This is a genomic window from Mesorhizobium sp. AD1-1 (genome assembly GCF_020164655.1).
Lineage (GTDB): Bacteria > Pseudomonadota > Alphaproteobacteria > Rhizobiales > Rhizobiaceae > Mesorhizobium > Mesorhizobium ciceri.
Genome location: NZ_JAIUGP010000002.1, coordinates 111,152 through 168,158, shown reverse-complemented (window position 1 = coordinate 168,158; position 57,007 = coordinate 111,152). Strand labels below are relative to the sequence as shown.

General features: G+C 61.6%; 55 protein-coding genes, 1 tRNA gene and 2 pseudogenes (2 of these 58 cut by a window edge). 46 read left to right on the top strand and 12 right to left on the bottom strand.

Annotated elements, in window-relative coordinates:
• On the top strand, positions 1-24 hold the 3' portion of the coding sequence (gene recQ, locus LB519_RS04330; RefSeq protein WP_127365758.1) for a DNA helicase RecQ. The gene continues 1,818 nt to the left of window position 1, outside the view; 24 of the gene's 1,842 nt are visible here — the last part of the coding sequence; its start codon lies off the left edge, out of view; its stop codon occupies positions 22-24.
• A gap of 275 nt (positions 25-299) precedes the next feature.
• Here the strand turns inward: recQ and LB519_RS04325 are convergent, their stop codons facing one another.
• Positions 300-1,196, bottom strand: a complete 897-nt coding sequence (locus LB519_RS04325) for a LysR family transcriptional regulator (RefSeq protein WP_013529052.1) — start codon at positions 1,194-1,196, stop codon at positions 300-302.
• A 277-nt stretch (positions 1,197-1,473) separates the two neighbouring features.
• Here LB519_RS04325 and LB519_RS04320 point away from each other — a divergent pair, with 277 nt between their 5' ends.
• Positions 1,474-2,208, top strand: coding sequence for an SDR family NAD(P)-dependent oxidoreductase (locus LB519_RS04320; protein ID WP_224618813.1), 735 nt, complete (start codon positions 1,474-1,476; stop codon positions 2,206-2,208).
• A gap of 74 nt (positions 2,209-2,282) precedes the next feature.
• Positions 2,283-2,873: pseudogene (locus LB519_RS04315) on the top strand (NADPH-dependent F420 reductase); the annotation flags it as partial.
• A 726-nt stretch (positions 2,874-3,599) separates the two neighbouring features.
• Here the strand turns inward: LB519_RS04315 and LB519_RS04310 are convergent.
• Positions 3,600-5,681, bottom strand: coding sequence for a sensor histidine kinase (locus LB519_RS04310; RefSeq protein ID WP_224618809.1), 2,082 nt, complete (start codon positions 5,679-5,681; stop codon positions 3,600-3,602).
• Positions 5,682-5,692: 11 nt separating this feature from the next.
• Here LB519_RS04310 and LB519_RS04305 point away from each other — a divergent pair, with 11 nt between their 5' ends.
• The 10 genes from LB519_RS04305 (at position 5,693) to LB519_RS04260 (ending at position 14,057) form a co-directional block, all read left to right on the top strand.
• Positions 5,693-6,406, top strand: a complete 714-nt coding sequence (locus tag LB519_RS04305) for a response regulator transcription factor (protein WP_013529057.1) — start codon at positions 5,693-5,695, stop codon at positions 6,404-6,406.
• A 223-nt stretch (positions 6,407-6,629) separates the two neighbouring features.
• Positions 6,630-8,153 carry a collagen-like protein gene (locus LB519_RS04300; protein WP_224618807.1) on the top strand — a complete coding sequence of 508 codons (1,524 nt, stop codon included), beginning with the start codon at positions 6,630-6,632 and terminating at the stop codon, positions 8,151-8,153.
• A gap of 85 nt (positions 8,154-8,238) precedes the next feature.
• Complete coding sequence (locus LB519_RS04295) at positions 8,239-9,039, top strand: DUF6065 family protein (RefSeq protein ID WP_127368706.1); 801 nt, start codon at positions 8,239-8,241, stop codon at positions 9,037-9,039.
• Positions 9,040-9,238: 199 nt separating this feature from the next.
• Positions 9,239-9,754, top strand: coding sequence for a L,D-transpeptidase (locus LB519_RS04290; RefSeq protein ID WP_063169439.1), 516 nt, complete (start codon positions 9,239-9,241; stop codon positions 9,752-9,754).
• Positions 9,755-10,166: 412 nt separating this feature from the next.
• Positions 10,167-10,601 carry a hypothetical protein gene (locus LB519_RS04285; RefSeq protein WP_224618802.1) on the top strand — a complete coding sequence of 145 codons (435 nt, stop codon included), beginning with the start codon at positions 10,167-10,169 and terminating at the stop codon, positions 10,599-10,601.
• Between the two features lie 71 nt (positions 10,602-10,672).
• A complete protein-coding gene (locus tag LB519_RS04280) occupies positions 10,673-11,275 on the top strand; it encodes a DUF3011 domain-containing protein (RefSeq protein ID WP_013529061.1) in 603 nt (200 codons plus the stop codon).
• A gap of 463 nt (positions 11,276-11,738) precedes the next feature.
• A complete protein-coding gene (locus LB519_RS04275) occupies positions 11,739-12,215 on the top strand; it encodes a hypothetical protein (protein ID WP_224618801.1) in 477 nt (158 codons plus the stop codon).
• Positions 12,178-13,452: a relaxase/mobilization nuclease domain-containing protein gene (locus LB519_RS04270; protein WP_224618800.1), complete on the top strand. Its 1,275-nt coding sequence runs from the start codon at positions 12,178-12,180 to the stop codon at positions 13,450-13,452. Before LB519_RS04275 ends, LB519_RS04270 begins: the two co-directional genes overlap by 38 nt.
• Positions 13,453-13,506: 54 nt before the next feature.
• Positions 13,507-13,761 carry a type II toxin-antitoxin system ParD family antitoxin gene (locus tag LB519_RS04265; protein WP_224618799.1) on the top strand — a complete coding sequence of 85 codons (255 nt, stop codon included), beginning with the start codon at positions 13,507-13,509 and terminating at the stop codon, positions 13,759-13,761.
• Complete coding sequence (locus LB519_RS04260; protein WP_224618797.1) at positions 13,758-14,057, top strand: type II toxin-antitoxin system RelE/ParE family toxin; 300 nt, start codon at positions 13,758-13,760, stop codon at positions 14,055-14,057. Before LB519_RS04265 ends, LB519_RS04260 begins: the two co-directional genes overlap by 4 nt.
• Positions 14,058-14,305: 248 nt before the next feature.
• Here LB519_RS04260 and LB519_RS04255 read toward each other — a convergent pair whose 3' ends face one another.
• Positions 14,306-15,610, bottom strand: coding sequence for a hypothetical protein (locus LB519_RS04255; protein ID WP_224618796.1), 1,305 nt, complete (start codon positions 15,608-15,610; stop codon positions 14,306-14,308).
• 623 nt (positions 15,611-16,233) lie between these two features.
• Here LB519_RS04255 and LB519_RS04250 point away from each other — a divergent pair.
• Together LB519_RS04250 and LB519_RS04245 are read left to right on the top strand one after the other, a co-directional pair.
• Positions 16,234-16,455 carry a helix-turn-helix transcriptional regulator gene (locus LB519_RS04250; protein ID WP_224618794.1) on the top strand — a complete coding sequence of 74 codons (222 nt, stop codon included), beginning with the start codon at positions 16,234-16,236 and terminating at the stop codon, positions 16,453-16,455.
• A gap of 89 nt (positions 16,456-16,544) precedes the next feature.
• A complete protein-coding gene (locus LB519_RS04245) occupies positions 16,545-17,840 on the top strand; it encodes a hypothetical protein (RefSeq protein ID WP_224618792.1) in 1,296 nt (431 codons plus the stop codon).
• A gap of 8 nt (positions 17,841-17,848) precedes the next feature.
• On the opposite strand, the gene LB519_RS04240 is transcribed toward LB519_RS04245, so the two are convergent.
• The 3 genes and pseudogenes from LB519_RS04240 to LB519_RS04235 form a co-directional block, all read right to left on the bottom strand.
• Positions 17,849-19,351, bottom strand: a complete 1,503-nt coding sequence (locus LB519_RS04240) for a site-specific integrase (protein ID WP_224618791.1) — start codon at positions 19,349-19,351, stop codon at positions 17,849-17,851.
• A gap of 18 nt (positions 19,352-19,369) precedes the next feature.
• A pseudogene (locus LB519_RS31395) lies at positions 19,370-19,549 on the bottom strand (DUF6538 domain-containing protein); the annotation flags it as partial.
• A gap of 99 nt (positions 19,550-19,648) precedes the next feature.
• Positions 19,649-19,738: transfer RNA gene (locus LB519_RS04235), tRNA-Ser, on the bottom strand.
• 404 nt (positions 19,739-20,142) lie between these two features.
• Here LB519_RS04235 and LB519_RS04230 point away from each other — a divergent pair.
• The 4 genes from LB519_RS04230 (at position 20,143) to LB519_RS04215 (ending at position 22,450) form a co-directional block, all read left to right on the top strand.
• Complete coding sequence (locus LB519_RS04230; RefSeq protein WP_013529062.1) at positions 20,143-20,823, top strand: 50S ribosomal protein L21; 681 nt, start codon at positions 20,143-20,145, stop codon at positions 20,821-20,823.
• Between the two features lie 97 nt (positions 20,824-20,920).
• On the top strand, positions 20,921-21,190 hold the full coding sequence (gene rpmA / locus LB519_RS04225) for a 50S ribosomal protein L27 (protein ID WP_013529063.1): 270 nt from the start codon (positions 20,921-20,923) through the stop codon (positions 21,188-21,190).
• A gap of 120 nt (positions 21,191-21,310) precedes the next feature.
• The gene (locus LB519_RS04220) at positions 21,311-21,898 is read left to right on the top strand and encodes a GNAT family N-acetyltransferase (RefSeq protein WP_063173273.1); all 588 of its coding nucleotides are present in this window, start codon (positions 21,311-21,313) and stop codon (positions 21,896-21,898) included.
• A 21-nt stretch (positions 21,899-21,919) separates the two neighbouring features.
• Positions 21,920-22,450 (top strand): GNAT family N-acetyltransferase, encoded by a 531-nt coding sequence (locus LB519_RS04215; protein WP_027163447.1) that lies wholly within the window; start codon positions 21,920-21,922, stop codon positions 22,448-22,450.
• Positions 22,451-22,457: 7 nt separating this feature from the next.
• On the opposite strand, the gene LB519_RS04210 is transcribed toward LB519_RS04215, so the two are convergent.
• Positions 22,458-23,327: an endonuclease/exonuclease/phosphatase family protein gene (locus LB519_RS04210; RefSeq protein WP_013529066.1), complete on the bottom strand. Its 870-nt coding sequence runs from the start codon at positions 23,325-23,327 to the stop codon at positions 22,458-22,460.
• Positions 23,328-23,461: 134 nt separating this feature from the next.
• On the opposite strand from LB519_RS04210, the gene obgE reads away from it, so the two are divergent.
• The 5 genes from obgE (at position 23,462) to LB519_RS04185 (ending at position 29,081) form a co-directional block, all read left to right on the top strand.
• Positions 23,462-24,493 (top strand): GTPase ObgE, encoded by a 1,032-nt coding sequence (obgE, locus tag LB519_RS04205; protein WP_013529067.1) that lies wholly within the window; start codon positions 23,462-23,464, stop codon positions 24,491-24,493.
• Positions 24,494-24,497: 4 nt separating this feature from the next.
• Positions 24,498-25,688 (top strand): glutamate 5-kinase, encoded by a 1,191-nt coding sequence (proB, locus tag LB519_RS04200; RefSeq protein ID WP_127368023.1) that lies wholly within the window; start codon positions 24,498-24,500, stop codon positions 25,686-25,688.
• Between the two features lie 3 nt (positions 25,689-25,691).
• Positions 25,692-26,978 carry a glutamate-5-semialdehyde dehydrogenase gene (locus tag LB519_RS04195; RefSeq protein ID WP_013529069.1) on the top strand — a complete coding sequence of 429 codons (1,287 nt, stop codon included), beginning with the start codon at positions 25,692-25,694 and terminating at the stop codon, positions 26,976-26,978.
• A gap of 163 nt (positions 26,979-27,141) precedes the next feature.
• Positions 27,142-27,729, top strand: a complete 588-nt coding sequence (locus tag LB519_RS04190) for a nicotinate-nucleotide adenylyltransferase (RefSeq protein ID WP_013529070.1) — start codon at positions 27,142-27,144, stop codon at positions 27,727-27,729.
• A gap of 68 nt (positions 27,730-27,797) precedes the next feature.
• Complete coding sequence (locus LB519_RS04185; protein WP_224618790.1) at positions 27,798-29,081, top strand: MFS transporter; 1,284 nt, start codon at positions 27,798-27,800, stop codon at positions 29,079-29,081.
• A 9-nt stretch (positions 29,082-29,090) separates the two neighbouring features.
• Here the strand turns inward: LB519_RS04185 and LB519_RS04180 are convergent, their stop codons facing one another.
• A complete protein-coding gene (locus tag LB519_RS04180; RefSeq protein WP_013529072.1) occupies positions 29,091-29,942 on the bottom strand; it encodes a mechanosensitive ion channel family protein in 852 nt (283 codons plus the stop codon).
• A gap of 242 nt (positions 29,943-30,184) precedes the next feature.
• On the opposite strand from LB519_RS04180, the gene rsfS reads away from it, so the two are divergent.
• The 10 genes from rsfS to LB519_RS04130 all read left to right on the top strand — a co-directional run bounded on the left by rsfS (position 30,185) and on the right by LB519_RS04130 (position 39,683).
• Positions 30,185-30,562, top strand: a complete 378-nt coding sequence (rsfS, locus tag LB519_RS04175; protein ID WP_013529073.1) for a ribosome silencing factor — start codon at positions 30,185-30,187, stop codon at positions 30,560-30,562.
• A 27-nt stretch (positions 30,563-30,589) separates the two neighbouring features.
• Positions 30,590-31,072 (top strand): 23S rRNA (pseudouridine(1915)-N(3))-methyltransferase RlmH, encoded by a 483-nt coding sequence (gene rlmH, locus LB519_RS04170; RefSeq protein ID WP_013529074.1) that lies wholly within the window; start codon positions 30,590-30,592, stop codon positions 31,070-31,072.
• Positions 31,073-31,196: 124 nt separating this feature from the next.
• Complete coding sequence (locus LB519_RS04165) at positions 31,197-32,534, top strand: murein hydrolase activator EnvC family protein (RefSeq protein ID WP_224618789.1); 1,338 nt, start codon at positions 31,197-31,199, stop codon at positions 32,532-32,534.
• Positions 32,535-33,866: a S41 family peptidase gene (locus tag LB519_RS04160; protein ID WP_024502881.1), complete on the top strand. Its 1,332-nt coding sequence runs from the start codon at positions 32,535-32,537 to the stop codon at positions 33,864-33,866.
• A gap of 212 nt (positions 33,867-34,078) precedes the next feature.
• Positions 34,079-35,257, top strand: coding sequence for a divergent polysaccharide deacetylase family protein (locus LB519_RS04155; RefSeq protein WP_224618788.1), 1,179 nt, complete (start codon positions 34,079-34,081; stop codon positions 35,255-35,257).
• A gap of 30 nt (positions 35,258-35,287) precedes the next feature.
• Complete coding sequence (locus LB519_RS04150) at positions 35,288-35,809, top strand: RNA pyrophosphohydrolase (RefSeq protein ID WP_013529078.1); 522 nt, start codon at positions 35,288-35,290, stop codon at positions 35,807-35,809.
• 103 nt (positions 35,810-35,912) lie between these two features.
• On the top strand, positions 35,913-37,052 hold the full coding sequence (alr, locus tag LB519_RS04145; protein WP_224618787.1) for an alanine racemase: 1,140 nt from the start codon (positions 35,913-35,915) through the stop codon (positions 37,050-37,052).
• Between the two features lie 274 nt (positions 37,053-37,326).
• Complete coding sequence (gene rnk, locus LB519_RS04140) at positions 37,327-37,749, top strand: nucleoside diphosphate kinase regulator (protein ID WP_027162554.1); 423 nt, start codon at positions 37,327-37,329, stop codon at positions 37,747-37,749.
• A gap of 2 nt (positions 37,750-37,751) precedes the next feature.
• Entirely contained in the window at positions 37,752-38,306 is a 555-nt protein-coding gene (locus LB519_RS04135) for a nucleoside-diphosphate kinase (protein WP_224618786.1), read from the top strand.
• A gap of 120 nt (positions 38,307-38,426) precedes the next feature.
• A complete protein-coding gene (locus LB519_RS04130) occupies positions 38,427-39,683 on the top strand; it encodes a D-amino acid dehydrogenase (protein ID WP_013529082.1) in 1,257 nt (418 codons plus the stop codon).
• A gap of 4 nt (positions 39,684-39,687) precedes the next feature.
• On the opposite strand, the gene LB519_RS04125 is transcribed toward LB519_RS04130, so the two are convergent.
• From LB519_RS04125 to LB519_RS04115, 3 genes are all read right to left on the bottom strand, one after another.
• Positions 39,688-41,844, bottom strand: a complete 2,157-nt coding sequence (locus LB519_RS04125; RefSeq protein WP_224618785.1) for a phospholipase D-like domain-containing protein — start codon at positions 41,842-41,844, stop codon at positions 39,688-39,690.
• Complete coding sequence (locus tag LB519_RS04120) at positions 41,841-42,284, bottom strand: hypothetical protein (RefSeq protein ID WP_224618784.1); 444 nt, start codon at positions 42,282-42,284, stop codon at positions 41,841-41,843. The genes LB519_RS04125 and LB519_RS04120 overlap by 4 nt, the downstream gene beginning before the upstream one ends.
• A 216-nt stretch (positions 42,285-42,500) precedes the next feature.
• Positions 42,501-43,382, bottom strand: coding sequence for a LysR family transcriptional regulator (locus LB519_RS04115; RefSeq protein ID WP_013529085.1), 882 nt, complete (start codon positions 43,380-43,382; stop codon positions 42,501-42,503).
• A 217-nt stretch (positions 43,383-43,599) separates the two neighbouring features.
• Between LB519_RS04115 and LB519_RS04110 the strand changes: the two genes are divergently transcribed.
• Both LB519_RS04110 and LB519_RS04105 read left to right on the top strand, forming a co-directional pair.
• Positions 43,600-45,096, top strand: coding sequence for a CoA-acylating methylmalonate-semialdehyde dehydrogenase (locus LB519_RS04110; protein ID WP_013529086.1), 1,497 nt, complete (start codon positions 43,600-43,602; stop codon positions 45,094-45,096).
• A gap of 217 nt (positions 45,097-45,313) precedes the next feature.
• Complete coding sequence (locus tag LB519_RS04105; RefSeq protein WP_224618775.1) at positions 45,314-45,613, top strand: hypothetical protein; 300 nt, start codon at positions 45,314-45,316, stop codon at positions 45,611-45,613.
• 52 nt (positions 45,614-45,665) lie between these two features.
• Here the strand turns inward: LB519_RS04105 and LB519_RS04100 are convergent, their stop codons facing one another.
• Positions 45,666-46,358 (bottom strand): GntR family transcriptional regulator, encoded by a 693-nt coding sequence (locus tag LB519_RS04100; RefSeq protein ID WP_224618773.1) that lies wholly within the window; start codon positions 46,356-46,358, stop codon positions 45,666-45,668.
• A gap of 69 nt (positions 46,359-46,427) precedes the next feature.
• Between LB519_RS04100 and LB519_RS04095 the strand changes: the two genes are divergently transcribed.
• The 10 genes from LB519_RS04095 to pyc all read left to right on the top strand — a co-directional run.
• Complete coding sequence (locus tag LB519_RS04095; protein ID WP_024502892.1) at positions 46,428-47,321, top strand: dihydrodipicolinate synthase family protein; 894 nt, start codon at positions 46,428-46,430, stop codon at positions 47,319-47,321.
• Between the two features lie 61 nt (positions 47,322-47,382).
• On the top strand, positions 47,383-48,702 hold the full coding sequence (locus LB519_RS04090; protein ID WP_411909231.1) for an NAD(P)/FAD-dependent oxidoreductase: 1,320 nt from the start codon (positions 47,383-47,385) through the stop codon (positions 48,700-48,702).
• 32 nt (positions 48,703-48,734) lie between these two features.
• Positions 48,735-49,736 carry a 4-hydroxyproline epimerase gene (locus LB519_RS04085; protein WP_013529091.1) on the top strand — a complete coding sequence of 334 codons (1,002 nt, stop codon included), beginning with the start codon at positions 48,735-48,737 and terminating at the stop codon, positions 49,734-49,736.
• A gap of 334 nt (positions 49,737-50,070) precedes the next feature.
• Positions 50,071-50,973: a branched-chain amino acid ABC transporter permease gene (locus LB519_RS04080; RefSeq protein WP_013529092.1), complete on the top strand. Its 903-nt coding sequence runs from the start codon at positions 50,071-50,073 to the stop codon at positions 50,971-50,973.
• Between the two features lie 4 nt (positions 50,974-50,977).
• Positions 50,978-52,573, top strand: coding sequence for a high-affinity branched-chain amino acid ABC transporter permease LivM (gene livM, locus LB519_RS04075; RefSeq protein WP_013529093.1), 1,596 nt, complete (start codon positions 50,978-50,980; stop codon positions 52,571-52,573).
• Complete coding sequence (locus LB519_RS04070) at positions 52,573-54,129, top strand: ATP-binding cassette domain-containing protein (protein WP_063173264.1); 1,557 nt, start codon at positions 52,573-52,575, stop codon at positions 54,127-54,129. Before livM ends, LB519_RS04070 begins: the two co-directional genes overlap by 1 nt.
• On the top strand, positions 54,129-54,857 hold the full coding sequence (locus LB519_RS04065) for an ABC transporter ATP-binding protein (protein ID WP_013529095.1): 729 nt from the start codon (positions 54,129-54,131) through the stop codon (positions 54,855-54,857). Before LB519_RS04070 ends, LB519_RS04065 begins: the two co-directional genes overlap by 1 nt.
• A gap of 111 nt (positions 54,858-54,968) precedes the next feature.
• Positions 54,969-55,316: a DUF6867 family protein gene (locus LB519_RS04060; RefSeq protein ID WP_013529096.1), complete on the top strand. Its 348-nt coding sequence runs from the start codon at positions 54,969-54,971 to the stop codon at positions 55,314-55,316.
• 137 nt (positions 55,317-55,453) lie between these two features.
• On the top strand, positions 55,454-56,572 hold the full coding sequence (locus tag LB519_RS04055) for a branched-chain amino acid ABC transporter substrate-binding protein (protein WP_013529097.1): 1,119 nt from the start codon (positions 55,454-55,456) through the stop codon (positions 56,570-56,572).
• A 290-nt stretch (positions 56,573-56,862) separates the two neighbouring features.
• Positions 56,863-57,007 carry the start of a pyruvate carboxylase gene (pyc, locus tag LB519_RS04050; RefSeq protein ID WP_224618769.1) on the top strand. It continues 3,314 nt past the right edge of the window, so 145 of the gene's 3,459 nt are visible here — the first part of the coding sequence; its start codon is at positions 56,863-56,865; the stop codon falls past the right edge of the window.

The following is a 57,007-nucleotide window of genomic DNA, read 5'->3' as shown; positions in this document are numbered from 1 at the left end:
CACCGGTCGGGTGAGGCGGCCTGAGGTCAGATCAGCGACTGGTCACGCGCCGTGAAGCAGAGGGATCTTCGGAGAAGGCATCCGTTCCGAAACCTCCTGTGCCGCCGCCGCCCATTCCTCCACCGCCCATGCCCCCAGGGACCGATTAGTTCAACGTTTTCTGGCCGGCCGGTCGACAGATCAGGCCCAGACTGAGGCGTGCATCGACTTCATGGCCGAGCATTTGCAACCGCAATAGATGCCGCTGTCCGCTTGCAGGCACCTATCCACTGCAAGCGTCGCGGGCGACCCGCCGGGCGTCAGTCGCGCGATGTGGACAGTCCCGCGAGAAGCGGAGCGTAGGCGGCGAGCCTGCGGGATACGAACTCAGTGAAGAGCCGCACGCGCTTCGTCTTGCGTGTCTCCCCATGTGTGAGAAGCCAGAGCGTTCCGTACAGGTGCAGGTCGGTGCCCGGCACCCTCACCAGCAGGGGGTCGGCATCTCCGACGAAGCACGGCAGTGTCGTGATCCCGAGACCTTGCCGTACGGCAACGATCTGCGCCTCGGCGTCCGTGATCCTGAATGGAACTCCCGTGGTGCCAACCTCACCCGCGCTCGCCCACTCTGGAATTCCATGAACGCTTATGACGATCCACCGGATGGGATCAGGTGCGCCCGCACGCCACGCGGCCAGGCGGTCGCGGGACATGTAGACGCCGCCAAACACCTCCGCTCCCTTCAGGCCGTGAAGATTGAGCGGCAGGGTTTTGCGGTCGTAGACGACGCGGATCGCCACGTCGGCCTCTCGGTTGGTCAGATTTGCCAGCTCGCCGGACGACAGGATTTCCATCTCGATGTCTGGATGCAGGTGCGCGAAATCGGCGAAGTCCGGCATGAGCAGGTGCGTCGCGAGGGGCGGTGCCAGCGTCACCCGCAGAAGTCCGCGTACGCTCTGGTCGCGCCCGAAGACGCGCGTCTCCAGCTGGTGCGACGACGCTTCCATCTGGTTCGCGAGCTCGAGGACCTCCTCGCCCGCAGCGGTCAGGCGGTAGCCCGAAGGCAGCTTTTCGAACATTTGCGCCCCGAGGCGTTCCTCAAGCTGTGCGATGCGTCGCAGCACGGTCGAGTGATTCACCCCGAGCTGCGCGCCGGCAGCCCGCACCGAGCCTCCGCGTGCGACGGCTAGAAAGTAGCGAACGTCATCCCAGTCGATCATGGTGCAATCCGGCACCGCGCGGTGCGCCTTCCAAAGCCCGTATCTAACACATCCTACAGCAGTAGGGGCGGGATATCGTGGCTTGTGTCGACAAGGGCGACGCTATTCCGAACGGCGGACACGGATCGTCGCGGGCTGGCGTCAATCCTGAAAGCGGATCGATTCTGCACCACCGATGTGCGCGCTTCCGCACTCACCGCGCGACCCCGGCGGGCCCATCTAGAGGTTCTCGGGGCGTCCCCGAACGACCAAAGACAGAGCCTGGAAGGATTAAGTCATGGGAAAACTGGATGGTAAGGTTGCGGTTATAACGGGTGGTGCCACCGGCATCGGCCTCGCCGCTGCAAAGCGCTTCATCGAGGAGGGCGCCTTCGTCTTCATCTTCGGCCGCCGGCAGGAAGCGCTAGACGCCGCTGTGGCCGAGCTCGGGCCCAATGCCCGCGCGGTGAAGGGCTCGGTCTCGGATGAGGCCGACCTCGATCGGCTCTACGCGGCGGTGAAGGCCGAGCGCGGAACCCTCGACATCATCTTCGCCAACGCCGGGGTGGGAAGCCTGCTTCCGCTCGGCAAGCTCACCGCCGGGCACATTGACGAGACCTTCAACACCAATGTGAAGGGTACGATCTTCACGGTCCAGAAGGCGCTGCCGCTGATGGGCGAGGGCGGTTCGATTATCCTGACCGGATCGAGCGCCGGCACCACGGGCGCGCCCGCATTCAGCGTCTATAGCGCGAGCAAGGCGGCCGTGCGCAACCTCGCGCGGACCTGGGCGGAAGACTTGAAAGGCACCGGCATCCGGGTAAACGTGCTGTCGCCCGGGCCGACGGCGACCGAACTCGCGAAGGCAGCGATAGGCGAGGAGGGCTTGAAGGTCTTCGCCTCGATGAATCCGCTTCAGCGTATGGCCGATCCAGCGGAGATCGGGGCGGCGGCTGCGTTTCTCGCGTCGCCCGACAGCAGCTTCATGACTGCCAGCGAGGTCGCCGTCGACGGGGGCTTGGCGCAAATCTGACCCGCTACGCCCCGCCGTTCATTCCATTCGATATCCCGAGCCCGCAGGGCCTGGTAAACTGAAGGAGAGTATACATGAGCTACGCAATTATCGGCTTCGGCAAGATCGGCCAGGCTCTTGCCAAGGCATTTGCCCGCAAGGGCCTCGAAGTGTCCGTGGCAACCACGCGCGACCCGGAAAGCTTTGCATCCGACGCGGCCGCGATCGGACCCACGATCATCCCGAAAACACTGGCGGACGCCGTCAAGGCGGACATCATCTTTTTGGCTGTCCGCTTTGAATCGCACCCGGATGTCGCGAAGGCGCTGCCAAGCTGGGAAGGCAAGACGATCATCGACGCGACGAACGTGTTTCCAGTCCCCGAAGAGCTGGACGGTCTGCCGTCCTCCGCCTTCGTCGCGAAGGCGTTCACCGGCGCCAAGCTCGTCAAAGGCTTCAATCACCTGATTGCGGCCACCTTGGCTGCCGATCCGATCGTCGAGGGCGGGCACCGGGTCGTCTTTCTGTCGAGCGACGACGAGGACGCGATCGCTCCCGTGGCGGCCTTGGCCAGACAACTCGGGTTCGCACCGGTCAAGCTGGGGAAGCTCAACGAGGGCGGCGCATTGGTGCACGCACGTGGCCGCACTTGGGGCCAGCTGATCTTCCAGGACCTGTTCAAGAAGGGCAGTAACGGATTTATCGTGCGCCGACAGAGTGGCAGGCGTTCGATGCCGGCCACATCGTCGGCAACGAGCCAAGCGCGCGAAGGGACGTGCTTGAAAGCGGCCTACATCTGCCTGGGATCCTTCGGCCGACATGTGCCTGCCACCCATACTTCATAGTTGCAAAAGCTGATGTCCCAGCCGGCATCGCGTCTTTTGGAAGTTGCCTCACGACCGCCCGCGCGGATGGTCCGAAGCCACCCCAACTGCCATCCGAGCCTTTGTAATTTCCCATGACGCGATAATTGCAGTTGTTTACGACGAAGTTGCCGTCCATCGACACGCATGCCGATGCAACAGTGGCAAGGCTGAAGAAAGCTGCGATGGCGAGAGAGGCTTTGCGCATCGTGGTCTCCTAACTGGGTTCGGCGAACCAACCGTTACGAGATCGTGGGCCGGGCCTCTTCCCCATTTGGGCTAAAGCGGCTGGTAAATTCACAGCGGCATGGCTGCGCTTGCGGACAGAAGCGATGTGCGGAGATGCCGGATGGGCCTGCCCATCGCCGAAGCTTTACGGCCTCCGCGAAGGCCAGAGTGTCCCGGCTCGAGCGGCTCTATCGCCGCCTCTCTACCAGATCCGCAAGATTTGCCGGAGGTTAACGGTAGACAATGAGCGGCCGCAACTGTGTCTCTTTCCGGCCATTTTCTTCAGTCCTGGTTCGGCCCAAAGGCCATATGTCAGGGGGATCACTTTTCAGGGGCAGGCCAGTTCCGCTCGACGGGCAGTGAGAGGCGGAATGTCGACCCGTTGACGTCGCTGGCGGCCAGTATGAGACCGCCGCCATGCTGCCGGGCGATCTCGCGTGAAATGTAGAGCCCTAAACCGGAGCCGTTTACCAGTTGGCCCGCGGCGCGATAGTACCTCATGAATATGAACTCGTGGTCGTCGGGCGCTACGCCAGAGCCCTGATCCGCCACGTGTACAAACGCCACGCCCTGCTCAGTCGACAGCCGGATCGTCACAGAGCTGGTCACCGATGAGTATTTCAGGGCGTTCTGGATCAGATTTTGTATCACAATCTCCAGCAGGTTGCGGTCACCTTTCACAATCACTTCATCGCCGTGAGTGAAGCTAACACGTCCGGCCGCAGCATCATCCAATCCCGCTTCGGCGGCGCGCAAAACCTCATTCAGGTCGAACATCTTGATCCTGGGAAGAGTTTCGTGCCCGCCATTGAGCCGGTCGAAGGCTAGGACGTTTTCAATCAGCGATGACATCCTCTTGACGGTCTGGCGGATCCTTGTGGTGCGCAACTTGATATTGTCGGCGCTTTCACCTGCAGAAGATGACAGATTGTCGGCGGCGGCAGAGATGACGGCCAACGGGCCGCGAAACTCATGAGATACCAAGGCCACAAAGTCCCGCTGCTGAGCCAGAGCATCGTTGGCGGTGTCCAGAGCCTGCCTGAGCTTGAGTTCAAGCAGGTGACGTCGATCCACTTCCACCATGAGCGAGGTGTTTCTTTCCCCAAGCTCAGCGGTCCTTTCGCGCACCTTGATAGTCAGCTCCTGCTCGGCCAAGCGCGACACTGCGATGACGCGGTCCTTTTCCTCGCTCAAGCTGCGCTCGGCAAGCCGCGTTCTCTTCGCGACGGCCGCGCTGAGCAACGCCAGGTGAATCACGGTCCCGCCGGCCAAGAATCTGGACAAAGAGCCATCCAGTTGGAACGGGTTGGCCCCAGTATACATCATCTGCATCACCAGCATGACAGAGATTACGCTCAAAAATGCAATCGCCGACAGCAGATATTGATACCGTCGCCGCACAATGAGCAGATAGAGCACCAGCAGCGAAATGAAGATGAGAGACAGCTGCTGCAGTCGCGATACGAAAAACCCGACGTCGCCGTAGCGTCCCACAATCGCAAAAGCCAAGGCGATGCCATTGAGCAGTACAACGCCCTGGGAGATGCGCCACGCCCAGATCAATTGGCGGTGAAAATCAAACAGTCTAGATAAAAATAATATCAGCACTATACTGTATAAGCAAACGATAATACCCCAAATGAGGTGTATGGTTTTCGGCTCTAGAGACCTCAGAATTTCGGATGCGTATCCCATGTGGAAGAGACTTATTAGCCCAGACTCTATGATAACCGCGATGTATAGAAGATATAAAGAATCCCGGAGCCATACGGCATACAGAAAATTGGTGAAGATCATGACGAAAATCGCGCCAACCACCATGCCCATGATCCAATCGTCGGATCGGCGATACTCTTCATAGCCTTGACTCTGCCAAAGGTTCAGCGAAGTGGTGATCGAGGTCGACGATTGGAGTCGGATGTAATAATCGGTTCGGGTGGACGGCACGGAAATTGGGAAGACGGCCGGATATGCGTCGGCGTCTGCTCCATCCCCTAGGTTGAGTCGGCCAGGGGGCAAGACCGAATAACCTCCCGCCCCGTCAGAGACATACAGCGTGATGTGTTCGATCAAGGGCCGTTCTACCTGCAGCAGCCATTGCCTTGGAGCCGTGGAGGCAGACAGGGAGAACCGGGCCCAGATTGCGCCCTTTTGATAGCCCTGCGTGAGCATCGAAGGGATGGGTTCGAACTGGATGTTGGAGCGCTTGGAAACGATATCATTGAACGTGAGCGCGCCGGTGGGATCATGAAAGATTGCGAGGTGACCGCTGAGTGAAACCGGAGCCTTGAGGCCGTCCGTCGGTTTCAGCGGAAGCGCCCATAACGTTTGCGGCACAAGACACACAAACAATATAGACAATGCGGCGAATAAATGAAATCGAATGGTATCAGATTGCTGCATGGGGTCCGTAGATGATCGGAGAAGGCTACAAGCATGGCGTTGTCGTGATCTCCCCCCTTGTTTATCTTGTCGATGACGACAGGGATTTCCGCGAGGAGATGGTCTTCGGACTATCCAGATTGGGCCTGAACGTACATGGATTCCACAATGCTGCCGCCCTCTACCGAGCCTGTGCCGCCAAGCCGGCTGAAATCGTCATTCTCGACATTGGCCTGGAGGGCGAAGACGGCCTTTCCATAGCTACCCATTTGCGGGCCTTACAATCGGTCGGGATCGTCATGGCGACGGCCCGGAGTTCCATCGACGACCGGCTCAATGGTCTTGAAGCGGGCGCTGACGCTTACCTCGTCAAACCCATTGATGTTCGGGAGCTTGCTGCCACGGTGATGGCGGTCAATGAACGTCTCAACAGGCGCCGCGCCCCTTCGTCGTCTCCGGCCCCACGATGGGCCCTGGAGGAAGGCGGCTGGGTGCTTACCGACGGCATGGGCCATCGCCTTCGCTTGACCACCTCGGAACGGCACTTTTTGGAACGCTTGTTCAGTGAGCGTGGCAAGACCGTCGATCGCCGCGCGCTCGTCGAAGCCATGGGCGCAGACATCTATGACTTCAACTATGCCCACCTGGACACCATCGTGAGCCGGCTGCGTCGAAGAGCCAAGAAATCCGACATGCTTCTCCCCTTGCACGCAATTCGCGGGTCAGGCTTCGCCTTCCCCGATTAGAATGATCGTGCCGACCCTGTCCAGAGAGAAGATTGCCGATCTCATCAATTTGGAAGATGATAGGGAAGGAATTCGAGAAGCATCCTCAAGCGACTGACAGTAAGTGTAAGGATATGACAGTTACTGCGATTGTGAATAATCGCGAGATTAATTACTTCAAGGAAAGGGTTGGATAAATCGGCATTCGTTAGATGGCTCGCATTCTATGCATAATCGAACAGGAATGTATCGTGCGCATGGCGAGGTAGATAACGAGGGCGGCGGTGCGCAGAAGGGGTGCGGGATGCGGCAGCATAAGAGAATTTTATTTGCCAGTTGTTCTATTCTAACGTTCGCATCCATCTATGTCGCGATTACCCCCGCGCTAGCCGGGGCGCCAAGCAACGAACAACTCTATCAGATGATTTTGGACCTGCAGCGAAATCAGAAGCAGATGGCGCGCAAACTTGAGGCCGCGTACGCCGAGACTGCTCAGGTTAAAGAAGAACTGGCCACCCTCAAGGGTTCGGTGGCCCAGAGTCGCGAGATGGCTGCGCTATCCTCGGTTGAGAGGCGCATGTACCTGTCAAATCCGCAATCCGACACTCGTGCCGTTGCCGCGCCCAATGTGCGTGTCGGATTCGGCGGGGGAACCAACGGTCACGACCCGTATGCCTTTACCGACGGTTCCGTGGCGCTCCCGCTCGGTGAAAAATACGGCTTCCAGGTCGATGCGATTGGTGGCGTGACGCCAAACAGTAACTTCACAGGTGCCGCCGCGCATCTGTTCCGCCGTGATCCGAAAGTTGGGGCGCTGGGTCTGTATGGAAGCTACCTTCACGGCGGAGGTGGTTACGATGATGGTGGAGTTCTTGAAAACGGTTATGTCGAAGGCAAGCTCGGCGTTGAAGGCCAGTACTATCTGGGCCGGGTCACGCTTGAGGGACTTGCCGGTATAGAATGGAACTCACTTGAAGAGGACGTCAGCCCGTTCGCCGAAGGCAGGGTCGGGTACTATCCTACGGATAACTTCAAGGTTAATGGCGGCCTGCGTCATCGCGACGCCTTTGGTGGTAGAACGCAACTTGTTGGCGGCGCCGAGTACCTGACCGAGTTCGGAAGCGGGATAGCGACTTCTATCTACAGTGATTTCAGCTTCGATCTGACGAACAGCGACGTCTCCTCAAGCGGCGATTTTTCTGCGATGGCCGGTTTGAGATTCCACTTCGGCACCAATGGCGATCGAAGCGCCCCGAAGACAGTCTTCTGCAAGGATCCGGACCAGAATTTCGAGTGCGCGGTCACGGATGGTCAGAACGATTATTATGCCGACAAGCCAGGTCGTTCCTTGATTCAGCGTGATCGTGGCGACTTCCTTCCATCGCACATCGTAAAAGACGTTGGCAACTTGCCGACGCCTTCCACCAATGTTTGGGGACAGCCGGGGGCGCCTGGCGCACCCGGCGAGGCTGGTACGCCTGGAGTGCCCGGCGCGTCTGGGCCTCCCGGCGCGCCCGGCGCGGAGGGACCTGGCGGACCTGCTGGGCCTGTCGGACTGCCCGGATCGGACGGGACACCTGGAGCGCCCGGCGATACCGGCGCGTCTGGACCTCCCGGCGCGCCCGGTGCGGAGGGACCTAGCGGACCTGCCGGGCCTGCGGGACCGGAGGGACCTGCCGGACCGGAGGGACCTGCCGGACCGGTAGGACCTGCCGGACCGGTGGGGCCGGTGGGACCGGAGGGACCTACCGGACCGGCAGGCCCATAGTGCCCCCTTCTATCCTGGTCATGCCGCTACGGTTGGCGACGTGATCAGCAACTTAGAATCGAATCGTTTGAGGATAGCGGAGAGTATGACCGGCCCTCGTCTTGACTGCATGATCCAGGCTCCGAACCCGCCTGAGCTTGTCGCCGCGGAGGGGACGCGAGATTGGATGGATGCGACCGACCAGCATTTCGCCTACCGCTGCACGCCGCTTTCAATCGCCAATGCCAGCGGATGGGAATTGTTGAACCCCATAAATGTGACTGTTACTTGGAACGGATACAACACTACAAAAGACGTCGCCTTCCATGTAAACGAACCGAACGTCACGCACCGATTCATCAGCTCGACCTTCGGGCACGGCATAGTAACCTTTCATCCGGGTTACGTGTTTCGCACCGAGCCGGGCTGGATGGTGTGGGCTCGCGGCTCTCCCAACCGGATGAAGGACGGAATCGCGCCCCTGGACGGCTTGGTGGAAACCAACTGGCTGCCGTTCAGTTTCACCATGAATTGGCGCTTCACCCGCCCTGGGTCTGTCACTTTTGCCAAGGGCGAGCCATTCTGTTTCGTCACCATGATGCCAAGTGTCGCTATCGAGCAGGTGCAGCCGGTCATTCGTCCGATGGAGGACGATCCTGAGTTCCATAAAGAACATAAGGTTTGGAATAGCGAACGTCGACGGTTTTCGGCCGGCCTGCAGATGAACGACGAGCTTACCAAGGAGATGAAGTGGCAGAAGCACTATCTGCAGGGTGTTTCGCCGACGGGGAAATCGGTCGCGGATGACACTCACCGAGTAAAGCGAACTCTAAAGCGGCCGATCCACATCGACCAGTTGCGGGCCCAGGAAAAAGGTTCGCCAGTAGATGAAGCTAGCCAAGAGTAAGCGGCCTGTGCGCATTCCTCCAGTTGGATCGCTAGCATTTGGCCGTTCGATTAACGGGTCGGTTTCGAGCAGAGACGAAAGACCGGAATGCATCCGCCAGTTCGTGCGGTCGGGCTTTGTATTGGCGCTGGCGGCGCTCCTTGTCGGTTGCCTGGCGGATGGAAAAGGTAGCCCGAATACGGCTACAGAGTTAGTTCGCGTGAAAGCCGCTTACGCGAGGGAGCCGCATGAGGTCTTCATCGTCGATCGCAGCAAGTTTGACCAACGCTTTCTGCCTGTCGATGTGACGCCCCCGGAACGCTTGCCTGCCGGTACGGTGTTGATCGATACACGGCAGAGGTTCCTCTATCTATACCGCCTCAATGGGATGGCGCGGCGCTATGGTGTCGCCGTCGGGGCTAGTGGTTACAGTTGGTCGGGCATTGCCAGCGTAGGGCGTAAGGCGGAGTGGCCCGCATGGCATCCGACTGACGACATGCGTAACCAGTCGCCCGACCTGCCGCGCATGATCAGGCCCGGCACGCACAATCCGCTCGGCGCGCGAGCTCTCTATCTGTACAAGAACGGCGTGGATACGCTTTATCGTATCCACGGCACCTCAGAGCCCTGGACCATAGGAACTGAAGCGTCCTCAGGGTGCATTCGCATGCTCAACGAGGATGTGATCGAACTCTACAGTCTGGTGCCGAAGGGAGCAAAGGTCATCGTGAAGTGAAGCGAATTGAACAGGCACAGGCCAACGCTTGCTGTCGGATGCCGTTGGACAATACCCACGCCGGTGGCACAGGTGACGGCAGATTTCTGCTTCTATCCATATGGCGTCATAGAGGGAGAATTTAAGACATAGGCGTCGCTGCTCGTATCGATATCACTCGCGAATAAGGTTTTGGATACCTTAACCGTCATCTCTGTCCGTCATAATCGACGTTTAGGTATTCTTTTTTACACCTTTTGCGTGTATTGAAATAAAAAAATTCAATGGACGCGTCTATATGTCAGTTCTCGTCAGTGACGGCATGCCATTCGTCTTCCCGTTCGCCGTCGGCATCAGTCAGGGCGCGAATGTCCGAAGGACAAATCCAGGCTGATGGGTTGGCAATTGAACGCACCGAGTGAAAGGACCTATGATGAGGCGCTCTCTATTCATGCTGGTTTCCGCCGCGCTATTGAGTACCGCCGTTGCGGGTCCAGCGGCAGCGCAGACCGCCGCTGAAACAAACCAGACCCTTGACGCGCTGTTCGGCAGTCACACAACCTATCAGCAGTTTTTCGACAAGCTGCAGAAGGCTGTCAGTGCCGGCGACAAGCAGACCGTCGCGACGATGATCGATTATCCCTTCCGCGCCCGGATCGGCGGCAAGGCGATCAAGGTAAACGACGCCGCGCATTTCGTGACGGATTACGACAAGATCGTTACCGCCAAGGTCAAACAGACCGTCCTCAAGCAGACCTACCCGACGCTGTTCGCCAATTGGCAAGGCGTCTCAATCGGTGATGGCGAGGTCTGGTTCTCCGGCGTCGGAGACGGCAACACCATCAAGATCACCGCGATCAACGACTGACACCTGGCGGAAGAAATTCCATTTCGATGACACCGACGCAACCGGTCGTTGACCACTCCGGAGGGGTTCACATGCTACGTTACATGTTCATTGCTTTGCTCGCGCTCGGCTCATCGTGGATGATCTCTGATGCCCGCGCACAATCGACTGTCGAATGCCAATCGAGGCACTATCAGTATGGCGAATGCTGGGCGGGCCCGCTGAGCAAGCCGCAACTCATTCATCAGACTTCTGGAAGTCCTTGTATTTTGAACCGGACCTGGGGCTACAATCCACGCAGCAAATATATTTGGGTCGCGCAAGGCTGCTCCGGAATTTTCGCCGATGTCGGCGGCTACCACCATGGACGTGGCGACAGCTTTGATCCCAATGCCCGCATGTATGACCATCGCGGTCATGACGTCGGCGCAGTGGTTGGCGGAGCTATTCTCGGCGCTCTGATCGAGGGGATGGCGGACGATCATCACAATCGACGGCACACGACGAGTAACTACCGCCCCGATAGCAGCTACAATGGTTGTCATGGCATGGGATGCAAGGTCGACAATCCTGACCAGGCAATCGATACCCGACCGCAATTTGACAGGCAGGGAGAGCCAAACTTTGATGTGCATGGCAACTACCAAGGATGCCATGGTGCAGGCTGCCTTGTCGACAATCCTGACGCGGAGTGAATTGAAGGACGAAGGAAGCCGGTCACGATTGTCAAAGCGGGGCTCTTAAATCTTTCCCGCAGCATCAATCTTGATCTTCATCCTGGCATCACCACGGCAGACTTCGTTCACCTGCCTCTTGGTTTCTCCTCGAAGCGGTGGAGGCAGCCGAACATGTTCTCTATCTCCTCCTGCATCGTGGCGGCGGCTGAGACGATAAGATCGAGGTTCTTATGCTGTCGATCCATAGGGGCTTGTGCGGAAGCCTCTTTGTACCAAGAAATGTACCAAAAGAGAACCGATATTCGAAAAATCGTTGCGAATCAGGCTGTTATGGGAAATCGATGGCGGAGATAGATGTAGCAACTTCGAACGCCATCTTTCAAACATTAGAGGAATGGAACGCTCTCTTAAAGCCTGAAAATATCCAGCCTTCCCAGCCTGTTAAGCGGCCTCAAGGCCCCAAGCGTCGGGGACCATCGTTATGATGGCGGCGCAAGGCATTCCCAATCTCAAGGGTAATTTCCGAAAGGCGGCAGCGAGGAGAAGGCGGCGGCGGGCGCGCGTTCCGACAGCCCGTCCGTTCTCTATCCGCCTGAGCGATGACGAGCGCGCTTTGCTGACACGCGAAGCCGGGAAAGTCTCCCTCGCCGCGCACATGCGCCGCAAGCTGCTCGGTGAGTCTGTATCGACGCGCGGTAGCGTGAAGCCCTCGCGCAAGAGACGCGTCCCATCCATAGATCAGGTCGCTCTTGGAAAGGCGCTGGCATTGCTCGGTCAAGCCGAGTTGTCCCGCAGGCTCGATGAACTGGCGATGGCGGCGATGATGGGCGCGCTGCCGGTCACACCGGAACTGGTTCAGGAACTTCACGCCGTATGCGCTCATATCCGCGCCATGCGTGAGGCATTGATGGACACCTTGAATGTCAGCAGAGGCTTTGACGGTGATTCTGGTCGGTAACCAGCGCGGCGGCGCGAAGGACCTGGCTGTGCATCTTCTGAAAGAAGAAAACGACCACGTTGAAGTACACGAGCTGCGCGGTTTTGTGGCGCGTGATCTGCGCGGCGCTTTCAACGAAGCCTATGCAGTCAGCCGGGGCACGCGTTGCAGGCAGTACCTATTTTCGGTGTCATTCAATCCGCCTTCGACGGCGATAGTCTCGACGGGCACATTCGAGGCCGCGATTGCCCGCGTCGAAAAGGACCTCGGTCTAACCGGCCAGCCACGCGCCATCGTCTTTCATGAGAAGGCCGGACGCCGCCACGCGCACTGCGTGTGGTCACGAATTCGGGCGGACGACATGAAGGCGGTACAACTTTCCTACTCGCACAGGAAGCTGATGCTGATTGCGAGGGAACTCCATCTCGAACACAGCTGGAAAATGCCGCGCGGGTTGGCGCAGACCAAAGCCAGCGACCCGAGTAATTTCACATTGGCGCAGTGGCAGCAGGCCAAGCGTAACGCTCAGGACCCACGTACGATCAAAACGGCCATTCAGGACGCATGGGCAATCTCGGATACGAAGGCGGCCTTGACGCGGGCACTGGCGGAGCGCGGCTATCGGCTGGCGCGCGGCGACAGCCGTGCGTTCGTGGTTGTCGACCGGCATGGCGAGATTTATTCCTTGCCGCGCTGGGCCGGCGTAAAAACGAAAGACGTGCGCGCCCGGCTAGGGGACGGCGACAATCTACCTGACGTGGCGAGCACAAAGGCCCAGATCGCCAAAGAGATGCAGGCAGTCCTTGCACGTCTGAAAGGCCAGTTGCTCCTCGACCTTCGCCACAGCAATCAGGAATTGCGCAGCGAACAACAAGGAATGCGAGCACACCACCGAATAGCGCGCCAAGTTCTGTCGCAAACAATGGAGGCCCGGCGATGGGAAGAGGCGCGGATCAGACAATCGCGCTTTCGCGTCGGCATTAAGGGCATGTGGGACTGGGTGCGAGGCGAGAACCAGCGTATCCGTCTGCGCAACGAGGCCGAGGCCAGTGCGGCCGTGCAGCGCGACCGAATCGAGAAGGATGCGCTGATCATCGCACAGCTGGCAGAGTGCCGACAGGCGACGGATCTGCGCCAGGAGATAGCTCGCGCCTTTACCGAGAAAGCAGGCGACCTTCGCAGGGATCGGTACGCGTACAGCCATTTGGTCGGGGCGGTGCAGGAAACCGCCGAGCGGAGGCGAAGGCAAAGATTTTGACAAATATTGCCAAAATGTGCCAAAATACAGCTAGAAACTTGTATGGAGGTTGATATGGCGACGATGAACGTATCCCTGCCCGACCCGATGAAAGCGTGGGTGGAAGCGCAAACCGAAACGGGGCGCTACGCCAACGCGAGCGACTATGTGCGCGATCTGATCCGCAAGGACCAGGAGCGCAACGACAAGATTGCAGCCATGCAGCGGCTTGTCGATGAGGGGCTGGCGAGCGGGATCAGCAGCCGCAGCATGGATGAAATTCTCGCCGATGCGCGCGCGCGGGCCGTAAAGGAAAGCCCGAGCCGTTGACATATCGGGTCTCCCGCGAAGCCGATGAAGACATTGTGCGCATCTATGTCGAGGGTGCGCGCCGCTTCGGGCCTTTGCAGGCCGAGACATACCACGAAGAACTCAAAGCCCTTTTCGAGTTGCTGGCAGACAATCCTCGCATGGCGCGGGAGCGCTTTGAGCTATCGCCGCCAATGCGCATTCATCCGTTCAAAGCGCACCTCGTCGTCTACCGGCTGGAGGAAGACGGCGACATCCTCATTGTTCGGATACGTCACGGACACGAAGATTGGATGTCAGATACTATCGGCGGTTAAATCTGATCCTCTGATGAGGCAGCGTTCGCGCGGATGTCTAACATCGAGGCGGCTTTGCTTAGTCGTCAGGGTACTGAAGGTCAGCCACCGATACCATTCGATATCCCTTCCAGGGGCCAAGGCAAGGCAACTTCTGGTACATAGCCTCGGCATCAGGCAGTTTCTCATTTCGCTTCAAAGCAGGTTTTCTCCGGTTGCTATGTTTCGGCAAGGCGACCCGCGCATGCTGTTTGCGCATACCGCTCGTCCTAGCCTTGTGGAAGGAGTTGCTTCAGCTCTGCGACCTTCTCGTAATGCTTTTGTCGCTCACTTTCTGCGATCGCCTCCTTGAGTATCCCTTTGGCCGCCTCCCGATCTCCGGCGCGGCCGTCCTTCTTGTAGAGGTCTAGAAAGTATCCTGCCTTGGTCCGCTGCAAACGCACTTGCGCGACCGCACACTGTGGGTTCCTAGCCGCAAGAGTTTCTGCATCAGCTACGGTCTTAAGAAAGGCGTTATCCTGCCCCGCCTTACCGAGCCATTCAGCCAACGTCGACAAAGTGAACAAAGCGGCTTCCGGATCATTGTTATCGTCCAAGTCCATCTCGGCAGACAACCTCAAAGCATCAAGTGGAGTAACCTCTCCCAATTCGCTTACCTTGGCATCAAGAGATGCTCCACGTTCCAAGGCTGTATTCGCCGCATTGTGCAGCGCAGATGCGCTTGTTGACGGGTAATACAGCCGCATGACAGACTTACTTTCGTCCGGTTGGGAGGCGTAGATTTCGAAAATTCCATTGTAAGCTTTGTCATGGTAGTTTCGGTGATTCTTTATCCGATTTCTTAGGGCGAGATCAGGAAAAGTTTCCAACGTCTCTTCCATCTGGTGAACGAAATAGCGCTCCATTATTCGGTTTCCGAATTGGTACGCGCACCACCCTCCGACAAAGCCTGCCAATGCGCGAAAAGCATCTCTGTCTTTCGGCTTGGACACCAAATATCCTGGGTCGACATCTAGTATGAAAGCTAGAGCGTAGGCTCGCCGAAGAGCGCGCGAGAAATTTCCTTTCTGCCGCTCCAAGAAAACCAACTCGAAACAGAACTTTGAGAAGCTGTCCGGCTCGAATTTTCCAGCCTCACCAACCCACTTCCTTTTGAGCGGGCTGATGACTTCCCTAGCCGAGGCCAACTCGAGACGGGGGAGCACAATGTGTCGGTTCTTGGCCTGGTTGAAATCTGCCATCGAATTTGCATACGCGGGATACGCCGCTTGGAGCGCTTCGATCGTTGTCGGCGTGACCAGCCGCGTTCCGTCTGCATAGTGAACCGCTTCGGACAGTATCTCCATAGCCTGCTCGTGCATCTCAGATGAGATTGCCCGAGCAGCGGGCCCGCCGTACGGCATTGCTACATAGTAGGTAGCGTGGCGCTCAAAGTTCGCGCAGTTTATTGCTTTATTTATACTCGTCCCCTTGTTTCTGCCCTTCCTCGCAACTTCATCACATGCGGCATTAAAGAGGCCCATGTAGTCCGCGATCGGCTTGGGCAGTTCGTAGGGGACGAGATGCCAGTTCATCGTGAAAATCTCCTTGAGCGGTGAGCGATGATTGCACGACCGTTCAGCGCCAACTAGCCAGATCTTCCCCCGGACTAAATCGCGCCATCCGGCGCGTCTCCCCCAGGCGGATCGAGGGTTTTGTGGGGTTAACTGACTCATGCTCGAGAAAGCCCCATTTCAATAGCACTTCGCCTACTGCAGCCAGTAGGTCGCGCATATCGGGCGCCAATTCCTCGTCAGTGGACATTAGCCGATCTTCCTCAGATTGTTGCAGGCGATGATACTTCTGGCCGCTTACCTCAGTCCAATGCCTATTCCCGTGATCAAGAGTTTCCCCGGGACAGCTAATGTGCGCTCAAACCGAACATGAACGATAACGGAGCGTTCCATCACGATCAGGGCCGCGTGGGCTATTCTGTGTATTCTCCCCATTTTCCAGGGCCAGTGCAGGTGATGAAATCAATTACTTAGGAATGTCCCCGAGTATCATTTTCGGTATCGTGCGACGGCCATTGACAATCATAGGAATATGTTCCAGTCTAATATCGCCCTGGATGATAAGGTAGTTTATCGACCCTGGAGTGGACAGGCGCACGGTTTGTGCGCGACCAGTCCGAACGGCGCACTTGAATGGGTGCGTCATGCAGTCGATCTACAATAAAGAAGTCCGGCTCTCCCGACCTGAAGCGGCTGACTACCTCGATGTGAGCATCGCTACGCTCGCAAGATGGGCGAGCCAGAAAATCGGCCCGATTTACGTCAAGGTCGGTCGCCATACCCGTTATCCGCTAAGCGGTCTTGATGATTTCCTCGATGCTAGGACCTTTGCGGGACGGCAGCATTTGAGCGGAAATCGCCAGTGAAAACTTCCGCGATCTCCTCCGTGATCAGATCAATCTCAGATGCTGTGATCGGGCTGGGTCACAAACCCACACAGATGGGATGAAAGCCTATGTCTGCGAACAGCGCCCCGCTCACGCCGGACGAGACCAAGAAATTCTTGAAGCTGGTCAGCATCCATAGGAAGAGCCTGAACCATCTCCATACCCTGGTGGGTCAGGCGAATGCGTGGAAACTTAAGGCCGCTGAAAGCATCTATTTTGGATCTCACAGTGCGCGCGTTTGCGCGGTGGTGCGGGCCTTACGGAGCAAACGCGTCTATGCGACCGCTGAGGAAATCGATGCCGTGGCCAATGCCCTCGACGTTTGGACGCCGCTTAGCGAAACGGTGAACGTCGTCCTAGCGGAAAAGCCAAAGGGTGGCTGGCGTGCCATCCTCGTAATCGGGCTTAGAAGGACGGCGCAGCAATTGATTGTGCGTGACCTTCTCAACGCACTTGGCATCGACAGCGAGTTCGACTTCACTCGGAAAAACGCGGGAGGCGAAAAAGCCTTTATAGCCAAAATCTGCAAGGAACTCGTCGATGAGCGCAATTGGTGGTTCGTCGCCGACGTAAAAAACTGTTTTCCGTCCCTGAGCGCAAAGCACTTCGACTGGCTTCCCATTCCGAAACAGGTTTTGTGGAATGTGGTCTTCCTACCGAAGTGTACAAAAATCAGGATCCACTATCCGAAGGAGAAATTGTCCAATACCTCCCTGGATAACCTGACACATGAGCTACCTAACACCGGCTCACTCATTCGTTTGATCCGGCAGGGATTACCGACGGGCGCAGTGCTTTCGCCACTGCTCGCACGCTCGCTTTTGGGACGGGAACTCCAAGCACTTGGAGAAACATGGGACGTGGCCAGGTCATCCTTCATGGATGATCTGACCATAGGAGCGTGGTCCCAAACGGACGCTAAATCAGCGTTCGAAGCCCTGAAGACGCAGTTTCTGCTGCTCCCTGCCGGACCACTCGAATTGCATGCGAATGGTCCAACTTATGCTCCGAAAAAGGGTCTGACGGTGCTTGGCTACCGCCTGCTACCCGGTGAGGGCTATGGCAATAATCCTGTTCATGTGAAGCCGGGCTGTCCGCGCATCGAGGGACACAAACGCAAGCTTTCTATCAAGCTTAGCGAAGCTGCTAAGGCAGGCATCGATTTGAATGCTGCGGGCGAGGCTTATTGGAAACGTTGGTATGCGAGTCAGCAGGCCTGGACAAAAGTGCCAGGATACAGCTGGCACGTCTCGTGGAGCGCAACGCAAAGCTACGTGCAGGACTTCAAGGCCGGAATACCGATGGGGCAGAATGCGCCGATGCTCGGGATAATGAACAAGAAAAAGACCGACACCGTGAAGTAAGTTGGGCCTTATCCGTTGGACCCGATTTCGGCGATCACCGGTTCAATCCCGTACACGACCTTGTCGATGGTCTTCTTCATAACTGACAATGTTGGCCCGGAACCGTAGCCAGCGTGAACATCCTTGTCGGAATGGCCCATCAACGCCTTTGAAATGTACTCCGGCGCTTCAACTGCCTGCAGGGCATCTTTAAAGCCATGCCGAAAACTGTGGAACGCCGTGTCCTTGGTGCTCACCTTTATCTGTCGAGTGTACCGGCCCCACCATTTCGAAAAGTTATGGCTGTAATAGCCGTCCTCCCCCTTTTTGATCTCGGGAAACATCCGCGCTAATCCGTGCGCGTGGTCAAGCAGGCCGAGGTCGAGAAGAACCTTGTGGACCGGCACCTTCCTCACGCTGGACTGCGTCTTGAGAGTTTTGTCCTCACCCTCGCTTGTCGAAACGTCAAAATAGGCGATGCCGTCCTGAGTCTTGATATCGGTGACTAGGAGCTGAACGATCTCGCCCATCCGCATGCCGCTGTAGAGCGCAATCAGGGGCACCCAGAATTTGCCATCGCGGACCAACGCCGGGCCAGGTTTGTGACGTGTAGTCTCCGACTGGTGGCCTTGGTAGAGCGGGGAGGCGAAGATCGCCTGCAACTGCTCTCTTGAGTATGGTTTCCGGTTCCCTCCAGCATCGACCTTGGCCGAGCCCGCGAGCTTCACGCCCTCTCCGGGGACCTTGTCGATGTACCCCTCGTTGCGCCCCCAGATAAGCAACTGCCGAAACATGGTGTAGTACTTGTCTTGGGTTTTCAGCGCCAGCGTCGGCCCGCTGACGTTGGCCTTGATCGCATCTTTGGGGCTGAAGCCCTTGTTGGCGGCCACCTTCACGTAGTTGGGTGGGAGTGACGCTATGGCATCACGCACGGCCTTCACGTCATCAATGCCCAATGTCTTGAACAGCTTCTTCTCGCCGATGATCGACTTTGTAAGCGCCAGCACCCGGTTGGCGTCCGCTGCCGTTTTTGCCACCCAGTCGTGCTTCGCCTTGTAGGCGTGAAACAGCGTTGCAACGGATGCGAGCGTCTGTTCGGCAGGTGCCGTGGTGCCATCTCCTGGAACAGGCGGCGGTTCATTCACAGCGATCCCAACAAAGATCGGGTCCTGGGGAGCGACCTCATGAAACTTGCCTGCCAGCATGGCGGCGAGAATGCGCGCGTTTTTGTGGTCGGCTCGCAGGATGCCCTGACAGAGCTGCTGGAACCTCTCTGACGCGGGTGCGAGTTTTTCCGGGAGAATGGTGCCAAGCAGCTCATGAGCCTCTGACTGGACTGAGGCCGGCCAAGACCGGTGGGCCAATAGCGCTTCCAATTCCAGCATGCGCTGCTTCAGGGAACCAATTTCCCCGGCCTGATCGTAAAGATGATCTCTTGGAAGGATGTAGGCGAGTTCGATGGACTGGCTAACGGCATCTTTGAAATAGCCCCTGATGAGGCCGGAAATGTCTTCCGAGGTCAGCTCTGGCATACGGGGTAACCTATGCAGAAACGCGTCGAGGACGCTGCTTAGGCTGGTCCCGCGCAATCTTGCCAAAAGCGGGTCTGCTGTCTGCAGCGAGACCTTGATCTCATGCCCCTGCAGCCGGTGCGTCAAGTGCCGGGGAACGGCCATCCGAAAGTAGTAGGTATTGGCTCGCCTTACGACGCGTGGCGTTGATCGCGGCACGCAATGCTCCAATTCTGGTCCAGGTTTCTGTACCAGGTCGGAGAACTGCCTAAGTTAGGTCCTTAAGAGCGTAACGAAACCAGATAGTTACGGAGTTTCTGGCGGAGAGGGAGGGATTCGAACCCCCGATGGGCTTGCACCCATGCCGCATTTCGAGTGCGGTGCATTCGACCACTCTGCCACCTCTCCGCGGTCATGGTCGGCCGTTGCCGGCGCGGCGCACTAGATAACGGCTGAACGGGCAGGTTACAAGGCCAATCCGTCAGTTATTTGGCTTGCCGGGCAAGCAGCGGATTCGCGACGGTTCAGCGGCGGCGAGGCCTGGGTAGGTTGGTAACCAGTCACGCGTGCTTGCCTCGACGACGGTCACGTCGTGCAGTCGTGCTGACACGCTCGATCCTTCGGCCGCCAACAACAGTCCCGACAACAGCTGTTTGCCTTGACTCGCACTCAACCTTCGGTTAGGGACAGCGCGCAATCGGCGTGGAGGGTTCTTCCGCGCCGCTTGTTTTTTGAACCCGCAGACTGACAAAAAGACGGCTGAACCGCCAGAGGCGGCTCATCAAGGCCGACCGAACAGCGAAAGGCAAAAAATGTTCGCAGTCATTAAAACGGGTGGCAAGCAGTATCGCGTTGCCGCCAACGATCTCCTGAAGATCGAAAAACTCGAAGCCGCTGTCGGCGATATGGTCGAGATCGGCCACGTCCTCGCACATGGCGAAGGCGAGAATGTCACGTTCGGCGCGCCGTTCGTCGACGGCGCGGTGGTCACCGCCGAAGTCGTCGAGCAGGGCAAGAACCGCACCGTCATCGCCTTCAAGAAGCGCCGCCGGCAGAATTCGCGCCGCAAGATCGGCCATCGCCAGCTTTTGACCACCGTGCGGATTTCCGAGATCCTGCTGGGTGGCGCCAAGCCGACGAAGACGGCAGCGGTCAAGGCGCCGAAGAAGGTGAAGGCCGAGGCCGCCACCGAGGTGCAGGCGGAAGCCGCGCCGAAGAAGGAGCCCAAGGCCAAGGCAGCCGAGACAAAGGCAGCCGAGACCGCGGCAGCGCCGCTGTTCAAGGCGCCCAAGGGTGAGCCGGACGATCTGACCGTGATCAAGGGCATCGGCCCGGTCGCGGCCAAGGATCTCAACGAGCAGGGCATCATCACCTTCGCGCAGCTCGCCAAGCTGACCGACAAGGATGTCGCCAAGATCGACGAGCACATGCCCTTCAGCGCCGACCAGATCAAGGACTGGCGCGAGCAGGCCAAGGAATTGGCGGCGAAGTAATTTTCTGGCGACCAGGTCGCCGGATCGGACTTGAAACGGAACGCGAACGCGTTCATAAGGCCTTTTAGGCGCCTTGCGGCGCAACGGAGTTAGTTAGATGGCACACAAGAAAGCTGGCGGCTCGTCGCGCAACGGTCGCGACTCGCATTCCAAGCGTCTGGGCGTGAAGAAGTTCGGCGGCGAAGCCGTCATCCCGGGCAACATCATCATTCGTCAACGCGGCACCACGTGGCATCCCGGCGTCAATGTCGGCATGGGCACGGACCATACGCTTTTTGCGCTCGAGACCGGCGCCGTGACGTTCAACAAAAAAGCCAACGGCCGAACCTACGTATCGGTCAACCCGATTGCCAAAGCCGCGGAGTAGCCGGTTCCGCACTAGAACACCGGCGCCCATCTCGGGAACCGGTGTCTGGCAAAGCCAGGAAAAGGATCAGGGGAGATGGGTTTCCATCTCCCCTTTTTCTTGTGCCTGGAGGACTTTCAAATGGTTGCCGAAGCGGAAGACTCAGAAGACGAAAGTTACGCGATAGATTGCCCGGTGCTGGTCACCGAGCGACTGGTGATGCGGGCGCCCCACGAGGGCGATATCGCGCAGCTGGTCGAGCTTGCCGACAACCGCCATGTCGCCGAAATGCTGGCACGCATGCCGCACCCCTATGGCGAGGCCGAGGCGCGCTCTTTCCTGGCCATGACCAAATCGCGCCGGGCCGGCATTGCTTATGCCCTGACGCTGGCCGGCACCGACACCTTCGTCGGTTGCGCCGGCCTCAACACCACCGATCGCGGGCTGGAGCTCGGTTACTGGATCGGCGAGCCGCACTGGAAGAAGGGCTATGCGACGGAAGCAGCGCACGCGCTGGTCGATCTCGCCTTCCAGAGGACGTCGATCCAGGTCCTGCATGCCTCGACGCGGGTCATCAATCCGGCCTCGCGCCGCGTCATCCACAAATGCGGGTTCCAGTATGCCGGCCAGGGCATGCTGAACTCGATCGTCGCCGGCCAGGTTCCCGTCGAGCGCTACCGGCTCGATCGCAAGACCTGGACCAGCCTGCGGAACTGGGTGCATTTCTGATGGATGACGGCGGTCAAGCCAATGGTCGACAGCAGCGATATTGAAACGGCCGCGATCGCGCCGATGACGCCTGGGGATATCGAAAGCTTTCATCGCGCGCTCGATGTCGTAGCGCGTGAGCGAAAGTACTTGTCCTTCCTTGAGGCGCCACCGCTGGATCAAGTCAGAAGTTTCGCAATGGATCGTATCGGGAGAGGCGATCCGGGGTTCGTGGCCGTTGTTCGTGGCGAGGTCGTCGGCTGGTGCGATATCTCACGCCATGATCGGCTCATCCATGCCCATCGCGGCTCCCTCGGGATGGGGATTGTTCCTCCCTATCGGGGGCGAGGGCTTGGACTGCGGCTCATCAATGCAACCTTGGCGCAAGCGCGCAGGGCCGGTTTCGTCCGCATCGAACTCTCCGTGCATTCCGACAATGCTCGCGCCATCTCTCTCTACGACAAGGTCGGGTTTGTCAGGGAGGGCGTGCAGCGCGATGCCGTCCATGTCGACGGGGAATACCGCGATACGATCATGATGGCGATCGTCGAACGCGAAAACGCCGCCAGATGAATGGCCATCAGCCCAGCTCGACCCACACCGGCAGATGGTCCGAGCCGACTGCCTTTCGGTCGACCCATAGACGTTGCAGGGATCTGGCAAGCGAAGCGCTGGTGAAGATATAATCGATGCGCTTGTGCCGGCTGGGATCGGTGGGTTGCTTGGGATCGACCCAACTGATGAGATCGTCGCCGGTGGCGTTCAGCCGCAAGGCGGCATCGACGGCGAAGTCGGCGGTCAGCGGCATGCCGAATTCATGGTCCGGCCGGCCGGCGAGTTCGACATATTCGGGTGAGCCGGCCAGCATGTTGAAATCGCCCATGCCGACAAAGGCTTCGGGATGCGGCAGTTCCGGCAGGCCGATCTCGGCGACGCCGGACAGTGCTCCGCCTTCGAGCGCATAGTTCAGCATGCGTTGGCGCAGGAACTGGATCTGGCTGGCGCGTTCGAGGGGGCTGCGGTGATCGAGATGGATGGAATAGAAGCGGATGAAACCAAGCGGCGTCTCGATCAGCGCTTCCAGCGCGCCGCGCTGGAAGTTCATCATCTCGAAGCTGCGGCTGCGCGGCAAAAGCAGGTTGCGCGACAGATGAATGGGCGTTCTAGACAGCACCATGTTGCCGAGCTGGAAGGTTTTCGTCACGGCACGGCCGTTGTCGATGTGCGAACCGATATTGGCCTCGAAATTGCTGCCATAGACGGCGAAATAGTCGGGCAGCGCCTCGCCGATCTCGGCGACCATGTCGCGGCCGCCATTCCGAGGATTGTTGCGGGTCACCTCCTGCAAAGCGATCACGTCGGCGCCGCGCACGGCATCGGCGATGCGCCCGACATCGTACTGCCCGTCGAGGCCGATGCCGTACTGGATGTTGTAGGTTACAAGCTTCATTCCGACGGCTCTCCGGCCAACCCCACATGGCCATTGTCACAAAACGGCCTCGCCCTTCGCCGCGCCTTGGTTTAGAGCAAGGGCCAAGGTTTAGAGCAATGCCGCAAAGCCACTAGTAGAAACTGTACAATCTCATGAAATTTCTCGATCAAGCCAAGGTATACATCCGCTCCGGTGACGGCGGCGCCGGTTCGGTGTCGTTCCGGCGTGAAAAATTCATCGAGTTCGGCGGGCCGGATGGCGGCGACGGCGGCCGCGGCGGCGATGTCTGGCTGGAGGCGGTCGACGGGCTGAACACGCTGATCGACTACCGGTATCAGCAGCATTTCAAGGCCAAGACCGGCGTCCACGGCATGGGCCGCAACATGACCGGAGCCAAGGGCGCCGACGTCACGCTGAAAGTGCCGGCCGGAACGCAGGTGTTCGAAGAAGACAACGAGACGCTGATCTGCGACCTGACCGTGGTCGGACAGCGCTTTCTGCTGGCCAAGGGCGGCAATGGCGGTTTCGGCAACCAGCATTTCAAGACCTCGACGAACCAGGCGCCGCGCCGCGCCAATCCCGGCCTGCCGGGGCAAGAGCTCAACATCTGGCTGCGGCTGAAGCTGATCGCCGATGCCGGGCTGGTCGGGCTGCCCAATGCCGGCAAGTCGACATTCCTGGCGGCGGTCACCGCAGCCAAGCCGAAGATCGCCGACTATCCGTTCACGACGCTGCATCCCGGCCTCGGCGTTGCCCGCATCGACGCGCGCGAATTCGTCATCGCCGACATTCCGGGCCTCATCGAAGGCGCGCATGAGGGCGTCGGCATCGGCGATCGCTTCCTTGGCCACGTCGAGCGCACGCGTGTGCTGCTGCATCTGGTTTCGGCGCAGGAGGAAAATCCGGGCAAGGCCTACAAGACCGTGCGAGCCGAGCTCGACGCCTATGGCCATGGCCTCACCGACAAGGTCGAGATCCTGGCGCTTTCCCAGGTCGACACGCTCGACGCCGATGCGCGCAAGAAGAAGGTCGCCTCGCTGAAACGCGCTGCCGGCCGCGCGCCGATGCTGTTGTCGGCGGTCACCGGCGAGGGCGTCGAGGCGGTGCAGCGGGCGCTGATGGCGGTGATTGCTGAGGCGCGCGCGCAGATCGCGGCGCCGGTCGAGACGCGCTGGGACAAATAGGGTCATGCAGTCGCTGAGAAAATATCGGCGCATCACCGTCAAGATCGGCTCGGCGCTGCTCGTCGACCGCACGACGGGCCTGAAGCGCGACTGGCTGGCTTCGCTCGCCGACGACATTGCCGGGCTGGCCCAGGGCGGCGCTGAAATCCTCGTCGTGTCGTCCGGCGCCATCGCGCTTGGCCGCACCATCCTTGGCCTCGGCAAGCGAGCCCTGAAACTGGAGGAGAGCCAGGCGGCGGCAGCCGTGGGACAGATCGCGCTGGCCGGCGCCTGGTCGGACGCGCTCGGCAAGGGCAGCCTGAAATCGGGCCAGATCCTGCTGACGCTCGGCGACACCGAGGAGCGCCGCCGCTATCTCAACGCGCGGGCGACGATCTCGACACTCTTGAAGATGAAGGCAGTGCCGGTCATCAACGAGAACGACACGGTGGCGACTTCCGAAATCCGCTACGGCGACAATGACCGGCTGGCGGCCCGCGTCGCCACCATGATGGGCGCCGATCTTTTGGTGCTGCTTTCCGACATCGACGGGCTCTACACCGCGCCGCCGGCGCGCGACCCCAACGCCAAATTCATTCCGGTGGTCGACCGCATCACGCCTGATATCGAGGCGATGGCGGGTGCGGCCGCTTCCGAGCTGTCGCGCGGCGGCATGCGCACGAAGCTCGATGCCGGCAAGATCGCGACCGCCGCCGGCACCGCGATGATCATCACGTCGGGCACTCGGCTGTCGCCGCTGATGGCGATCGAACGCGGCGAGCGCGCTACTTTCTTTCGGCCGAGCAGCAACCCGGTCAAGGGCTACAAAACCTGGATCGCCGGCCAGCTCGAGCCGGCCGGCCGGCTTACGGTCGATGCCGGCGCCATCGGCGCGCTGCTGTCGGGCAAATCGTTGCTGCCGGCCGGCGTCAAGCTGGTCAGCGGCAATTTCTCGCGCGGCGACACGGTGGCGATCCTGTCGCCCGAGGGCCGCGAGATCGCGCGCGGGCTGGTTGCCTATGATGCCGCCGATGCCGTAAGGATCGCGGGCCTGAAGACGGCCGAGATCGAAACCGTGCTCGGCTACGAGGCGCGTTCGGCGATGATCCACCGCGACGACCTTGTGGTGAGCCATTCGGGTGACCAAGTACGGGCCGGCGACCAAACAGGGGCCGGTGACCAAGTCACGGTTGGTGGCGATGTAAGCGGAGGATGAGCCATGCTGAAACTGCATGAAAAATCCGGGGATGACACTGTCGCGCTGATGGCCGATATCGGCCGGCGCGCCCGGGCTGCCGCCCGGCCGCTGGCCATTGCCACGACCGCCGCCAAGAACGCCGCACTGCTGGCCATGGCCGAGGCGATCGTGGCCCGTGAGCAGGACATTCTCGACGCCAACGCCATCGATGTTTCGAATGGTCATGAATCCGGGCTTTCCACCTCCTTCATGGACCGGCTGAAGCTCGATCCGGCGCGCATCCGCGCCATGGCCGACGGCATCCGCGAAATCGCCGCGCTGCGGGATCCGGTTGGCGACGTGATCGCGCAGTGGGACCGGCCGAACGGTCTGCATATCGAGCGCGTGCGCACGCCGCTCGGCGTCGTCGGCGTCATCTATGAGAGCCGCCCGAACGTCACCGCCGATGCCGGCGCGCTGTGCCTCAAAGCCGGCAATCCGGTGATCCTGCGCGGCGGTTCGGATTCGCTCAATTCTTCCGCCGCCATCCACGCCTGCCTGGTCGAAGGGCTGAAGCAAGCGGGCCTGCCGGAGGATGCCATCCAGCTGGTGCCGACCACCGACCGCGCCGCCGTCGGCGAGATGCTGAAGGGGTTGGGCGGCAACCTCGACGTCATTATCCCGCGCGGCGGCAAAAGCCTGGTCGGACGGGTGCAGGCCGAGGCGCGGGTCCCGGTCTTCGCGCATCTCGAAGGCATCTGCCATCTCTACATCGACCGTTCCGCCAAGCTCGATATGGCTGTCAGGATCGCCGTCAACGCCAAGATGCGGCGCACCGGCGTCTGCGGTGCCGCAGAGACGCTGCTGGTCGACCGGGCGGTTGCCTCCACGCATCTGGTGCCGATCCTTGATGCACTTCGCGCCGCCGGCTGCGAAATCCATGCCGATGCCGAGGTGCTGAAAGTGTTTTTCGACGCCAAGCCGGCGACCGATGCCGACTGGGTGACAGAATATCTCGATGCCATCATCGCGGTAAAACTGGTCGACGGTATCGGTGGTGCGATCGAGCATATCGAGACGTTTTCCTCGCATCACACCGAGGCGATCGTCGCCGAGGATGCGCAAGCCGTCGAGCGGTTTTTCAACGAGATCGATTCGGCGATCCTGCTGCACAACGCATCGACGCAGTTCGCCGACGGCGGCGAATTCGGCATGGGCGCCGAGATCGGCATCGCCACCGGCAAGATGCATGCGCGCGGACCGGTGGGCGTCGAACAGCTGACGTCGTTCAAATACCGTGTGCGCGGGTCGGGACAGGTGAGACCTTGAGCGCTGGTCTTACCCTTCCCCTTGTGGGGAGGGTGGCGAGCATAGCGAGCCGGGTGGGGGGACGACGCTGAATTCCACGATACCCCCACCCCGCTCCGCTTCGCGGATCGACCCTCCCCACAAGGGGGAGGGTAAGGAGGCTATCCCCTCCCACTATCTCAAAATGCCGCACGCCGAGAAAGGCCTCGCCGTCGGCCTGTTCGGCGGCTCGTTCAATCCGCCGCATGCCGGCCATGCGCTGGTCGCCGAGATCGCGCTCAGACGCCTGGCGCTCGACCAGTTGTGGTGGATGGTGACGCCGGGCAATCCGCTGAAGAACACCAGGGAGTTGGCGCCGCTGGGCGAACGGCTGCAGCTGTCGGAACAGATCGCCAAGAACCCGAAGATCAAGGTCACCGCTTTCGAAGCCGCCCATCACGTCCGCTACACCGCCGATACGCTGGCGCTGGTCAAGGCGCGCAACCCCGGTGTCGATTTCGTCTGGATCATGGGTGCCGACAGTCTGCGCGATTTCCATCGCTGGCAGCGCTGGCGCGAGATCGTCATGACCTTCCCGATCGCCGTCATCGACCGCCCGGGCGCGACGCTGTCGTTCCTGTCCTCGGTCGTCGCCAAGACCTTCGACTATGCCCGCATCGACGAGGGCGATGCGCCGCGGCTTGCCCGCATGAAGGCGCCGGCCTGGACCTTCATTCACGGCCCGCGCTCGTCGCTGTCATCGAGCGCGATCCGCAAGCTGGCGAAGGGGTGAGCCCGGCCGCCCGGCCATGTCGCTTTTATCGCTTCCTTTGCCCGTTTCATGGGCAATCCTGAGCAGGCATGTCGATTCCCAGGAAAAACCGCAGCGAAGCCGAGCAGGGCGCCGAGCCCACGCCGCTGATCGCGATTGCCAGCGTCATCGTGTCGATGGCGCTGATTGCCGTCGGCAACGGGCTGATGTTTGCCTACATCCCGGTCCGGCTTGGCGCCGAGGGTTTCGATCCGACCTGGGCCGGGCTGATCATCACCGGGCTTTCGGCCGGCGGGCTCGCCGGCTGCATCTTGACCGGACCGCTGGTGCGAAGGGTCGGCCATGCCCGCGCCTTCATGGTGCTGTCAGCGCTGATCGCGCTGGCCAACGCGGCTGTCGGCGCCGGGATCCTTCCGCTGCTGTGGATAGCCGCCCGCGCGCTCTACGGCTTTGCCATATGCGGCCTGTTCATCGTCGCGCAGAGCTGGCTGAACGATGCCGTTGCCAACGCGATCCGCGGCCGGGTGATGGCTTTCTTCTACGTCGCCTATGTCGCCGGGCTCGGCGTCGGCTACGCGACGTTGGCGCTGGTCGATATCAGGACAGCGGATGCGCCGCTGATCGGCATCGTCTTCACCGCGCTGTCGATCCTCCCTGTCGGGATGACCAAACTTGCCCAGCCGCCGGCGCCGCAGGCGGCCTCGGTGGCGCTGCGCCGTGCCTGGCGGGTTTCACCGGTCGGCGTCGCCGGCATGCTTGCCGTCGGCGGCCTGTCGATGTCGATTGCTGGCTTCGCACCGATCCACGCCACGGCCAAGGGCTACAGCCAGGCCGACGTGGCGCTGCTGCTTTCGGCGATGCCTCTCGGCACGCTGATCCTGCAGATCCCGCTTGGCTGGATTTCCGACCGAACCGACCGCCGCTATGTGCTGATCGCCGCATCCGCGCTCGCCATGGTCGCCGGCCTGTTTGCACTCGGGTTCGATGGCGGCGCGCTGGCCGCGTTGGTTGTGATCTACATCGTGTGGGACGGCGCTTCGGAATCGATCTATTCGCTGGCCAGTGCGCACGCCGCCGACCGCGCCGGCAAGGACGACATGGTGGCGCTGTCCAGTTCGCTTTTGTTTGCCTGGTCGCTGTCGGGCTTCGTCGTGCCCGGCATCGTGACGGCGCTGTCGGCCGTCTTCGGAACGCAGGCTTTCATCTATGTGGCTGTTCTCATCGCCGCAGCCTTCTGCCTGTTCGTGCTTTTGCGTGTGTTCACGACGCGTGCGGTCCCGGTCGGCGAAACCGGCAGTTTCGCACCGATGACGGCGCAGGCGCCGTTGCCGGTCGAACTCGCCTTCGCACCGGACGATGAGGGCCGGCACTGAGCCACCCGACTATTGTCGACGGGCTTCCGGTGACGGGGCTTCCGGTGGCGGCAGCGGGATCGATATGCCTTCGCTATCGAATTCCTGTTTGGCGCGCTTGGTGAGATCGGTCTGGGTGGCGAAGAAGTCCGCCGACGATGTCCAGTAGCGCAAGGCAATCGAAACGGTGCTGTCGCCCAATGTCGCGACGAAAGCGATCGGTGCCGGCTCACGCTTGACCCGCCGTTCGGCGGCGGCAATGGCAAGCAATGTCTTTTGAGCGCGGTCGATGTCGTTCCAGGAGCCGATGCTCAGCGTGATGTCGCTGCGGCGCACGCCATTGCGCGAAAAGTTGCGCACCGGCTGGTTCCACAGCGTCGAGTTGGGCGCCAATATGTAGACCCCGTCGGCCGTCCTGAGCTTGGTTGCGAACAGGCCGATCTCCTCGATCGTACCGGCAATCGAACCGACCTCGACGGACTCGCCGATGCGAAACGGCCGCAGTGCCAGAAGCATGATGCCGGCCGCGATGTTCTGCAGCGTGCCTTGCAACGCCAGGCCGATGGCGAGGCCAATGGCACCGATCGCGGCAATGATCGAGGCCGTCTGCACGCCGAACTGGCCGAGCACCATGATGGTGACGAGGATCAGGATGGCATAGCGGACGATCTTGGAGAAGAAATGCCGCAACGTCGCGTCGAAACCATGGATATGGCCGAGACCGGCGAAAATCGAACGTTCGGCAAGGCCGGCGACGATATAGCCGACGATCAAGAGGATAACGGCACCGATGGCCGAGAAGGAGTAGGAAACAATCAGCGTGCTCAGTTGGGCGAGGCCAGCCTGGACGCTGAGGAAGGCGTTTTGCGGGTCGATCGGCATGGGGGAAATCCGGTTGGTCGGTGAGCCGATAACCCATGCCGACGGCGAGGGTTCCGATCTTTTCCGGTGTGCGGCGGAACCACAGGAGCGACAATACGTTCGTGCGAGGCAGGGTCCCGTCTTGAAACTGTCAGGGAACTCTGCCTATCTAAGTGGTGTCACCTGCTTCAAGGGGTGATTTGGTTGTTCTTGCTGCGAAAGGAAATACACTGAGAACAGCACTGCGGAAGAAGGCCGATATCATGCCTTCGCCGGCCAGGATCAGCGTAGACGACGCCGTGTCCCGCGCCATCAAGACAGTCCTTGCCAGTCTGGAAGACTCCAAGGCCGAAAATATTGTCTCCATCGACATCCAGGGGAAATCGAGCCTCGGCGACTATATGGTCGTCGCTTCGGGCCGATCGCACCGTCATGTCGCGGCTGTCGCCGATCATCTTCTCAAAGCGATCAAGGATGCCGGTCTCGGCACCGCGCGCGTCGAGGGGCTGTCCGGCGCCGACTGGGTCCTGATCGATTCTGGCGACATCATCGTCCATGTCTTCCGCCCCGAAGTCCGCGAATTCTACAATCTCGAAAAGATGTGGCAGGCGCCGGACCTCGAGGAAGAAACGCTCCACTAAGTCGTTCGCGCGGCTTACAAGGCAAGGATGAAGATATCAGTTCATGCCGTGGGCCGGATGAAAGCCGGCCCCGAGAAGCTGCTGGCCGACCGCTATTTCGAGCGCTTCGCCAAGAGCGGCCCGGCGGTGGGGCTTGAATTTGGCGGCATTGCCGAAATAGCCGAGGGGCGCGGCCAGACCGCCAACGAGCGCCGGCGTGAGGAAGGCCAGAAACTGCAGACGCAGTTGCAGCCCGGCACCGCGCTGATCCTGCTCGACGAACGCGGCAAAAGCTTTTCCTCGGAAGATTTCGCCGGGCGCCTCGGCCTGTTGCGTGACGGTGGCCGCAAGGCGCTGATCATCGCCATCGGCGGCGCCGACGGCCACGATCAGTCGCTGCGCGACCAGGCCGAACTGGTGATGTCGTTCGGATTGCTGACATGGCCGCATCAACTGGTGCGCGTGATGCTGGGAGAGCAGCTTTATCGTGTGGCCACCATCCTTTCGGGACATCCCTACCATCGCTCGTAAGCCGGTGAATTGGTGCGACACACCCGGATTTCCGCCCCAATGCCAACGTAACATTGCATCGAGTGGGCGGTTTCGAACATGGTTGATTGTTCGTTAACGAAGCCACGCATAGAGTCGGGCTTCAATGTCTGAAGACAGAAAATCAAGAACGGGCTCATGGCGCGCGCGCTGCGGCATCGCGGCGGCGGTGCTTGTGCTGTCGCTGCATGTGGGGCGGGCGGAAAACACGCTCGACATGGCTCCCGATCCGGACCAGAGCCGGGCCGAATACGAACGGGTCTCGAAGGAGATCTCGCTGTCGTCGGAACGATTGGCCAAGCTCTCCGCCGACATCGCGACGATCAAGAAGGATCACGCCTCGATCACCGCCGCATTGATCCAGTCGGCGATGACCGAGCAGAAGCTCGGCCAGGACATCGAGGACATCGGCGCCAGGCTGGAAGGGTTGAAGGGCCAGGAACAGAAGATCCGCGCCTCGCTGATGGCGCGGCGCGACGTTCTGGCCGAAGTGCTGGGCGCGCTGCAGCGCATGGGCCTCAACCCGCCGCCGGCGATCCTGGTCAAGCCCGAGGACGCGCTGTCGTCGGTGCGCAGCGCCATCCTGCTCGGCGCGGTGGTGCCGGAACTGCGCCAGCAGACCGATAGCCTGCTTGCCGATCTCAAGGAACAGACCAGGATTACGGCGTCGATCGAGGCCGAACGGGCGCGGCTGACGGCGGCGGTCGGCGACCAGACGGCGGAAAAGAAGCGGCTCGGCATGCTGCTGGAGGCCAAGCAGAAGCTCGAAGCCGACACGCAAACGCAAATGGCCGCGGAAAAGCAGCGATCCGAAGCGCTGGCGGCCAAGGCCGGCAGCCTGAAAGAGTTGATCGCCTCGCTCGAAGCGCAGGCCGACAAGAGCCGCAAGGCCGCCGATGCCGCCAAGGCCGCTGAGCAGAAGACGGCGGATGGCGACAAGACATCCGCGACGGCGGAACTGGCGTCGCTGCCCGTTCCGGAAAGCAACCAACTTGCCGCCGCGGTGCCCTTTTCGGCGCTGCAGGGACAGATCGCACTGCCGGTGACCGGCCGCATCAAGCGGCGATTCGGCGCCGACGACGGTAACGGCGCGGTGATGCTAGGCGACATGGTTGCGACACAATCGGGAGCCATCGTTACCGCGCCGGCGGATGGAAATGTGCTTTATGCGGGGCCGTTTCGCTCTTATGGTCAACTCTTGATCCTGAACGCAGGCGACGGCTATCATGTCGTTTTGGCGGGGATGAGCAGAATCAGCGTCGCGACCGGTCAATCAGTGCTTGCAGGAGAGCCGATCGGTGCGATGGGAGAGGCCCGGGTGGCGAGCACCTCGGTTTCGAAGAATGGAAATGCCACGCCGGAACTCTATGTCGAGTTCCGCAAGGATGGAAAACCCGTCGATCCGGCCCCATGGTGGGCGGACCGTTTTTCTGGAAGGACGTGAATAATGCGGAAACTGTCGCTTCTGTTTGCCGGTGCGCTGATGGGCGCGTCCGCCATGAGCCTGGTCTATGGCGCACCCGGCTCGGCGGCGAACGCTGCAGGGTCGGAGACCTACAAGCAACTGGCGATCTTCGGCGATATCTTCGAGCGCGTGCGGGCACAGTATGTGACGCCGCCCGACGACAAGTCGCTGGTCGAGAATGCCATCAACGGCATGCTGGCTTCGCTTGACCCGCACTCCTCCTACATGAATGCCGAGCAGGCGCAGGATATGCGCGTCCAGACCAAAGGCGAGTTCGGCGGCCTCGGCATCGAAGTCACCATGGAGAACGATCTGGTCAAGGTGATCACGCCGATCGACGACACGCCGGCCGCCAAGGCAGGCGTGCTGGCCGGCGACTACATCGCCAAGATCGACGGCGAAGAGGTTCGCGGCCTGACCCTCAACGATGCGGTCGACAAGATGCGCGGCCTGGTCAACACGCCGATCAAGCTGACCATCCTGCGCCAGGGCGCCGACAAGCCGATCGAACTGACGGTCGTGCGCGACATCATCAAGGTCAAGGCGGTCAAGTTCCGGGTCGAGAACGACATCGGCTACATGAAGATCACCTCCTTCACCGAAAAGACCTATGACGACCTCGAGAACGCCATCGACACCATCAAGAAGCAGATTCCCGACGACAAGCTGAAGGGCTACGTTCTGGATCTCCGCCTCAATCCGGGTGGCCTGCTCGACCAGGCGGTGAGCGTGTCCGATGCCTTCCTCAACCGCGGCGAGATCGTCTCGACGCGCGGCCGCGACCCCAAGGACGTCACCCGCTTCGACGCCAAACCCAAGCAGGTCGACGACATCAACGGCAAGCCGATGATCGTCCTGGTCAATGGCGGTTCGGCCAGTGCCTCGGAAATCGTCGCCGGCGCGCTGCAGGACCTGCGCCGCGTCACGGTGGTCGGCACGCAGTCCTTCGGCAAGGGTTCGGTGCAGACCATCATTCCGCTCGGCGAGAATGGTGCGCTCAGGCTGACGACGGCGCTCTATTACACGCCGTCCGGCAAGTCGATCCAGGGCAAGGGCATCACGCCCGACATCAAGGTTGAACAGCCACTGCCGCCGGAACTGCAGGGCAGGGATCTGACGCGTGGCGAATCCGATCTCAAGGGCCATATCAAGGGCGCCGACGAGAGCACGACGGGTTCGGGCTCTGCGGCCTATGTGCCACCGGATCCGAAGGACGATCTGCAGCTCATCTATGCCGAGCAGCTGCTGCGCGGCCAGAAGACCGATCCGTCCTTCCCGCCCAATCCGCAAAAGGCGGTTCTCAACCAGTAAGCATCTGGAGCGGCGCACGCGCCGCTCCATCTTTCTGTTTGAGCATGATGGAAGCAATGCGATGCTGCCGGGACCGAAAGGTTCCGGCAGTTTGATTCGGGGGCGAGGCAAAGCTCCCAAGGCATGGCGCGGGGGTGCGCCGGGATTGATGAATTCGCGCATGCCGTTTCGAAGTGGCTTCGCCTTCGGAGCCATGCGCCCGGGGATTACGCTTGACTGATATCGGCAAGGACATCGAACGCCCGCTCGGACAGGCAGTCCGGCCGCCGCGCGCCGCCGGCAAGCTCAGCGGCGGTGCGATCATGGCGACAGTGGCCGTGCTGGTGGTGGCAGGCATCTCCGGCGCGATCGCGCTCAGGGAAAAGCCGTTTCGTAAGCCGCAAGAGGTTGCCGTTTCAACGCCGAAAGTGACCGCGGCGGCCGAACCTGCCGCCGCGCCGCCTGCATTGGCCCCGGCGGCACCGAAGCCGGAGGCGCCGGTCAAATCAGGTGGGCCGCAGATCATCCATGTGCAGACGGAGGAGGGCGATGGGCCGCCCAAGGCAGCGATCGTCATTCGCGACCCGTCGACCGTCGGCCAGAACCTGAAGGTCGCGCATATTCCAGACAAGGCGCTGATCGAGACCAGCGAGACCGGGCCTTTGCCGGTGCGCGCCGCCGATGGCAGGCGGCCGTTCGACGTCTATGCGCGGCCCTGGTCGGGCGGGCGCGGCGCACGGGTGGCGATCGTCATCGGCGGGCTTTCGGTTTCGCAGACCGGCACCCAGGCGGCCATCGCCAAGCTGCCGGCGGAAGTGACGCTGGCCTTCGCGCCGCAAGGCAACAGCATCGGCCGCTGGATGCAGGCAGCCAGGCAGAGCGGCCACGAGATCGTCATGCAGGTGCCGCTCGAACCGTTCGATTATCCCAAGGTCAATCCGGGACGCAACACGCTGACGGTGGCGGCGAGCGCGGACGAGAACCTGAAGAGCCTGCACTGGGCGCTGTCGCGGACGACCAACTATACCGGCGTCATGAACTATATGGGCGCCCGCTTTTCCGCTGACGCGGCGGCGATGGAGCCGTTCATCGCCGAGCTCGGCAAACGCGGCCTCGCCTATATCGATGACGGCTCGTCGTCGCGCAGTCTGGCGCCGGATCTGGCGCTGAAGGACGGCGTGCCCTTCGTCGCCGGCGACATGGCGATTGATGCCGTGCAGGATCGCGGCGAAATCCTGAAGAAGCTCGACAGCCTGGAGGCGACCGCGCGGGCCAAAGGCACTGCCGTCGGCATCGGTTCGGCCTTCGACCTGACGGTCGATACCGTGTCATCCTGGGTGGTCGAGGCCAAGAAGCGCGGCATCGAGATCGTGCCGATTTCAGCGGTGGCTATCGATCCGCAAAAAGGCTAGCCCTCGGAAGACGGCTGGAAAGAGTGACTGATGCCAAAGACGAACAAAATCGACCGCGAAACGCTGCCTTACCGACCCTGCGTCGGGCTGATGATCCTCAATGCCGAGGGCCTGGTCTGGGTCGGGCACCGCATTGCCGAACCGGACAGCGAATTTGCCGGCACGACGCAGCTCTGGCAGATGCCGCAAGGCGGCATCGACGAGGGCGAGGAGCCCCTGCAGGCGGCCGAGCGCGAGCTCTATGAGGAGACCGGCATGCGCGGCGTCTCGCTACTGGCCGAGGCGCCGGACTGGATCAACTATGATTTGCCGGAGCATCTCGTCGGCATCGCCTTCAAGGGCCGGTATCGCGGCCAGACGCAGAAATGGTTCGCCTTTCGCTTCCACGGCGATGTCAGCGAGATCCAGATCAATCCGCCGCCGGGTGGCCACACCGCCGAGTTCGACAAATGGGCATGGCGGCCGATGCAGGACCTTCCTGACCTGATCGTGCCGTTCAAGCGCCATGTCTATGAGGATGTGGTGGCGGCGTTCCGGCATCTGGTGCGATAGTAGGGGAGTAGGGGAGTAGGGGAGTAGGGTTGAATGTTCTGTTGCGGTCCGCGCCAAATTCTACTGACTACTGACTAACCCATCCACCACAAGAACGGTCGCCATGAACGACGCCGCCAAGAGGTCACTGCCCGAAGAGGTCACCACCACGAGCGAAGTGGCGGCTGGGGCCATCCTCACCATCGATCTCGGTGCAATCCGTGAAAACTACCGCCGGCTGAAGACGCGGTTGGGCGATGTTGCCTGCGCTGGTGTGCTCAAGGCGGACGGCTACGGCCTTGGCGCCGGCCAGGTCGGGGCGGCACTGCTGCGCGAAGGCTGCGATGTCTTCTTCGTTGCGCTTCTGGGCGAAGGCGTCGCCCTGCGCCGCTCGCTTGGGGCCGGCACTGCCATTTTCGTGTTGAACGGCATTCCGCCCGGTGCCGAGCCGGACGCCGTGGCAGCAAACCTTTGCGCTGTTATCAACAGCCCCGAGCAACTGGCAGCCTGGCGTTCTGCGGCCCGCCGCGCCGGCCGAAAACTGCCGGCCGCGGTCCAAGTCGACAGCGGCATGTCGCGGCTCGGCATGGCGCCCCGGGATGTGGAGCGCGTTGCCGCCGATCCGCAGGCCTTCGACGGCATCGACATCAGGTTCGTGATGAGCCATCTGGCCTGCGCCGACGAGCCGGAGCACCCGGCCAATGAGCTGCAGCGACTGGCATTCGAGCAGCTGCGCAAGATGCTGCCGGCGGCACCGGCCTCGCTGGCCAATTCCTCCGGCATCTTTCTTGGGGAGCGCTTTCACTACGATCTCGCCCGCCCCGGTGCCGCGCTCTACGGCATCAATCCGACGCCGCCAAAGCCCAATCCGATGCTGCCGGTGGTGCGGTTGCAGGCAAAGGTGGCACAGACGCGAAGCGTCGAAAAAGGCGCCGGCGTCGGCTATGGCCACACCTATCATGCGCAAGGCCCGCTCAGGCTGGCGACGATTTCGTTCGGCTACGCTGATGGCTGGCAACGCCGCGCCGCGTCCGCCGCCTGGTTCGAGGGCGTGCGGCTACCTTTCGTCGGGCGGGTGTCGATGGATTCGATCATTCTCGACATTTCCGCCCTGCCGGCCGGCAGGCTGCGCGAGGGTGATCTGGTCGAACTGCTCGGTCCCTCGCAAAGCGTCGATGACGCCGCCGGCCATGCCGGCACCATCGGCTACGAGATCCTGACCAGCCTCGGTCCGCGCTTCCATCGGCGCTATGTCGGCGGTTGAGCGGTTTGGCCGCGCTTGACAAGCGGACGCCTGTCGGCAAGGCTCCATGCATGAGTAGCCCAGCTTATATCAGAACCTTGTTCAGGGTCTGCCCGATCGCGGGATCGTAGCCCCGGCGCGGTCGCCTTTTGGCGTCCGTCCGAACCGGGGCATTTCTACCTGACATTATCATTCCCGAGCCAGACAGCTTCGCGGCTGCCGGTTTTTCATCAAGCCACCGTTTGCGCGGCGGCAGGCGCGCGTCTGTTCGATGCGCCAAGTCATGAGGTTTGCCATGCAACATGCAACAGGATTGCGTCCACCGAGCCGGCTTCTGGTCACCGATGCCGACCATCATAGGCTGACGGGCCTGGCGCGGGCGTCGCTCGACCGCGTGCCCGAGACGGCCGAAGAATTGCTTTCGGAGATGGACCGTGCCGTTGTCACGGCAGCGGCTTCCATGCCGGCCAATGTCGTGCGGATGGGCTCGGCGGTGACAATCCGCAACGATGGCGGCAACATCCAGCGCGTCACGCTGGTCTATCCCGGCGAAGCAGACATCAGTGAAAACAGGATCTCGGTGCTGACGCCGATGGGGACGGCGCTCATCGGCGCGACCGCTGGGCAGACGGTGTGCTGGAGCAGCCGTGGCGGCCGGGAACTGTCGGCGACCATCGAAGTGGTCGATACGCCGGCCTGCGGGCGGGAGGGGGCCTGATCATGGAGACGGTGATGACAGGCGCGAATTTCCGGCTGACGACAAAAGACTTCGCCGTCCTCGAAATCATGTTGGAGCGTCGGCGGGCTTTCGCGGATCCGATTGTTCCAATGCTTGAAGACAAGCTTTCCAAGGCCGAGGTCGTCGCGATCGATTCGGTCGGATCCGATATCGTGACGCTGAACAGCAGGCTGGTATTCCGTGTCGATGCCGGCCCCGCCCAGACCCGGACCCTGGTGCAGAATGAGGTGCGCGGCCCGGTCGGCTCCAGCCTGTCGATCATGACAAGGCGGGGGCTTTGCATGCTCGGCATGGCCGAGGGCCAGACTGCATGGATCGAACAGGCCGACGGCAGGCGGGAGTCGGTCCTGATCGCGACCGTGCTCTACCAGCCGGAGGCCGCGCGGCGTGCCGTTAGGGAGAAATCCCAGGCCGAGGCGCGACGGCCGCATGGGCTCACCCTTGTCTACAGCGCCGCAACCGATTGGCGGCCCCTTGGCGAAAGGGCCGGAATGCGGCAGACAGGGGATGACGACCCCGGTCCTGCGGCGGCGTGAACAGGCAACACTGCATGATCTCGAAAATCGGCATCGATTTTCGCCGGGGATCATGCGCAAATCGGAAATGCGCCGCGTCCAGGCGTCCTCAAGGGCGTGCGACGCGGCAAGGAGTGAACGATGAAGATCATGGTGCTGGGCGGCGGGGTCATCGGAGTGACCACGGCGTACTTTCTCGCCGAGGCCGGCCACGAGGTGACGGTTCTCGACCGCCAGAAAGGCCCGGCGCTGGAAACCAGCTTCGCCAATGCCGGCGAAATTTCGCCCGGCTACGCCTCGCCCTGGGCCGGTCCCGGCATTCCGCTGAAGGCGATCAAATGGCTGCTGATGAAGCATGGCCCGCTGGTGGTGCGGCCGGCCTTCGATCCGCATATGTGGACATGGCTCATCAAGATGCTGCGCAACTGCACGGCCGAGCGCTATGCGATCAACAAGGCGCGCATGGTGCCGCTGGCCGAATACAGCCGCGATACGCTCAAGGCGCTGCGCGAAGCGACCGGCATCGCCTATGACGAGCGGACCCAGGGCACGCTGCAGCTGTTCCGGACGCAAAAGCAGCTTGACGGCACCGGCGGCGATGTCGAGGTGCTGAAGAAGTATGGCGTGCCTTACGAGATCCTCGACCAGGACGGTTGCATCGCGGCTGAGCCTGGCCTTGCCGGGGTGCGCGAAAAGTTCGTCGGCGGCCTCAGGCTGCCGCACGACGAGACCGGCGACTGCAAGATGTTTACCGACAGGCTGGCCGAACTCTGTGTGGCCCGTGGCGTCAAGTTCGAGTACGACGTGACGATCTGGCGCGTCATCCGCAGCCGCAACCGCATTGCCAATCTCAGCACCAGCAAGGGCTGGAAGACCGCCGACGCCTATGTGATGGCGCTGGGCAGTTATTCGGCGGGTTTCATGCGCCGAGTGAAGCGGCCGATCCCGGTCTATCCGGTCAAGGGCTATTCGATCACCGTGCCGATCAAGGACGCGGCGGCGGCGCCGGTCTCGACGGTGATGGACGAGACCTACAAGGTGGCGATCACCCGGCTTGGCGACCGCATCCGGGTTGGCGGTACGGCCGAGATTTCCGGCTTCGACCTCAGGCTGCACGAATCGCGGCGGCGCACGCTGGAACACTCGGTCGGCGATCTCTTTCCTGGCGCCGGCGCGATGCGGGACGCGACGTTCTGGTGCGGGCTGCGGCCGATGACGCCGGATGGCCCGCCGCTGATCGGCCGCACCGAGCTTTCCAATCTCTATCTCAACACCGGCCACGGCACGCTCGGCTGGACCATGGCTTGCGGCTCGGGCAAGGTGCTGGCCGACATCATCTCCAACCGGGTGCCTGACATCGACGTCCGCGACCTCGCGCAGGAGCGCTATCTGCGCTAGAGAGTCAGAACGCCTGCCGGACCCAGTCCTCGTCGAAAAGCAGCCGATACGCCCACGGGATCGTCACATTGGTGGCGACCGGTTTGGAGTGGGCGACATAGTCGTCATAGATCGGCTTCATCCTGGTGTAGAAGGCCGGATCGAGCACCATCATGCCGTTCTCACTGTCGTGGAAGAAGCTGCGGTTGTTGAGGTTGACCGACGAGATGGCGACCAGCCTTTCGTCGATCATCATGATCTTGGAATGCAGCACCACGTCAGGCGCCTTGAACTCGCGGATGTTGATGCGATCGCCATATTTCTCGACAAACAGCTTGTTGAGCGCGGTGAGAAACTTGCCGCCGATATCGCCCTTGAGATCGATGCGGCCGACAATGTCGATCCTGACGCCGCGCGCGAGCGCCCGGTCAACAGCCTGGGCAAGCTTGGGCGTCAGGTTGAGGTAGGGATTAACGATCTGGATATGGTGCTGGGCGGCGTCGACCAACTCGACGAAATAGTCCTCCAGCGCATGGCCATCCTCGTAAGGCACCGAAATGAAGTGTCGTGCCGTGCCTGAAGGACGGGCGCCGTCGGACCGGACCGGAATGGAGAAGGGGCGCGCCAGATTGGTGTCGGTGTCGCGCAGCCACACTGTCGAAAGATGCGCGGCAAGGGTCTCGACCGTGGCCGGATCGGCGAACTCGATGTCGAAGTCGCTCCAGTTCGAATAGTAGTTCAGCGACAACCCGTCGGTCTTGCCGTATTGCTCAAGGTCTGGATAGCGCGACAGATCGATCGGCTGGTGGAACAGGAAGCCGTCATGGATGTTGCGGCCGCCGATGATGGCGCGCGACCGCCGTGGATCGTCGGCAAGCGTCGCCAGCATCTTGACGTGATGGACCTTGTGCAATTGTGAAATCTGCTCGTCGATCGGCGCACCCCGGTCCGCCCGCCAGCGATATTCCTGCAGCCCGACATTGGGGAATTCGGTCGCCAGCCGATGCAGCATGGCGTCGTCCTTGTCGCGCTCCAGCACGTCGGTGACCAGGATGCGCACCTTGGTGCCGAGGGCTGCATGATGACGGATCAGCCGTTCGATGATGCGGCCGGAGAAGTCGGCCTTGAACTCCAGGGATGACAGATAGATCAGCTTCAGTTTTGGGGCCCTGGAGAAGTCGAGCGGCAGCTCCGGGTCGCCCTTGTCGATGGCGCTGTCGGACAGCGGCGCTCCCATCAGCGCCTCGACCTTGGCGTTGAAGCCATCGCGCGATTTGCGCAGCAGGCGCGGCTTTCCGATCGGCAAGGCACAGGTCTGCGACAGCCAGCGGCTGGCATAGAAGGCGCGGCTGAGAGGATCGAGGCCGGTGGGGTCGGGCGTCGGGCAACGCTCGTAGCGACTGTCGAAAGCGGCAAGCGCCGGATCGGCGGTCTCTTCGCGCCGGATGGTGAGCGGCGCGCCGGCCGGAGCAAGGCTGGAGCGGATTCTTGTCGCGCAGCGGTTCAGGCCGTCACTTGGAAACAGGCTGACCGTATCGTCCTCGCCGGACAGGCGAAAGCGAAATGCCGTGCCGGTGGCGATGGTGCGTGAAGCGCCGCCGGCACGGATCGCCAGCGTGCCGTCGCAGACGCCTTCGATGTCGGCCGGTTGCTTGCCGGCCTGGCGCAGCACGATCTCGACGCTGCGCGCTTGCAGGCCGGAGAAATCGAAGGTCTTGGGCGCCGAAGGCCGCGCCGCCGCATCGATGTAGAGCGTCTGTCGCGACACCCGCCAGCGTCCGTCGAAATGACCCTCGCCGCTGTTGGCGCCGGCCGGCGGCAGATGCATTTCGGCAACCGGCCCGGCCAGTTTTTGCAGCGTCCGGTAGGTCGCCTGGAAATCGCTGTTGGCGATCTCATGGCGGTCGTGGCCGAAAGGGCCGGTGCCGTTGGCGCGGTCCATGGCGCCAAGCTGATGGCGGGCGAGCAGCGCCAGGAAGCGTTTTTCGTAGTCGCTGGTGCCGGCGTCGCCGAAAAACTGCGCGGCGGCGATCCGTGGCCCAGCTGTCTCCGCGGAGAGCGCGGGTCGCGCGCAAGCGCTCTGGCCTTGCAGGAGATCGCAGGCATTGCGACCAGTACCGGCACAGCCGGCAAGGACAGCCAGCCCGAACAGAACGACGGCGATGAATGCGCGACCCTTCACCCGGCAGCTCCGGTCTTCAGGGCACTCAATTGCGCCGGATCGCGCGGCGGCATGAAACCCTGGGGGAAGACCTTGCAGACGGGGATGGCAAAGGTGGCGATCAGCAGTTCGGCCTCGCCGCGCATCTTGCGCGGCGTTGCGTTGTCGTCACGGATCGCTTTCGCCGAGGCGACCAGGGCGCCGTCGCAGTCGCAATGGTTGTGGCGGGCGATGTAGCAGGCATCATGCGTCTGGCAGGCCGCGTCGAGGCGGTCGGCCGGCCGGGCCGACAGATCGCCGGTGCGGGTGCCGGGGCCGCAATAATTGCCGAAGACGAAAGGCGAAGGCCGCGCCATGGCGTAGCGGATCGGTTTGGGCAGTTCGGCCTCCGGAACCTTCGTCCACGGATTGGCGCAAGCGGAAATGAAAAGCAGCGGCAGGATGGCAAGAACGGCTCGCATGTCTATCCGCGCCAGCTTTCTGAAAGGTTCCCCACCCGGCGACCTGCCCGTGGCCGGCGACCGCACGCCTGATGCCACACTGGCCGGTTTTGTGGCAAGGAAAAGGCGGCACGGCCAAAGCGTATCGCGTTTGATCGGATTCATGCGATGCGCTTTAGCGTCTTAGTTTATGCATGTCGTTCGCCCAAAACCGAGATCAGTTTTGGGCGACATGCCTCAGACGAACAGGTTCCGCTCCCGCTCCACCATCTTGGTGATGAAGCTGGCGACGATCTGGACGCGGCGCAGTGGCCTGACCGATTCGTGATAGACCAGCCAGTAGGCGCGGCGGATGGGTGCCACGACATCGACCGGCACGAGTTCCGGCATCGAGCGGGCGACGAAGGTGTGCAGGATGCCGATGCCGGCGCCCGAGCGCACTGCTTCGGCCTGGCCGAGCGCCGAGGAGATGGCGAAACTGGTGCGCCAGTCCGCGCTGAATTCGGCCGCGTAGTCGAGCGAAGGGCTGACAATGAGATCCGGCACATAGCCGATAAGGGTGTGCTGGCCGAGTTCGGCCGCTGTTTTGGGCAGACCATTGGCATCGACATAAGCGCGCGAGGCAAACAGGCCGAGCGAATAGTCGACCAGCTTTCCCGCCACCAGCCGGCCTTCGGTCGGCCGCTCGACAGTGATGGCGATGTCCGCCTCGCGGCGCGACAGGGAGAAGGAGCGCGGCACCGGCACAAGCTGGATCGTCAGTTCGCGGTGCAGGGCGGTCAGCGCGCCAAGGCGTTTGGCCAGGAAGGCAACGCCAAAACCGTCCGGGGCGCCGATGCGCACCGTGCCGGAAACATCGTCGCCTTCGCCTGATATGGTCGAGCGCGCGGCGATCATGTCGCCCTCCATGCGCTCGGCAATGTCGAGGAAGCGCTCGCCGGCGGGAGTCAGCTCGCTGCCGGTGGTCAGCCGGCGAAACAGCTTTGTCCGAAGCGCATCCTCGAGTGCGGCGATGCGGCGTGAGACGGTGGCGTGGTTGAGCTCCAGCCGTTTGGCGGCGCCAAGGATCTGGCCGGCACGCGCCACGGCAAGGAAGATGCGGACGTCATCCCAGTTCATGGGGATGGTCCAGATGACAATCGCTGACGCCGCGTCCTGTGGTGGGAACTCAATCTCTCAATCCCTGCTGCTATCAGACGGGGTCTCGCATTTGCGAGAATTGATGCTCGTCCGTCAACCGCTATCTACTTTCCGCACAACGGTTGCGTTCTCCGTCGCGTTGCCATCCGCCGGCCAAAGGCGGACAATGCAGCATCACAAACAAGGGAGAGAAATCATGATCGACTATGGTCATTTCATCGGCGGCAAGCACGTCGCCGGGACCAGCGGCCGCAAGCAGGATGTCATGCAGCCGATGGACGGCTCCGTGCGCGGCACGGTGGCGCTGGCATCACAGGCGGAACTGCGCGCTGCGGTGGAGAACGCCAAGGCTGCGCAGCCGAAATGGGCCGCAACCAACCCGCAGCGTCGCGTGCGCGTGCTGATGAAGTTTCTCGAACTGGTCGCCCGCGACTATGACGAACTGGCCGACATCCTGGCGCGCGAGCACGGCAAGACGATCGCCGACGCCAAGGGCGACATCCAGCGCGGCCTCGAAGTGGTCGAAGTCTGCATCGGCGCGCCGCACATGATGAAGGGTGAATTCACCGACGGCGCCGGCCCCGGCATCGACGTCTATTCGATGCGCCAGCCGCTCGGCGTCGTCGCCGGCATCACACCGTTCAACTTCCCGGCAATGATCCCGCTGTGGAAGATCGCGCCGGCCATCGCCTGCGGCAACGCCTTCATCCTGAAGCCTTCGGAGCGCGATCCGGGCGTGCCGATGCGCATCGCCGAACTGTTCCTCGAAGCTGGCCTGCCGGCGGGCATCCTCAATGTCGTCAATGGCGACAAGGACGTGGTCGACGCCATCCTCGACGATCCCGACATCAAGGCCATCGGCTTTGTCGGCTCGACGCCGATCGCCCACTACATCTATTCGCGCGGCACGGCCGCCGGCAAGCGCGTGCAGTGCTTCGGCGGCGCCAAGAACCACATGATCATCATGCCCGATGCCGACATGGACCAGACGGTCGACGCGCTGATCGGCGCCGGCTACGGCTCGGCCGGCGAACGCTGCATGGCGATCTCGGTTGCCGTCCCGGTCGGCAACGACACCGCCAACCGGCTGATGGAAAAGCTGATCCCGCGCGTCGAAAGCCTGAAGGTCGGTCCTTCGACCGACTCTTCCGCCGATTTCGGCCCGCTGGTGACGCGCCAAGCCCTGGAGCGGGTCAAGGGCTATGTCGACACCGGCGTCAAGGAAGGCGCCAAGCTGGTCGTCGATGGCCGCGGCTTCTCCATGCAGGGCTATGAAGACGGCTACTATATGGGCGGCTGCCTGTTCGACAACGTCACCGCGGACATGCGCATCTACAAGGAAGAGATCTTTGGGCCGGTGCTGTCGGTTGTGCGCGCGCCGACCTATGAGAGCGCGATCAAGCTCGCCAACGACCACGAGATGGGCAATGGCGTCGCCATCTTCACCCGTGACGGCGATGCCGCGCGCGATTTCGCAAGCCGTGTCCAGGTCGGCATGGTCGGCATCAATGTGCCGATCCCGGTGCCGATTGCCTACTACACCTTCGGCGGTTGGAAGGCGTCTTCCTTCGGCGACCTCAACCAGCACGGCCCGGACGCGTTCCGTTTCTACACCAAGACCAAGACGGTGACCTCGCGCTGGCCGTCCGGGATCAAGGACGGTGCCGAATTCGTCATCCCGACGATGAACTGACCGGACAACAGATTGATTTTGAATTTGAGGCCCGGGCGCTCGCGCCCGGGCTTTTTTGCAGGTCGGCGACGACCCTATCTGCGTGAACGCTAATGTGATGGAACCAAGTGGGCATCTGCCGTCTTGGTTTGCAGTCCTGCCGCAAGGAGGTACGGCAGATTAAGCAACGGCGCTGGCGACAGCTTCGGGGACATCGTCTGGCGCAAGGAGGTGTCAGATGACCCGTCTTGTGGCAACGCTATTTTTCGCGGCGGTTTCCGCGTTTGCCGCCGTCCCGGCGATGGCGGAGCAATGCGCAGCCCGTGCGGATATGATCAAAGCGCTCGGGGAAAAATTCCACGAAAGCGAGGCTGCGCGCGGCCTGGTCAACCCGAGCGTCATTCTTGAGATATTCGTCTCCGACCAGGGCACCTGGACGATCCTTGCCACCGACACGCATGGTCAGAGCTGCGTCATCACGGCGGGCGAAGGCTGGGACGGTTCGGTGATGGCGGCGGCTGCCTTGCCAGGGACCTGATCCGAGTTTCGAGGAAGCACCGGCGGCGAAAGCGCATCGGATTAAAAGACGTTCAGCGCGTCGCAGCCGTTTCGGCGTGGCCGCGCAGCAGCGCCATCAGGCGTTTGGCATCCTTGGCCGCGGCCTCCTCGTCGCCGGCAAGGATCGAGCGGATCAGCGCGACATGGTGCTCGGCGGATTCGGCAAGACCGGTCTCGGCCTTGTAGCGGAACCAGAAGCGGCGGCTGTGGGTCTGCAACGGGGCGGCCAAACGGACGGCGAAGGGATTGTCGGCAGCCAGCGCCAACGCTTCGTCAAGTGCCTTGTCGGCCTGAATGAAGGCAAGCACGTTGCCCGAGATCACCGCTTTCTGCATGGCAAGCGCTGCTTCGTGAAACAGGTCGGCGGCCTCGCGGGTGACGAAGCGGGCGGCCGAGCGGGCCAGCACCACCTCGACGCCGCGACGCGCGTCGAGCACGCGCAGCCAGTCGCCGGGATGCAGCGGGGCGATGGCGATGCCTGCGCGCGGCCTGATGTCGAGCAGCCCTTCCCAGGCCAGCCGCTGGATCGCCTCGCGCACCGGTGTCCTGCCAAGCCCGAGCCTGTCGATCAGGGCGCCCTCGGTGACGAAGCTTGCCGGGGCCAGTTCGAGCGTGACGATCATGTGCTCGAGCACATGGTAGGCCCTGGTCGCGGCCGGCTCCGCCGAGGTGCTTGCTGCCGTGGATATCAAATGCGCTCTCCTGATATATCTTGAATATATCATAACGGATTCCGCATTGACAGCGGGTTTGTTAATAGATATACCAGTGATATATCAGATGGAGAGATGATCATGTGGACCGGAGTTTTTCCTGCCGTCACGACCAAATTCACCGCGGATGATCGCCTCGATCATGCCGAGATGGAGCGCTGCTTCAACCTGCAGATGGAAGCTGGCTGCGACGGCATCATCGTTTGCGGATCGCTCGGCGAGGGGCCGATGCTGTCGCCCGATGAGAAGATCGAGGTGCTGAAGACCGCACAAAAGGTCGCCGGCAAGAAGCCGGTGCTGCTGACGGTCAACGAGGCCGGCACACGCGAGGCCGCCAGCATCGCCAAGCGCGCGAGCCGGGAAGGCGCCAACGGCCTGATGGTCGTGCCGAGCCCGATCTACCACACCAATGCGGAAGAGACGGTCGCGGCGCTGCGCGCGGTCGCGCAGGCTGGCGACCTGCCGGTCATGATCTACTCCAACCGGCTTGCCTACCGCGTCGACGTCAGCGTCGACCAGATGGAGGAGCTGGCGTCGGACGAGCGCTTTGTCGCGATCAAGGAATCCTCCGACGACATCCGTCGTTCGACCGAGATCATCAATCGCCTGGGCACTCGCTACGACCTGTTCACCGGCGTCGACAATCTGGCCTTCGAGGCGCTGTCGGTCGGCGCCATCGGTTGGGTGGCCGGACTGGTCACCGCGTTCCCGCGCGAGACGGTCGCCATCTACCAGCTGATGAAGCAGGGTCGCCGCGAAGAGGCGCTCGGCATCTACCGCTGGTTCCGGCCGCTGCTCGACCTCGACGTCTCGACCTATCTGGTCCAAAACATCAAGCTTGCCGAAGTGTTCGCGATCAACACAAATGACCGCGTTCGCATGCCGCGACAGCCGCTGTCTGGCGATCGCCGCAAGTCCGTCGAGAAGATCGTCAAGGATGCGCTCGCGGTGCGGCCGACACTGCCGCAGTTCTGAGGCTTCTTCTTCCTGTTCGCAGGGAGAAGATGGTGGCAGCCAGATAAGGGGCAGCGCCCACGTGCAAGGAAATTCCAGGTCGACAGAAGCGGGGCGCAGCCCCTCATCCGCCCTTCGGGCGCCTTCTCCCCGTGAACGGGGAGAAGGGTTGGACATAGCCATCGTCGGTGGCGGCATCATCGGTATCTGTGCCGCTGCTTCTCTCGCTGAGGCGGGACGCAGGGTCACCGTCTTCGATCGCACAGGCATTTGCGAGGAGACGAGCTCGGGCAATGCCGCCGCCTTCGCCTTCTCCGACGTGCTGCCGCTGGCGCACAAGGGCATGATGCGGCAGCTGCCGAAATGGCTGGCCGATCCGCTCGGCCCGCTCAGCATCCCGCCCGCCTACCTGCCGACGCTTCTGCCCTGGCTGATCCGCTTCTGGCGCGCCGGTGCGCCGGGGAAATACGAGGCGAGCCTTGCCGCTCAAGCAGGCATGATGAAGCTTGCCGAGGCGGAGTGGATGGGCTTGCTCGATCGCTCCGGCACGCGGTCGATGCTGCGCGAGGATGGCTCGCTCGAGCTTTACGAAAGCGAAGCCGAATTTCAGGCCGGGCTGCCCGGCTGGGCGGCGCGTAAGCGTTTCGGCATCGGTTTCCGCCACGTCGAGGGCGAGGAACTGGCCGCCTTGCAGCCGGGCCTGTCGCCGCGCTTCATCAAAGGCACATTCGTGCCGGGATGGAAGACGGTCGCCGACCCGAAACTGCTGGGCAAAGCGGTGTGGACCTATGCGCAGGCCAAGGGCGCTCGCTTTGAGCTGGTCCGGATCAGCCAAGTCGCGGCGGATCAGGATGGAGCGACGCTGACGTTGGCAGACGACACGACCAGACAAGCCCGGCACCTCGTCGTCGCCGCCGGCGCCTGGTCGCATCTGCTGGCCAAGCAACTCGGCGATCGCATTCCGCTGGAGACCGAGCGCGGCTACAACACCACCTTGCCGACGGGTGCCTTCGACGTGAAGCGGATGCTGATCTTCTCCGGCCATGGTTTCGTCGTCACGCCGCTCGAAACGGGCCTGCGCGTCGGCGGCGCCGTCGAACTCGGCGGCATCGAGCGGCCGCCCAATTATGCCAGGTCGAAGGCGCTGCTGCAGAAGGCACAGAAATTCCTGCCGGGGCTCGATCCCTCGGGTGGGCGCGAATGGATGGGGTTCCGCCCCTCGCTGCCGGATTCAGTGCCCGTCATCGGCGGCGCGCCGGGAAAGCGGTCGGTGGTCTATGCCTTCGGCCATGGCCATCTCGGCCTGACCCAGGCGGCGGCCACCGGACGATTGATCAGGGATCTTGTCCTGGGGCAGACTCCGCCGATCGATCTGGCTCCCTTCAGTCCGCAACGATTTTGATTTTTTCGGGTTTTTGATTTTCGAGGAGCGTCATGGCCAAGAAATCCTTCTTCTGCATAGACGGCCACACCTGCGGCAATCCTGTGCGGCTGGTCGCCGGCGGCGGCCCGCTGTTGCAGGGCGCGACGATGATGGAGCGGCGTGCGCATTTTCTGGCCGAATATGACTGGATCCGCACCGGGTTGATGTTCGAGCCGCGCGGCCACGACGTGATGTCCGGTTCGATTCTCTATCCGCCGACGCGCGAGGATTGCGACATCGCCATCCTGTTCATCGAAACCTCCGGCTGCCTGCCGATGTGCGGCCATGGCACGATCGGTACGGTGACGATGGCCATCGAGCACGGACTGATCAAACCAAAGACGCCGGGCGTGCTCAGGCTCGACACGCCGGCCGGGCTGGTCGTCGCCGAATACAAGCAGGTCGGCGACTATGTCGAGGAGGTGCGCATCACCAATGTGCCATCCTTCCTCCATGCCGAGGGGCTGACGGTCGAATGCCCTGGGCTCGGTGAAATCACCGTCGACGTCGCCTATGGCGGCAACTTCTACGCCATCGTCGAACCGCAGGAGAACTATCGCGACATGGCCGATCATTCGGCGGGCGACTTCATCGCCTGGAGCCCGGTGGTGCGGCAGCGGCTCAACGAGAAATATTCCTTCGTGCATCCGGAAAATCCTGGCATCAACCGGCTGTCGCACATGCTGTGGACCGGTGCGCCGACGGTGGATGGGGCGGATGCCCGCAATGCCGTGTTCTACGGCGACAAGGCGATCGACCGCTCGCCCTGCGGCACCGGCACCTCGGCGCGCATGGCGCAGCTTCATGCCAAGGGCAAACTCAAGGCCGGAGACAGCTTCGTGCATGAATCGATCATCGGTTCGCTGTTCAAGGGCAAGGTCGAAAAGGATGTCAGCGTGGCCGGCAAGCCGGCCATCATTCCCTCGATCGGCGGCTGGGCGCGCATGACCGGACTGAACACCATCTTCATCGACGACCGCGACCCGTTCGCGCACGGGTTTGTTGTCAAGTGATGGGAATCCTGACCTTGCGGAAAGCAACGACCTGAAAAATGGATCGTGCCAAAAACGCAAGGATTCCTTTCATCACCTAATTTTGACGGCGATTTCTTCGAAACGGAGCGCATGATGCGGTCGAATCGTCAAAGACATTGCGTTATGCCAATGGTAGGGTCCGCGATAGTCCAGGGGTCGGATGATGGAAAACGGGCAATCGGGCGGCGTGCTTCGAAAACACGCATGACGATTGAAAAATGACGTTGCAATCCGGGCTCGAAACTTTACGACTAGGGGAAATACGAAAAGGAATGCGTCTGCATGGGCGACATTCCAGGGGAGCCATGTACACATGCAGTACTTTGTCCAGCAGCTTATCAACGGGCTGACGCTGGGATCGATCTATGGGCTGATCGCGATCGGCTACACGATGGTCTACGGCATCATCGGTATGATCAATTTCGCCCATGGCGACATCTTCATGGTGGGTGCCTTCACGGCACTGATCGTCTTCCTCGCCCTCGGCGCGCTGTTCTATTCCGTGCCGGTTGTGCTGGCGCTGCTGATCATGATGATCGTGGCGATGCTGCTCACCAGCCTCTACAACTGGACGATCGAAAAGGTGGCCTACCGGCCGCTGCGCGGTTCGTTCCGACTGGCCCCGCTGATCACTGCCATCGGCATGTCGATCGCGCTGTCGAACTTCGTCCAGGTGACGCAGGGTCCCCGCAACAAGCCGATCCCGCCGATGGTCAGCCAGGTTTACAACATCAACGGCATCAGCGTGTCGCTGAAGCAGATCATCATCGTCGTCGTCACGGCGCTGCTGCTGGCGCTGTTCTGGTATCTGGTCAACAAGACCTCGCTTGGACGAGCGCAACGGGCCTGTGAGCAGGACCGCAAGATGGCGGCGCTGCTCGGCATCGATGTCGATCGTACCATCTCGATCACCTTCATCATGGGTGCGGCCCTTGCCGCGGTCGCCGGCACTTTGTTCCTGATGTATTACGGCGTCATTGCCTTCTCGGATGGTTTCACGCCGGGCGTGAAAGCCTTCACGGCGGCGGTGCTGGGCGGCATCGGTTCGCTGCCGGGCGCGGTGGTCGGCGGGTTGATGATCGGCTTCATCGAGAGCATGTGGTCGGCCTATTTCTCGATCGACTACAAGGATGTCGCGGCGTTCTCGATCCTGGCCATCGTGCTGATCTTCCTGCCTTCCGGCATATTGGGCCGGCCAGAAGTCGAAAAGGTCTGAGACTATGGCCGTCACCGTATCTCCGGAGCGCGACACCGTCGCCACCCCCATGCAGCGCGCATTGCGCGAGGCGCTCTATGCCGCTGCCATATCGTTTGGCCTGTTCGTGCTGTTCATCGGCCTGAAGACCGGCCAGAACATTTCCAATGAACTGGTCCTGACGACACGCTGGGGCCTGCTTGCCGCCGTGGTTATCGCCACGGCTGTCGGGCGCTTCCTCTATGTCGCCTATGGACAGCCCTTCCTGGCCAACCAGAAGATCACCGACGTCGCCACCGGCCTGCTGCCGGCCAGCGTGGCGTCACGCTTCTTCCAGTTGCCGGCCTTCATCGTGGCCTTGGTCGCGGCGGTGGTGTTATTTGCGGTCAACAGCTCTCTCGTCGGATGGGTGGGAGCGGAGCCGGCGGGCTATCTGCAGTTCCTGCGCGCCTTGTCGGTCATCTATGTGCTGGCCTGCGTGATCTATTATTTCCGCGGCTTCATTCATGCCAACTTCACCAAACTCGGCATTGCCGCGCTGATCCTCTATCCGATCCTGGTGGTGGCGATCCTGTCGCTGATGTCCTGGTCGTTCGTCGGCGGACTGCAAGGCTCGCTGAAATGGGTCGACAATTTCGGCATCCAGATCCTGATCTATGTGATGCTGGCCTGGGGCCTGAACATTGTCGTTGGCCTCGCCGGCCTGCTCGACCTCGGTTATGTGGCCTTCTACGCGGTCGGCGCCTATGCCTATGCGCTGCTCGGCACGCAGTACGGCCTGTCGTTCTGGATCCTTTTGCCGGCCGCCGGGGCCATGGCCGCCTTCTGGGGCGTGCTGCTCGGTTTCCCGGTGCTGCGCCTGCGCGGCGATTACCTGGCGATCGTCACCTTGGCTTTCGGTGAGATCATCCGCCTGGTGCTGATCAACTGGCGGGAGGTCACCAACGGTTCAGCCGGTATTTCCGGCATCCCGAAGGTCACCTTCTTCGGCCTGATGACCTTCAACGTGTCGGACCCCAATTACGTCGCCAAGGTGCTGCATCTGGCGACATCGAGCGCCTACTACAAGATCTTCCTCTATTACCTGATCCTGGCGCTGGCGCTGCTGACAGCCTTCGTCACCATCCGGCTGCGGCGCATGCCGGTCGGCCGTGCCTGGGAAGCGTTGCGCGAGGACGAGATCGCCTGCCGCTCGCTCGGCATCAACACCACCACCACGAAGCTTACGGCCTTTGCCACGGGTGCGATGTTCGGCGGCTTCGCCGGCGCATTCTTCGCCGCACGGCAGGGCTTCGTCAGCCCGGAATCCTTCGTCTTCCTGGAATCGGCCATCATCCTGGCCATCGTGGTTCTCGGGGGCATGGGCTCGCTGGTCGGCATAGCGGTCGCCGCAATGGTGATGATCGGCGGCACCGAGGCGTTGCGCGAACTCGACTTCCTCAAGCAGGTCTTCGGACCGGACTTCACACCGGAACTCTACCGCATGCTTCTGTTCGGCATGGCCATGGTCATCGTCATGCTGTGGAAGCCGCGCGGCTTCGTCGGCAGTCGTGAACCAACCGCCTTCCTGAAGGAGCGAAAGGCCGTCTCAAGCTCCTTCACCAAGGAAGGACACGGCTGATGAATGCGAACCCTGTTCAGAAAGCCGCTTCGGGCATGAACGACGCTATCCTTCAGGTCGATCATCTGTCGATGAAGTTCGGTGGCCTGGTGGCCATAGGGGATCTGTCTTTCGCCGCCAAGCGCGGCGAGATCACCGCGCTGATCGGCCCCAACGGCGCCGGCAAGACCACGGTGTTCAATTGCATCACCGGCTTCTACAAGCCCTCGGAAGGCATGATCACGCTCAACCGGAACGATGGTTCGACCTTCCTGCTCGAGCGGCTGCCCAACCATGAAATCCCGGCGCGCGCCAAGGTGGCGCGCACCTTCCAGAACATCCGCCTGTTCTCCGGCATGACCCTGCTGGAGAACCTGCTGGTCGCCCAGCACAACAAACTGATGAAGGCATCGGGGTACACGGTGCTTGGCCTGTTCGGCTTCAGTGGCTATCGCAAGGCCTCGGCCGAATCGGTGGAACTCGCCAAGCATTGGCTGGAAAAGGCCGATCTTGTCGACCGTGCCGACGACCCGGCCGGCGACCTGCCCTATGGCGCGCAGCGCCGTCTCGAGATCGCTCGCGCCATGTGCACGGGACCCGAGCTTCTGTGCCTCGACGAGCCGGCGGCCGGCCTCAATCCGAAGGAATCGGCGGCGCTCAACGAGCTGCTGATCGACATCAAGAACACATCCGGCGCCTCGATCCTGTTGATCGAGCACGACATGTCGGTGGTCATGCAGATCTCCGACCATGTCGTGGTGCTGGAGTATGGCCGCAAGATCTCCGACGGCAGTCCGCAGTCGGTGCGCACCGATCCGCGCGTCATCGCCGCCTATCTCGGCGTCGACGACGAGGAAGTCGAAGCGGTCCTTACCGAAGTCGGCGACGAAGATGTCATCGAACAGCTCGATACGGGGCCGGATGCCGCGCACGGTCCGGGAACATCGTCGTCCTATCTCGCCGGGCCGGTGACCGACACGGTCGGCCATAGTTCGGGCGAGCGGGTTACGGTGGCCAAGGGAGCGTCAAAGGCCGGTCAGGTCGACGCCAGGTCGCTCGCCGCGGCAAACAAGGCAGCCTCGCTGGCAGCCGTGCCGCCGGCGAAGGCAAAGCCTGCTCCGAAAGCGACGTCGAAGGCGGCAACCGGCACGGCGGCGAAGTCGACCGCATCCGCCAAGCCTGCGGCGAAGACTGGAGAGATCTCCAACCGGCTGGCTGCGCCTCGCGGCGGCAAGGCCGACAATTTGACCCGCATAAAGGGCATCGGTACGGTCAACGAGAAGAAGCTCAACGATCACGGCATCTTCCACTTCGACCAGATCGGCGCCTGGAAAAAGGCCGACGTCGAGGCCGCCGAAGCCTATCTTGCTTTTGACGGACGTATCGCGCGCGAGGAATGGGTCAAACAGGCCAGGCTGCTCGGCCAGGGCAGGGACACGGAATTTTCGCGCCGCGTCGATGCGGGCAAGGTGGCGACGAGCCATGCTTCCGCAAAGACTGCAAAGGCAGCCTCCGGAAAGACCGCGAGCAAGACCGCTGCCAAGCCCGTGGCGGGCAAGCGTGGAGGGGGCAAGTGATGGCCGCGACAACGCTGCTCGATATCAAGGGCGTGCAGACCTATTACGGCAACATCCGGGCGCTGAACGGCGTCGATGTCACCGTCAAGCAGGGTGAGATCGTGGCGCTGATCGGTGCCAATGGCGCCGGCAAGTCGACGCTGATGATGACTATTTTCGGTGCGCCGCGGGCTCGCGCCGGGACTATCACCTTTGCCGGCACCGACATAACTCAGATGCCGACGCACGAGATCGCGCGCATGCGCATTGCCCAATCGCCCGAGGGCCGGCGGATCTTTCCGCGCATGACGGTGATGGAAAACCTGCAGATGGGCGCCAGCCTCGACAACCTCAAGCACTATGACGAGGACGTCGAGAAGGTGTTCACGCTGTTCCCGCGTTTGAAGGAGCGCATCACCCAGCGCGGTGGCACGCTGTCGGGCGGTGAGCAGCAGATGCTGTCGATCGGACGCGCGCTGATGGCACGGCCGAAGCTGCTTTTGCTCGACGAGCCGTCGCTGGGTCTCGCGCCGCTGATCGTCAAGCAGATCTTCGACGCCATCCGCGAACTGAACCGCACCCAGGGGCTGACCGTGTTCCTGGTCGAGCAGAACGCCTTCGGCGCGCTCAAGCTCGCCACGCGCGGCTACGTCATGGTCAACGGCAATGTGACGATGAGCGGCACCGGCAAGGAACTGCTCGCCAATCCGGAAGTGCGCGCCGCCTATCTCGAGGGCGGACACCACTGAGTTCGAAGCGGAATGCGTGCACCGCTATTCCGCTCCAGATTGTTTGTTTGTCGCATGATCTTTGTCCGGAAAGTCCGCAACTTTTCGGGATCATGCTAGGGAGACTTCACCATGCAGGGCATTCTTTACGAGGAACCCTCGATCTGGCAGTTCTTCTTCGTCACCTGTCTGCTCGGCGGCTGGGCGGCGTGGATGACGGGCAAGGCCAGTGCCCAGACGTGGCGCAGCTTCATCCAGCTGTTCGCCTATGTGCTGGGCCTCGGCATCGCGATCCGCTTCATCCATCACGCGCTGTTCGGCGGCACCATGTTCTCGCTGCATTATTATGTCGTCGACACCATCGTGCTGATGATCCTCGGCTTCGTCGGCTATCAATACACGCGCACCAACCAGATGGTGACACAGTATAATTGGCTCTACGAAAGAGCTTCACTCTTGAGCTGGAAACCGAAAGGTTGACGTTCATCATTAACGCCGCCTCGAAATTGAATCGGCGTGACAAGTGCCTGAAAATCGGCAAACTATGCTTTCTGCGATAAGGGTGGGCATCGCATGAAAGCTTCATCCACGCCCACTCCGTTAATGGGAGCGTTTAAATGAAAAAGTCACTTTTGTCCGCCGTCGCCCTGACCGCGCTTGTCGCGTTCGGCGGCAGCGCGTGGGCTGACGTAATGATGGGCGTCGCGGGCCCGATCACCGGTCCGAACGCCGCCTTCGGCGCGCAGCTGCAGAAGGGGGCGGAAGCTGCTGTCGCCGACATCAATGCCAAGGGCGGCATCAACGGCGAGCAGATCAAGCTCGAAGTCGGCGACGACGTCTCCGATCCGAAGCAGGGTATCTCGGTCGCCAACAAGTTCGTCGGCGACGGCGTCAAGTTCGTGGTCGGCCACTTCAACTCCGGCGTCTCTATCCCGGCATCTGAAGTCTATGCGGAAAACGGCATCGTCGAAGTGACGCCGGCCGCGACCAACCCGCAATTCACCGAGCGCGGTCTGTGGAACGTGTTCCGCACCTGCGGACGCGACGACCAGCAGGGCAGCATTGCCGGCGCGTATCTCGCCGCCAACTTCAAGGATGCCAAGATCGCTGTCGTTCACGACAAGACCACCTACGGTCAGGGCCTTGCCGACGAAACCAAGAAGGCGATGAACGCCAAGGGCGTGACGGAAGTCATGTATGAAGGCATCAATGTCGGCGACAAGGACTTCTCGGCGCTGATCGCCAAGATGAAGGAAGCCGGCGTTTCCATCATCTATTGGGGCGGCCTGCACACCGAAGCCGGCCTGATCATCCGTCAGGCGGCCGACCAGGGCCTCAAGGCAACGCTGGTTTCCGGCGATGGCATCGTGTCGAACGAACTGGCTTCGATCGCAGGCGACGCAGTTGCGGGCACGCTCAACACGTTCGGCCCGGATCCGCGCCTGATCCCCGCCAACAAGGAACTCGTCGAGAAGTTCCGCGCGCAGGGTTTCGAGCCGGAAGCCTACACGCTCTACTCCTACGCCGCCGTGCAGGCGATCGCGGAAGCAGCGACCGCTGCCAAGTCGAACGACCCGCAGGCAGTTGCCAAGGCGCTGCATGAAAACGGCCCCTTCAAGACCGTTCTCGGCGACCTGTCCTATGACGCCAAGGGCGATCCGACGCTGCCCGGCTACGTCATGTACGAATGGAAGAAGGGCGACGACGGCAAGTACACCTACGTCCAGAAGATGTAAGCTCGTCAGTCTCCAGACCATTTACCGATGCCCGGCGCCTCGCGCCGGGCATTTTCTTTTGCCATCGTCATGTCAGGGGCGGCCGGTGGAGCCGATGCTTAGCCGGGCAATGATCGTGCATTAACCGGAAAGCCGGCTCTTTTTTGGCTGTTCGGAGGAATGGGGAGGGTCCTTGGCGCAATGATTCCATTTCAATCGGTTTAAATGCGCGTCAATTTCGTTTGCACTGCAGCATTTTCACGCTAATCATTGCGCCGATTTCTCTTCCTTCCGTCGCTGGAGCCCAGTCCTTGGCCATCACGAAGATCCTCGTCGCCAACCGGTCCGAAATCGCCATTCGCGTCTTCCGCGCGGCCAACGAACTCGGGCTCAAAACCGTGGCGATCTGGGCGGAGGAAGACAAATACTCCCTGCATCGCTTCAAGGCCGACGAGA

Coding starts and splice junctions, on each gene's coding strand:
- LB519_RS04325 (WP_013529052.1), bottom strand. CDS start 1,196: ATGATCGACTGGGATGACGTTCGCTACTTTCTAGCCGTCGCACGCGGA.
- LB519_RS04320 (WP_224618813.1), top strand. CDS start 1,474: ATGGGAAAACTGGATGGTAAGGTTGCGGTTATAACGGGTGGTGCCACC.
- LB519_RS04310 (WP_224618809.1), bottom strand. CDS start 5,681: ATGCAGCAATCTGATACCATTCGATTTCATTTATTCGCCGCATTGTCT.
- LB519_RS04305 (WP_013529057.1), top strand. CDS start 5,693: ATGATCGGAGAAGGCTACAAGCATGGCGTTGTCGTGATCTCCCCCCTT.
- LB519_RS04300 (WP_224618807.1), top strand. CDS start 6,630: ATGTATCGTGCGCATGGCGAGGTAGATAACGAGGGCGGCGGTGCGCAG.
- LB519_RS04295 (WP_127368706.1), top strand. CDS start 8,239: ATGACCGGCCCTCGTCTTGACTGCATGATCCAGGCTCCGAACCCGCCT.
- LB519_RS04285 (WP_224618802.1), top strand. CDS start 10,167: ATGAGGCGCTCTCTATTCATGCTGGTTTCCGCCGCGCTATTGAGTACC.
- LB519_RS04280 (WP_013529061.1), top strand. CDS start 10,673: ATGCTACGTTACATGTTCATTGCTTTGCTCGCGCTCGGCTCATCGTGG.
- LB519_RS04275 (WP_224618801.1), top strand. CDS start 11,739: ATGATGGCGGCGCAAGGCATTCCCAATCTCAAGGGTAATTTCCGAAAG.
- LB519_RS04270 (WP_224618800.1), top strand. CDS start 12,178: ATGTCAGCAGAGGCTTTGACGGTGATTCTGGTCGGTAACCAGCGCGGC.
- LB519_RS04265 (WP_224618799.1), top strand. CDS start 13,507: ATGGCGACGATGAACGTATCCCTGCCCGACCCGATGAAAGCGTGGGTG.
- LB519_RS04255 (WP_224618796.1), bottom strand. CDS start 15,610: ATGAACTGGCATCTCGTCCCCTACGAACTGCCCAAGCCGATCGCGGAC.
- LB519_RS04250 (WP_224618794.1), top strand. CDS start 16,234: ATGCAGTCGATCTACAATAAAGAAGTCCGGCTCTCCCGACCTGAAGCG.
- LB519_RS04245 (WP_224618792.1), top strand. CDS start 16,545: ATGTCTGCGAACAGCGCCCCGCTCACGCCGGACGAGACCAAGAAATTC.
- LB519_RS04240 (WP_224618791.1), bottom strand. CDS start 19,351: ATGCCAGAGCTGACCTCGGAAGACATTTCCGGCCTCATCAGGGGCTAT.
- LB519_RS04230 (WP_013529062.1), top strand. CDS start 20,143: ATGTTCGCAGTCATTAAAACGGGTGGCAAGCAGTATCGCGTTGCCGCC.
- rpmA (WP_013529063.1), top strand. CDS start 20,921: ATGGCACACAAGAAAGCTGGCGGCTCGTCGCGCAACGGTCGCGACTCG.
- LB519_RS04220 (WP_063173273.1), top strand. CDS start 21,311: ATGGTTGCCGAAGCGGAAGACTCAGAAGACGAAAGTTACGCGATAGAT.
- LB519_RS04215 (WP_027163447.1), top strand. CDS start 21,920: ATGGTCGACAGCAGCGATATTGAAACGGCCGCGATCGCGCCGATGACG.
- LB519_RS04210 (WP_013529066.1), bottom strand. CDS start 23,327: ATGAAGCTTGTAACCTACAACATCCAGTACGGCATCGGCCTCGACGGG.
- obgE (WP_013529067.1), top strand. CDS start 23,462: ATGAAATTTCTCGATCAAGCCAAGGTATACATCCGCTCCGGTGACGGC.
- proB (WP_127368023.1), top strand. CDS start 24,498: ATGCAGTCGCTGAGAAAATATCGGCGCATCACCGTCAAGATCGGCTCG.
- LB519_RS04195 (WP_013529069.1), top strand. CDS start 25,692: ATGCTGAAACTGCATGAAAAATCCGGGGATGACACTGTCGCGCTGATG.
- LB519_RS04190 (WP_013529070.1), top strand. CDS start 27,142: ATGCCGCACGCCGAGAAAGGCCTCGCCGTCGGCCTGTTCGGCGGCTCG.
- LB519_RS04185 (WP_224618790.1), top strand. CDS start 27,798: ATGTCGATTCCCAGGAAAAACCGCAGCGAAGCCGAGCAGGGCGCCGAG.
- LB519_RS04180 (WP_013529072.1), bottom strand. CDS start 29,942: ATGCCGATCGACCCGCAAAACGCCTTCCTCAGCGTCCAGGCTGGCCTC.
- rsfS (WP_013529073.1), top strand. CDS start 30,185: ATGCCTTCGCCGGCCAGGATCAGCGTAGACGACGCCGTGTCCCGCGCC.
- rlmH (WP_013529074.1), top strand. CDS start 30,590: ATGAAGATATCAGTTCATGCCGTGGGCCGGATGAAAGCCGGCCCCGAG.
- LB519_RS04165 (WP_224618789.1), top strand. CDS start 31,197: ATGTCTGAAGACAGAAAATCAAGAACGGGCTCATGGCGCGCGCGCTGC.
- LB519_RS04150 (WP_013529078.1), top strand. CDS start 35,288: ATGCCAAAGACGAACAAAATCGACCGCGAAACGCTGCCTTACCGACCC.
- alr (WP_224618787.1), top strand. CDS start 35,913: ATGAACGACGCCGCCAAGAGGTCACTGCCCGAAGAGGTCACCACCACG.
- rnk (WP_027162554.1), top strand. CDS start 37,327: ATGCAACATGCAACAGGATTGCGTCCACCGAGCCGGCTTCTGGTCACC.
- LB519_RS04135 (WP_224618786.1), top strand. CDS start 37,752: ATGGAGACGGTGATGACAGGCGCGAATTTCCGGCTGACGACAAAAGAC.
- LB519_RS04130 (WP_013529082.1), top strand. CDS start 38,427: ATGAAGATCATGGTGCTGGGCGGCGGGGTCATCGGAGTGACCACGGCG.
- LB519_RS04120 (WP_224618784.1), bottom strand. CDS start 42,284: ATGCGAGCCGTTCTTGCCATCCTGCCGCTGCTTTTCATTTCCGCTTGC.
- LB519_RS04115 (WP_013529085.1), bottom strand. CDS start 43,382: ATGAACTGGGATGACGTCCGCATCTTCCTTGCCGTGGCGCGTGCCGGC.
- LB519_RS04110 (WP_013529086.1), top strand. CDS start 43,600: ATGATCGACTATGGTCATTTCATCGGCGGCAAGCACGTCGCCGGGACC.
- LB519_RS04105 (WP_224618775.1), top strand. CDS start 45,314: ATGACCCGTCTTGTGGCAACGCTATTTTTCGCGGCGGTTTCCGCGTTT.
- LB519_RS04100 (WP_224618773.1), bottom strand. CDS start 46,358: ATGATATATTCAAGATATATCAGGAGAGCGCATTTGATATCCACGGCA.
- LB519_RS04095 (WP_024502892.1), top strand. CDS start 46,428: ATGTGGACCGGAGTTTTTCCTGCCGTCACGACCAAATTCACCGCGGAT.
- LB519_RS04085 (WP_013529091.1), top strand. CDS start 48,735: ATGGCCAAGAAATCCTTCTTCTGCATAGACGGCCACACCTGCGGCAAT.
- LB519_RS04080 (WP_013529092.1), top strand. CDS start 50,071: ATGCAGTACTTTGTCCAGCAGCTTATCAACGGGCTGACGCTGGGATCG.
- livM (WP_013529093.1), top strand. CDS start 50,978: ATGGCCGTCACCGTATCTCCGGAGCGCGACACCGTCGCCACCCCCATG.
- LB519_RS04070 (WP_063173264.1), top strand. CDS start 52,573: ATGAATGCGAACCCTGTTCAGAAAGCCGCTTCGGGCATGAACGACGCT.
- LB519_RS04065 (WP_013529095.1), top strand. CDS start 54,129: ATGGCCGCGACAACGCTGCTCGATATCAAGGGCGTGCAGACCTATTAC.
- LB519_RS04060 (WP_013529096.1), top strand. CDS start 54,969: ATGCAGGGCATTCTTTACGAGGAACCCTCGATCTGGCAGTTCTTCTTC.
- LB519_RS04055 (WP_013529097.1), top strand. CDS start 55,454: ATGAAAAAGTCACTTTTGTCCGCCGTCGCCCTGACCGCGCTTGTCGCG.